Source organism: Emticicia sp. TH156, from assembly GCF_002855535.1.
Lineage (GTDB): Bacteria > Bacteroidota > Bacteroidia > Cytophagales > Spirosomataceae > Emticicia > Emticicia fluvialis.
Genome location: NZ_PKRS01000003.1, coordinates 173015 through 230685 on the forward strand (window position 1 = coordinate 173015; position 57671 = coordinate 230685).

The following is a 57671-nucleotide window of genomic DNA, read 5'->3' on the forward strand; positions in this document are numbered from 1 at the left end:
GACATAACTAACTACATTGAAAAACTTGCTCCCAAGCCATATCAGGAGTCTTATGACAACGCAGGGCTTATTGTAGGTATCCCTGACGAAAACGTAACAGGTGTACTGGTAACGCTCGATTCGACCGAAGATGTGGTGGAAGAGGCTATTCAGCGCGGTTGTAACCTTATTGTGGCGCACCACCCCATTATTTTTAAGGGTATCAAGCGGCTGAACGGCAAAAATTATATAGAACGCACCGTTATAAAAGCCATCAAGAACGACATCGCCATTTATGCCACCCATACCAACCTTGACAACGTGGTTGATGGCGTCAGTTTTAAAATTGCGCAGAAGCTAGGCCTGCAAAGGGTTAAAATTCTGGCGCCCAAAACCGATTTACTGATGAAACTGGTGGTTTTTATACCAGTAGAACACACAGGAGACCTGTTGGATGCGCTTTATGCGGCCGGGGCGGGCGAAATAGGCAACTACAGCCAATGCAGTTTCAGGGTTGAAGGCAAAGGCACATTTAAACCCGGGGCAGCGGCTAATCCGGTAATCGGGCAGTCGGGCGGGCCAATGGAAGAAGTTGAGGAAAACCGGGTAGAAGTTATTTTTCCGGCATATCTCAAAAACCAGATACTGGCCGCCATGCGTAAAGGGCATGTGTATGAAGAGATTGCCTACTACCTTACCCAGCTGGATAACCAACATCAGGAAGTGGGCTCGGGTGCAGTTGGTTATCTGCCTGCGCCGATGGCACCAACAGATTTTCTGGCCTATCTGAAACAAAATATGCAGGTTTCAGTTATCAGACATACAGGTTTGCTGAATAAACCAATAAGCAAAGTTGCCTTGTGCGGCGGTGCGGGTAGCTTTTTGTTGGGCGACGCCATCGGAGCCGGTGCCGACATATTCATAACTGCTGATTATAAGTATCATGAGTTTTTTGATGCCGAAAATCGCATCATCATTGCAGATATTGGTCATTATGAAAGCGAGCAATTTACAAAAGAATTGTTGAAAGATTATATTTGCAAAAAATTCACTAACTTTGCAGTCCATTTGTCGGAAACACCTACAAATCCTGTTCAATATTATTATTAATCAGATGATTGCAGGGGTAGTCTCCGCAGCAAACAACAACGCTTTAAATTCAAGACGGTCCGCCGTAGCGGTTCATATATTATGGAATTAACAGTTGCACAAAAATTAGATGCTCTTCTAAATCTTCAATCTATTGATTCAGAGCTGGACGAAATAAAAAAGCTACGTGGTGATTTACCAGACGAAGTACGCGATCTGGAAGATGAGGTGATTGGTTTTGAAACACGTATTTCTAAGTTTAAAAAAGAAGTAGATGCTTTAGAAGCCGAAATCAACGGGTATCGTCTGAATAAAAAAGATGCCGAGAAACTGATTCAAAAGTATAAAGATCAACAAATGAATGTTCGCAATAACCGCGAATATGATGCCATATCTAAAGAATTAGAGTTACAGGAACTTGAAATTCAGCTGGCCGACAAACGCATCAAAGAAGCTGACTTTAAAATTAGAAATAAAAGCCTTGAGATTGCCGATGTAGAAGCAGCCATGAATGGCCGTAAAAAAGACCTTGAGGTAAAACGCAAAGAGCTGGATGTTTTGGTTGCCGAAAGCCAGGAAGAAGAAAAAGCGCTCGTTGGCCAACGCGACAAAGCCGCACTTGACGTAGAAGAACGTTTAGTGAACGCTTATAACCGTATCCGTTCTAATGCACTCAATGGCTTAGCCGTTGTAATGGTGCGTCGTGGTGCATGTGGTGGTTGTTTCAACATTGTGCCTCCGCAACGCCAGGCAGATATCAAAGACAAAAAGAAGATTATCGTTTGCGAACACTGTGGCCGTATTCTGGCTGACGTTGACGCCATCGAAATCAGCAGAAAATAATATCATTTTCATTAAGGGAAAGCCAAATTTTCATTTTCAGGAAGATTTGGCTTTTTTGTTTTCAGAATAGCCATGCACATTAGACACCAACACTTTGCAACTATCAACAGGTTCTTTTCAGGCCTGTTGTGGCTTTTGGTGTTTGCTATCCCTGCCTACGCCACCACGGCCGACTTCACCCCCAATTTGCAAAAAGCTTACGCCGAAATTTTTAAACTGCGTATGCAAAGCGGAAGAAATCTGCTTGCTACTGAAAGCCCGGCTAACCCGTTCAGGGTTTATGTAGAAAACTACGCCGATATGGTAGAATTGCTTAATTCGGAGGATGCGGCTGCTTTTGAAAAGCTAACCGGCAAAGAAGAACAAAGACTGGCGCTGATTGAGCAAACCGACAGGCGGTCGCCTTATAACCGCTTTCTGAGGGCAGAGCTCAAAATCCATTGGGCGTTGCTTAAAATCAGGTTCGGGCATGAAATAAAAGCGGCCTGGAATATCATTCAGGCCAATAAGCTGCTGGAAGAAAACAGAAAACTGTTTCCGGAGTTTCTGCCAAATCTGAAGTCCATTGGTTGTTTGCACGTGTTAGTGGGTTCAATACCTGAAAACCAGCAATGGGTTACCAATTTTCTGGGTTTGAAAGGCAACATCCAACAAGGAATAAAAGAACTGGAGGCCGCATCTAAAGACAAAATATGGGGCGACGAAGCAGATTTCTGCCGCTTCTTTATCCAGGCGTACATACTACCTTATACCGGCCAGGCCAATGAAGAATTATTACAGGCAGTTAACCGGCATAAAGACAACCTCAACCTTTGTTATCTGGCCACAGCCATATCTTTAAAAACCGGGCAAACCGACCAGGCCGCTGAAATTCTGAGTCAGAATCCGTACAATGCTTCTTATTTATACTTCCCGATTGCCGAGCTATACAAGGCCGAAATAAACCTCTTTAAAGGAAATTATGCACAGGCCGACGCGGCGTATCTGGCCTATATACGTAATTTTAAAGGAAAAACTTTTCTAAAAGACACCTATTATAAACTATTTTTGAGCAACTGGCTGGCTGGCGATGAAAAAAAGAGCCTGGCGTATTTGAGGCGTATTCCGGATGTTGGTAATACGGTGGCGGAGTCTGACAAGGCCGCACAGAAATTCTACGAAAGCTATAACAAAACGCAAACCTTTCCGGATAAACGGCTGGTGAGAATCAGACTGGCTTTTGATGCTGGATATTATGACGAAGCGCTGCACCAAGCCGCCAATCTTTCTGAAACCAGCTTTGGTTCGGCTAAAGACAAGGCCGACTTCAACTATAGAATAGCTCGTATTTTTCATAAAACTGCCCAGCCCGACAAGGCGCTGGCTTATTATGAGAGGGCCATAAAACTAACCGACCAGAACAAAGATTCGCAATGGCATTTCGGGGCGAGTGCTGCCTTGCAGGCAGGCTATATTTTTCAGGAGAGAAATCAGCCACAAAAGGCGAAAGTATATTTCGAAAAAGCGCTGGCTTACAAACGCCACGAATACAAAACCTCAATAGACAATAAAGCACGCGCTGCACTTACGGCTTTGGGCGTTTAACGGTATTAATAGCTATTTTAGAACATTTAGCAGGGTCTCAATGTTTGCAGCTCTACCATATTCACTTATTATGACACATCAAAAAACCAGTTCCATTCCCAGTTTATCTTTTAGCTCCCAAAGCGCCGGGTTTTTGTTGGCCAGAAATTCAAATTTTTCCTGAGCCGTGTAGGGGCGTCTTTCAATCTGAGACTCCACAATCTCGGCAGAAATCTGAATCGTATAATTTTGCAGTTGTTTTCTTAAGTACTCAGCCAAATCCTGCTTTATACCTGTCAGCAGATCCATCTGCACCTGGTTATCGAGCCTTAGCTTTAACATGGTTCCCTGTAAGTCAAAATCACGTTTCAGCATAACTTCAAGCGTTGATTTATCCTGCGAATCTGCAAATCTGTGTAATTCCTGCCGTAATTGTTCTGCCGTAAACTCCTTGTTCTGCCTCACAGGGTTTATCGCGGGTTCATTCGCCTGGTTGCCCTTGTCAACAGAAGATGGCAATGAAATATCAATATTGGTTGATTTCAACGAAGATGGCACAAAAGCCGGTCTGGCCGATGCTGCCTGTGCCGGTTGCCTTACAACGGGCTTGGCTTCGGGTACAGCAGGTGCCGTATAAACCGGCTGCGGAGCAGCTTTAGCAGATTCAGCCGCTACGGGTGAGGCAGCAGGCACCGCGGGCTGGGTTGCTGCGGGTTCGCTTACGCTAGGCTTTTTTTTTTCGTCTGCCGTGCCGGTGGGCAGGTCACTCAGGTTTAACACCTGTTGTATCTGTGAGAGCTTCATTAGCCCTATCTCAACATGCAGGCGTTGATTTTTGGCCGATTTATAGTTAATATCCAGATGACTACCCACACTCAGGCTCGACATGATGTAGCCCATCGGTAATTTTTCGGCCTGTTCCAGATATCTTCTCTGAGTAGACTCTGCTACCTGCAACAGTTTCACCGTCTGGGCATCTTTACTTACCATCAGGTTTCTGAAATGCTCGTTCAAACCTACCACAAACTGGTGGCCGTCAAAACCTTTTTCAAGCACCTCGTTATAAAGCAGCAAAGCCGCCGATATATTGCCACTGAACAGGCTATCTGTCATTCTGAAATAATAGTCATAGTCCAGAATATGCAGGTTGTCAAGCACAGCTCTGTAGGTAAGCTCATTGCCTGCGGCAAAGGTTACGTTCAGGTCAAACATAGACAGGGCATCGCGCAAACCGCCGTCAGCCTTTTGGGCAATTAACTCAAGGGCCTGGTAATCGGTATTGATACCCTCTTTACTGGCTACATTGGCCAGGTGGTCGGCCATGTCTTTTATCTGAATCCGGTTGAAGTCAAAAATCTGACAGCGGCTCAGGATAGTAGGCAGAATCTTATGCTTCTCGGTAGTTGCCAGAATAAAAATGGCATAGGCAGGGGGCTCTTCCAGCGTTTTCAGGAAAGCATTGAAAGCCGCCTGCGACAGCATGTGCACCTCATCTATGATATATACTTTGTATTTACCCGATTGCGGAGGGAAACGCACCTGGTCGGTCAGGTTTCTGATGTCCTCTACCGAGTTGTTAGAAGCCGCATCCAATTCATGTATATTGAACGATGCGTTGTTGTTGAAACTGCGGCATGATTCGCACTCGTTACAAGGCGAAATGTCTTCCCGTAAATTCTGACAGTTGATAGTTTTGGCTAAGATACGCGCACAGGTAGTTTTGCCCACACCACGCGGCCCACAAAACAGAAAAGCCTGCGCCAGGTGATTGGTTCTGATGGCATTCTGAAGAGTAGTGGTAATATGAGACTGCCCCACTACGGCATCAAACGTAATCGGGCGGTACTTACGAGCTGAAACTACGAACTTTTCCATGCCGCAAGTTACTAAAAAAACAAATGAACAGCTAAACTGCCGGGGCGATTCGGATGATTTATTTAGTTTTGCGAAGCCGATTGAGTTAAAAAAAGTTATATACAACCAACAACACCTATGCTTAACAAGCTGACCATCAGTACCTTTAACCATGTTGCGTTACAGGTAGCAGACGTAGAACACAGCGCCCACTTTTATGCAAATGCACTTGACCTGCCCGAAATACCCACCCCTGCCTTTGACTACCCCGTGCGATGGTTCAGCCTGGGTGATAACCGCGAACTGCACCTGATAGGGCGTGAAGAAACAGGTACATCAACCGGGATAAGGGGTAATCATTTCGCATTAGAGGTTAGCGATATACAGCAAGCCGAAAAGCACCTGCAGGCAATGGGTGTAAACTATATGCCCGTTAAACTACGCCCCGACGGCGCCAGGCAGCTATTCTTAACCGACCCCGACGGTCATTTTATTGAATTGTGTGAGTTTTGAGATACCAACCATTATACAAAAAAACCGGCAGCACTTATTGGTCAGATAAGTTTAACCGCCGGTTTTTAACTTTGGTTTAAATGGTGCCTGTTAAAAGCGTTTTTGGGTTACGATTGTCAGGCAATATATTGGCCGGGACATACTTATTCACTCAACTATTAAAGCCGTACTATCAACTGACTGTGGTTGATACTAGAAAAAATATCTTTGATTAGGTAATGATATATGGTATAGCATTTTCAGAAATTCGTAAGGGATGGCCACAGCAAAAGTTTATTTTACTTCATAACAAACTAAATATTTGACTGTACGAAGCAACAAAAAACAGCCTTAACTTAAAAGTAAAACTTATTTAGCGGTTTTAATTGGCCATTTAGTACAAAATATTCTTAATACTATACAAAAAAAAGACTACCGACCAATTTATATCAGTAGCCAGTAGCCATAAAATCAGATAAAATAATGCTGTATTAACTCAATATGGGCTTTATTACCTTACCTGCCACGTCGGTAAGCCTGAACGGCCGCCCCTGAAAAGTATAGGTAAGTTTTTCGTGGTCAAAGCCCAGTAAATGCAGTATAGTGGCCTGTAAATCATGCACATGGGTGCGGTCTTTTACCCCATAATAACCAAGGGGGTCGGTTTCGCCTAAAGACATCCCCTTTTTCAGACCTCCGCCTGCCATAAAAACAGTAAAGGCATCCAGGTGGTGGTCGCGGCCTTTAAACGGCAGGGTTTGTCCGTCGCGGTTTTCCTGCATAGGGGTTCTGCCAAATTCTCCGCCCCATACAATCAGGGTTTCGTCTAGCAGGCCACGCATTTTCAGGTCTTTTATTAACCCCGTTACGGCTCTGTCGGTTATCTGGCATAATTCCTTGAAACCTCCGTCTAATGACAACCGCTGGTCGGTTCCGTGTGCATCCCATCCCCAATGGAAAAGCTGCACAAAACGAACACCGTTTTCAACAAGCCTGCGGGCCAGCAGGCAGTTATTGGCAAAAGATGCTTCGCCTACCTCTGCCCCATACATATTGCGTATCCATTCGGGTTCTTTGCTGATGTCCATCACTTCCGGTACCGACATCTGCATTCTGAAAGCCATTTCATATTGCGATATCCGGGTCAATATCTCGGGGTCTTGAACTTCTTCATATTGCTGGCGGTTAATTTCATTGATAGCCTCAATGGTTTGTTTGCGTATGTCGCGGCTCATGCCGTGCGGGTCCGACACATACAACACCGGGTCGGCGCCTGTGCGGCACTGTACACCCTGGTATATAGAGGGCAAAAATCCATTGCCCCACACACTTTTTCCGGCATCGGGGCTACGCCCCCCAGATGCCAGCACTATAAAACCGGGCAGATTCTGATTCTCGGTACCCAGGCCATACATAGCCCACGAACCCAGGCTCGGCCTGCCCAAACGTGGGCTACCCGTGTGCATCAGTAATTGCGCCGGTGCATGGTTAAACTGGTCGGTGTACATGGCCTTCAGGAAAGTCAGCTCGTCGGCAACATCCGGCAGATACGGCATAAAGTCTGAAATATAAGCCCCCGACTGCCCATGCTGGCTGAAGTTTCCGATAGAGCCCAGCATTTTGGGTACACCCCTGATGAAAGCAAATTTTTTCCCTTCGAGAAACTCCTGCGGACAATCCTTGCCGTCGTACTTCATCAGTTCAGGTTTGTAGTCGAACAGTTCAAGTTGAGACGGCGCTCCAGCCATGTGAATATAAATAACCTGTTTGGCTTTAGGTGCAAAATGCGGGGTTTTAGGTAGTGTGGGGTCTGTTATTATGCCATTGCCTGACGAACTGCCAGAAAAACAGCCGCTCATCATTGAGCCTAAAGCAGCAGCTCCCAAACCTGTTGTGCAGGTTTTAAAAAAATGCCTGCGGGTTTGGTAAAGGTTTTCGGCATGCAGAAACTCCTTAAATAATTTTTCCATGAGGATTTGAATAGAATCTCTACAAATATAACTCGCAATTGGCAATTCTATTTCAAAAACCTGTTAATTTCTATCTTAATGCCAAAAACGCGATAAAGGCATTTGATAAGCGATTAATGTGAATCTTTCGTATTTTTGCAGCATGAAATATGAATTACAAAAGACAGACAGCGGCTCAAAAGCCAGAGCCGGAAAAATAACAACCGACCACGGCGAGATTCTGACACCGATTTTTATGCCGGTGGGTACAGCCGGAACCGTGAAAGCGGTGCATCAGAGAGAGCTTGAAAACGATATAAAAGCGCAGATAATACTGGGCAACACCTACCATTTATACCTGCGGCCGGGCTTGGATATTCTGCAACGTGCCGGAGGCCTGCATAAATTTAACGGCTGGAACCACCCGATACTGACTGACTCGGGCGGGTATCAGGTGTTTTCATTAAAAGATATACGGAAAATAACCGAGGAGGGCGTAAAGTTTCAGTCGCATATTGATGGCTCTAAACACTTGTTTACGCCTGAAAGCGTAATGGATATTCAGCGGGTAATAGGCGCCGACATCATCATGGCTTTTGATGAATGCGCCCCCTACCCTTGCGACTATAATTATGCCAAAAAATCGATGGAAATGACGCATCGCTGGCTGAAACGCTGCTGCGACAGGTTTGATGCCACCGAAGGCCTGTATGGCTACTCGCAAACGCTTTTCCCGATTGTGCAGGGTAGTGTATATAAAGATTTACGTATCCAGTCGGCTGAATTTATTGCTAACCAGAACCGCGAGGGCAATGCCATAGGCGGGCTGGCCGTAGGCGAACCCGCCGAGAAAATGTATGAAACCATTGACTACGTTACTGACATCCTGCCCAAAGATAAACCACGCTACCTTATGGGCGTGGGTACGCCTGAAAACATACTGGAAAGCATTGCGCTGGGCATTGATATGTTCGACTGCGTAATGCCCACCCGCAATGCGCGTAACGGCATGCTGTTTACTACGCAGGGTATCATCAACATCAAAAACGAAAAATGGAAAGACGACTACAGCCCGATTGATGAACATCTGGGTGGCCATGTAAGCACTTTTTATAGCAAGGCATATCTACGCCACCTGGTGAAGTGTGACGAAATTCTGGCCGCGCAAATAGCCAGCGTACATAATCTTACTTTTTATCTCTGGCTGGTTGGCCAGGCCCGCGAACACATTCTTGCCGGAGATTTTACGGAGTGGAAAAACGCGATGGTAAAACAGGTAATGCAGCGATTATGATACCAGCGCATTGTATAAAATACGACAGGGCTTTGCCCTGTTTTTTTTTGCCCTATCTCAAAAAATACTTTTCATCTTTTATGGAATCCTACGCCGCTTTGCATCCATCATAAAAAAACAAATATTATGAAGAAAACCATCCTGCTTTGCCTGCTTGGCCAATGGCTGTGGGCGCAACCCAACACTATACCCTCAAAAGTTGAAAACGTTACAGTTTTTCTCAACGGTGCACAGGTAACCCGTTCTGCAAAAGTATCGCTGCCTGTGGGCAGAACCGAGCTGCTGTTCAAAGGTATATCGGCGCAAATCAACGCCAATAGTATTCAGGTGAAGAGTGAGGGCAGGTTTACTATCCTGTCGGTATCGCATAAACTAGGCAATATGCTTGATAAACCCCTGCAGGAAGAAATTAATACCATTGATGCCCAGAAAAAACAAGTTGCATTGAAGATTACTGTTGAAAAAAACAACCTGCTGGTTTACCAGCGCGAAGAAGAAATACTGCTCAAAAATCAGGTGGTGGGTGGCACGCAGGCAGGTATGAAAACCGCCGACTTAAAAGAAAGTATCGACTTCCAGCGACAACGGATGGCGGAGGTGCTGACCAAAAAACTGGAGTTTCAGAACAAAATAGAGAAACTGGACGAAGAAACGAAAAAACTTAACCAGCAACTTACAGAAATCAATGCCAGAAAAGACGCGCTAATTTCAGAAATTTCGGTTACCGTCAGCGCAAAAGAACCTGTTACCAACGCCCCTGTTTCAATAAATTATTTCGTGAAAAATGCTGGTTGGGCACCTACTTATGATTTCAGAATTGACAAGCTCAGCCAGCCCCTGCGCATGGCATATAAGGCCAATGTGTACCAGTTTTCAGGCGAAGACTGGAAAGACGTAAAGCTGAGCCTTTCAACGGCTAATCCGTTCAAAAGCGGGCAGGCACCCATACTACAAAAATGGACAGTAGGCCAAAGAAATGACTACAGCGACTATTATGGCAATATTAATGAAGAGGAAGACCAGTCTATCAATGCCAATCAGGCAGAGGTGTTCGGTAAAGTAACCGGAAAAAGCGACAAACAACCCTTGCCCGGTGTGCAAATTAGTCTGAAAGGCACAAGTCTTAGTTCATCAACTGATGCAAACGGTTATTACAGGTTAACAATTCCGCCCCAGTTTTATGGCAAATCGGTAACTTTAATTTTCGATTATATTGGCTACTATAGGCTTGAAAGACCTGTAACTTCTAACAGATTAGATGTAGTGATGGATGAGTCTGTTCAGGCTTTGAACGAGGTTGTTGTGACAGGATATGCTCCAGCAGGCCGAGCCGCCGGGGTGGAAATTGCCGGCAATAATGACTACAAAAAAAGAACCGTTCCGCTGGATATTACTCAACGAGATGCCCCTACCAGCCAATCTTTTGATATTTTGGTGCCATACAGTGTTCCATCAGACGGCAAGGTTATTACTGTGGAAATTAAGGAAGAGAGTATTCCGGCGGTTTTTCAGCATTTTGCCATCCCGAAAATAGACACTGATGTGTTTCTGAACGCACAGATTATTAACTGGGAGAAATACAAGCTGTTACCCGGCGAAGCCAGTCTGTTTATTGAAAACACGTATGTGGGGAAATCGAACCTGAACTTATTCAATAAAGATACCCTGAGCCTGTCGTTCGGGCGAGATAAAAATGTAATCATAGGCCGCACACAAATAAAAAGCTATCAGAAAAAACAGTTTATTGGCAGTAATAAAACCGAGCAGTTTGCGTATGAAATTGTAGCGCGCAACACCAAAAACGAAACCATCAATCTGGTGATTGAAGACCAGTTTCCTGTCTCTAACACACGTGATGTAAGCATCGACGACAAAGAAGCACCTGAAGCGGAAGTTAATACAGAAACCGGAAAAATCAAATGGACACTCACCATGGCACCTGCCAAAGAATACAAGGTGGGCTTGAAATATACCATTAAATCGCCGAAATCAGGAATGGTTTTGGCGGAATAAAGGTGCAACCCCACTCCATTAAACGCCACCAGGCCGCCCGATGGGCGGCCTGGTGCATATATTATCAATTATACTTTACTTATTCAGTTCGGTAGCCAGAACCATGCGTATTTTCAGCTTGGCGCCCAGCGACATGGCATCTACCAGGTCTTGCACGGTAAGTGAGCTTTCGGCTCTTAAAACCACCGTTGGTTCTTCCATATTGGCGGTGGCGGCTATCAGGCGTTCTTCCAGTTGCGGAAAAGGCACCGGGGTGCTGTTAATATAATAGACCTTATCTTTGGTAATAGAAAGCGAAACCGGTTGCTTGCTGACATCGTGCGAGGATTTCGACGATTTAGGCAATAGCAGTTTAATTACGTTAGGATTCCCCAGCGTAGATATAATGAGGAAGAACAACAGCAGAAAGAACATAATATCGTTCAGCGATGCAGTTGAAACTTCGGCTTCAAATCTTCTTTGGCGTTTTAATTTCATGTTGGTAAACTGATGGTTGCTGAAAAATTATCTCACAGGCTCGTTCAATGTATCGAGCAAATCCATTACAGTTGCCTGCAGGTGGATACTGAATTTATCAATCATCATGTTGATACCATGATACCCGGCGTAGGCTATCACCCCTACCACCAGCCCGGTGAAAGACGAAATCATTTTTTCGTACAATCCATTGGCAATAATCTCGATGGTGAAGTTTCCGGTAGCGGCAATGTCATAAAATATACGGATGATACCCGAAATGGTACCAATAAAACCCAGAATAGGCGCTACACCGGCAATAAGGCCCAGAAAGCCCATATTTTTTTCCATTTTAGATATTTCCAGGTTGCCTTGTATCTCCATAGCGCTCTCAATGTCTTTCACAGGGCGGCCTATACGTGTAATACCCTTTTCTAATATACGTGAAATAGGCAGATTAGTACTTTTGCAAAGGGTGGTAGCGGTGCGTAGGTCGCCGCGTAATACGTTATCTTTTAAGGTGCGTAGAAAGCCAAAATCAATATTAGAGGCAGCTCTGATAAACAGGTAACGCTCAATAATGAAGAATATGGCCAGAAAAAGCAAAAACAATAGCGGGTAAACAACAACTCCCCCTTTCAATAAGAGGCTTAAATAATTAATTGATTCGGCACTTGCAGCAGTTGAGGTTGAGTCTGGAACTTGAAGCAAAACTGTTTGTAGCATGGGGAAAAGATTATAGGTTTTCGTTATAAACTTTAAGAAAGCTGGATTTAGTATGCAAGTTAAGGCTTTTTTTAAACTTGCGCCGAAGATTCTTCTGACATTGGCATTAACAGTCTGTAAATATCTGGTTTATAACCCAATACCAAACAATAATTTTACAATTATTTATCGAACGGTTGGGTAAAAAAAATTAAATTTGTTAATTACGCTAACCGTGAGGGATACCCCCCTAAACCAATAAACAAACCAAACCTACACTATGCATTTCAGCAAGCTGGTACCCAATATTTTTTATGTTGATATTAAAGACGGCCTCGTTACGTTTGTCGACTGCCTGCAGTTCAGCATTGTGCATGATGAACTGAAAACCGCAAGGCCTTTTTGTGTGCTTGCCAAAGGAGATATAACGATTAATCTTTTTCAGGATGCCCCTTTGGCCCGTGAACACAACCCGGAGTTCAGACTGGTAACCGATAACATAGAAGAAGTGTATGCCCGGGTTTCGGCCTCGCATCCGCACCTGTTGCACCCTAACCTTAGCAAAATAACCCTGCGCCCGTGGGGAGCCAGAGAATTTGCAATTACCGACAAGCAATTGGGCATTGTTGTGCAGCAGTGGAGTTAGTACCTGCTCTGTTTACTTAGCAGGCGCATATTTCTCGGCGCTATCCCAGTGTTCGGCTATTTTGCCGTTTTCAATTCTGAACATATCAAACCAGGTTGTAGTATATTTTTTGGATTTGTCGGTTGGGTCAGGCAATTCTCTTGCAAAACTGATAACCACCAAATCGCCCTCAGCTACAATTGACACCACCTGCGCCTTAATGGCATCTGCAATGGGTTCCGGCTTTTTGAATTTCGAGAAAAACTCTACCACCGCCTTTCTGCCCGTAGCGGCGTTGGGGTTATGCTGCATATAATCTTCGGCAAAATATTTTTCAGCTACTTCCATGTGCCCGCCTTCCAGAAACTCCCGCCACATATCATATACCAGTTTCTTATTTGCCGCCAGCTTTTTATCCTTGCTTTTCAGTAATTGGGCTTGAGGTGCTATTGGTTTTACTGGTAGCTGGGCTAGTAGTTGATTAGATATTAGTAACAGGGATAGCATAAATAATTTTCTCATGGGAGTATTCTTTTATGATTGGAAATTTTGGGGGAAGATAGGGAAATATAGAGAGTAGCTTAAATGATTTAAAAGCAACAAATTAACATAGCTAATTATTGAAACTTTTAATTGCTTTATTCTACAAAGAATATCAGGCCTAAAATTCTCATTTAACATTTTCATTAATGTATTCTCTAAAAACTTTTACTGCTTAATAAAAGTGCTAAAGTAAGGATAATATTACTGCCATTTTTTCATATACTTGCAATCAGTTTTGACATCTACGATATCAATAAATTCATCTACCAGTATTTTATTTTCAAGTCCAATTTTGAATGTTGCCTTGTTAGTATAAAATAAATCAAAGTGATTTAGAGGATGTCTATGTTCCCATCCATTCCGCTTCGCTTCTTGATACCCATCGTTGTCATAATCATATCTAATATATCCATCTTCATACATTAATAATTCTTGCAATACTCTTAAAAAACTTTCAGATTCTACTTCATAATTAATTATTAAATCTAAGAAGTCAATACTATTTACATCCAAAAAATCACCTTGTGAAATTATAGCTATAAGATTTGAAATTAAACTAGAATCAATTTCAATATTATTTAAGGCCAATTTAATCTCATCCCCTTTTTCTAATATAAAAAAAGGAAATGTAATTGAGTAAGCCTTTTCTTCGGTAAAAAAAAATATTCTACTCATCTTATCAACAATAATTGTAATTTTCCCTACGGTCTCTACAATGGAACTGTGGTTGTAAGGAGTTATATAACGAACTGTTTCTAAGAGAATATTTAGTATTTCAAGCTTATTCTTAATTCTAAAATGAGGGAAAAATTTATTAATTATCCAAGGTGTAATATGGTACTCAAACTTTTTCATTAAAATAAAATTCTTTATTAGCTTTTATAAATTTTACAATCTTTTCTTTATCAAACTTTTCAATATCAGCTTGAGACAATGCTCGAACAAGTTTTTCGAAGAATTTTCTATCTATTTTTTGTTCATCTAATATTTCTTCAATGAAGTCCTTGTATGAAATACTGTTTTCCTTTTGCAATTTAACCAACTTATTCTTTATTGCCTCTTTTTCACGGCTCGTAGGTTCAATCGCTCGAATTGCTCTTTTCTCATTTATTGTTTTAAGCCCCTCTTCTAAAATATCTAAATTCTCTGAACTACTAACTAATAAATACGATTGTATGAATGATCTAGTTAACATAGTATAGACGATATTTCTATGACGATATGAGTCTAAAATTTCACGTGTAAGGCATAGAACAAAAGGAAATTCAAGCCCCTTAACATGATTTGGTGTTGTTATGTAAATTGAATTTTCGATTTTAGACTTCGTTTCAAAAGCTCTATTAGTATTCCAATTAAGCTTACTGGAAATTTGATAACAAAGATTATCTATATATTGATAAACTTTTCTATCATTGTCTAAAAATATTATTGCGACATCATTTGCAGTTACGGTTGGATGTGTTTCAATGATTGTGCTCAACACTTCAATCACACTAGGAATAGTTGTGGTTTGTTTTACTATAACACTTTCAAAACTATCCATTTCTAAATTCTCAAAACGTCGAATCGGCTCCCTAGAGAATAGTACCTCTCTTGAACCTTGATTTCTTTGAATTTTATAACCAATAGCCCCCCAATAAGCATCATCAAACCAATTTAGCTTTTTTCTTTCAAATAACTTCATTCCTATAGCATGAGCAAACATTAATGTTCGAGGATCAGTTCTATAGCATCTATTTAAAATTATATCCACATTCAATTCTATTTCTCTAGTATTTTCAAATATGTCTTGAAAAATATCACCAGCAATAAAAACCTTCTTCCTTGCTACTCTTTCACAGAGTTCAAAAAGAATCTTAGGAAAATCTTGCCTTTCGTCTATTAGAATGTAGTCAAATGCATATTTAAAATCACTCTCATCAATTTTATTGATGTATGTTAATGCTTGTGTAAAAATAGTTTCATAACTAGTATTGTAGCCAAACCTTAAGAAAGGTATATTATAAAAACTACAGAGATAACTGTATAACCCTGAATTGCCATCGTATTGCGAACCCCAAGCATGACCGACCCATAATTTTGTATTCCATTCAATTTGCTTTTCAACTTTCATAAAATTGAAAAAACCAGGAATACGATCTTTTAAAGTATTGGCCAACGCGATATTATGGCAAGTAAGAAATATTTTCGCATCATCATTTATTACATATAATTCTTTAAGCTTGTGAAGTAAAAGTTCGGTTTTCCCTGTTCCTGATAGGCCTTGAATTGAAACAGACTTACGCGGAAAATCTTTGTAAATAAACCTAGTTTGCTCTCCATCAAAAAGTAGTATATTCTTTTTAACCTTATCGAGTAGGTTTTGCGGTTCTTCGGCTCCAATCTTCTCAATGTCATTTATGCTTCCAATTAATAATGAAATCAATAATTCAGCTTTTCTCTGCAATTGTCCATCAAGCAAATAGCTATCGAAAAGCTGTCTAAGGTCAAAATTATTAATAGTTACTTTTACAGTGATTTCCTCTTTCCAGTCTCTAGGCCTGCCAATATGATTTTTATATTTATACTTATCAGATAGAAAACTTAAATCTTCAATAAAATCTTCATAGAATGTATTAAATGCTCTAGAGTCACTATTTAAATCTAAGAATATAATTTTATACTTCGGAGATAATATGATAATTACATTTTCCTTATATTGGTAAGTATATTTCTCTCCTAATGGTGCATTTAAAAGGTAAATCTGTTGATCAGGATGTTGATTTGAAAACTCTTCTATTCTGTTTATTACTACAGTATTTAATTCGTTTCTTTCAATATGATTATAAAATAAACTATTACTCATTTTAAATTATTTTTATGCTTAAAAATTAATAGGCCTTTAAATTTTCTAACTTACTAGTGTATTGTAATCTTTCTTCGATTTCAAGAATTTTCATTAGATACAGAAAGACCTTAATCAAATAATTAAATTTTTAGTTTTTTATAAATCCTAAATAACTAAATAATCGTGATATTTACTATAAATACTCACTAACTCCCATTAAAGGTGCAAATTAAATGGATGGCATAAAAGTTGTATTATTATTTAACAAATTAAATAAAAATTCCGAACCTAAAAATCTTATTCATAATATATTCAATGACTTTTTTTAACGGTACCCCCAAACCAAAAAAAACAGCCCCATAACAAGGCTCTTTGTAATAAAATGGTATCTATCCTCACCCCTCCATGGCCCTCAGGGCTGCTTTCATGTTCTGTATCTGGCGTTTTTTTTGTAGTATCACGGGGGCGGCTACGCGCTCTTTGCAGTCGAAAAGGCTGCAGCGTTCGCAGGTCTGGTTTACGTCGCGGGTTATGATGTTCGGGTCGTCCAGAAACTTCATTTTGGCGCGCAGGTTGTCGTTTATCTCAAAACCCACCGACACGCTGATGTTGGTATGCTTGATGATGTTCAGCGGGCGCGCCATGGCCATCACCAGATATTTACTGCCTGAGTCAACATAGTTAGATATCTGCACCCCTACCAGTGGCTCTTTCACTTCGCCTTTTTGTTGCAGGTCTGACACGTCGTCGAGAATATTCAATGACACCCACCGGCGGCAGTAATGCTCTTCCTGCGACTCGTGCGGGGTATGCCTGCGCGCCAGGTGCATTTCTTTGGTAAGATGATACTCCTTTTTGCCCGTAGGGGCCTCAAACCGAAGAAAGAAAATCTCGTCAATGCCAAAGTATCGGGGCAGCACATTGCTGATGCGGTGGTAGAGTGTCTCTGGCGTAGCCTGAAACTGCTCGGCCATTTCTACCAGTGCGGCGTTGCTCCAGGTTGGCTGGTTAAACAGCTGCTCCAGTTTTTCTATCAGTTTCTCACGGCGTATCAGTATGGCTCCGGCAAAATAAGAGGCCTTGAAGTTGTTGAGAATCTCTTCAAACGACTTCACCTCTACCCAAGACGACGTATAGGGGCGGTCTTTGAGCTTCATATAAATAAAGCCCAGCTCGCGGCCCAGGGTAAAGGCGCGTTGGTCAGACGTGATACGTTTATTGATGAGCAGGGTATTGGTTTTGGGCAAAAATACCGAGCGGATGTTAATGATATGGGGGTAGTCGTCTTCGTCGAAGTACTTAATGGCAATGCCGTATTTATCAGTTAGCAGGTTAGAGAGGTAAAACTCATCAATCTGGGTGTCGGCGCTGATGCGGTTTTCGGCCAGAAAGCGGTCAATTACCTCTTCCAGTTCGGGGAAGTAGTTGTCGTGCATTTCCTGATACGAGCGCATAACGGCAAAATAAAACTGCTCTACCGTCATGTTATAATTGCGGCCTATTTCAATAATAGTGCTGATAAAGGCGCTCAGCTTGGTTGGTGCTCCTGAGAGTAGTTCAAGCAGGTCGGCCGGCGAAATACCAAAAATTTCAAAGGGCAGCTCGGTCAAAAAATTAGAGTGTAGCAGCTCAGAGATGGGCTCAAGTTTTTTATTGAGTTTGAGCGACACCAGGCTGTCGTAATCAACGCCCATGGCATCGGCCAAAGCCACAATTTTATCAGACTTCGGATATTTCTTTCCTTTTTCTATTTCATTGATGTAAGACATCGACAGGCCTGACTTCTGGGCGAGGTCGGTGAGCGACATACCTTTGTCAATTCGCAGTTGTTTTAGCTTTAGTCCGAAAACCAGTCGGATATTATCAGTATTAAGGCTCATTTATTAATGTAAGCACCTGGCCACTAGGCATAAGTACTTATAGTTTGTCTTAAGTGATTGTTTCTGATGCTAAAGATAAGAAAAAAGAAATCACGCGCCTAAAGAATTGGATAAATTAAAGACGATTTTATTAATTTACTAAGAAGAAATGAGTGATTGTGTGATTGAGTGAGTTAGTGATTGAGTGATTGAGTGAGTTAGTGAGTAATGAATAAACGATTAAAAATATTTGTGCAACTTTGGGTACTTGGTGTACATTGTGGCAATTTGGTTTTAAGTCTTGGGAATTGCCACCATGTACTCTAGGATTACACTATGTTACACAATTTATTCACTCAATCACTCATTCACCGCACAGGCGGCCGCTAATTCACTCAATCACTCATTCACTAAATCACTCATTCACTAATTCACTCATTCACCATTCACTAATTCACCATTCACTAATTCACCATTCACTAATTCACCATTCACTAATTCACCATTCACTAATTCACCATTCACTAATTCACCATTAAAAAAGCCCCTGCCATTAATTAAATGACAGAGGCCGATTTTAATAAGACGCATTACACCAGATGATTCTGATTATCTCTCATTTTAAAGCCCTTCAATACTTGCTCTTTGTTAAAAGAACCTTCTTTTTCTAGTACCTCAATGTATTCGGCTAGAAGGTCAAGCAGGTTTGTAACGTCTTCCACTGTCTGGTAAAGGCTCAGTGAAATACGGAAACCTGAGTGTTTTACAGGCACCGCCGGAACGGTTGACGGGCTAAGAAGGAATTCTTTGCTCATTAAAAACTGCGAGAACCGTATCAGTAATTCTACACTACCCAGGCCTAAAAAGAACTGCGGTGTGTGCGAATAATTAACAATTGGCAGGTTCAGGGCCTGTGCCTTTTGTTTAAATACGGTAATGAGTTCGTTGAGGCGCATTTGTCGTTCGTATATCTCGTCAGACAAATGAATATCTGCAATGCACGATGCCGCCGTTATACCGGCATGCAAAGTAGGTGCCGAGAAACGCAATGCACCGCCACAATTATAAACGGTTTGTTTGGTTAGCTGATTCGGGAATATCAGTGCCGAGCTGAAGGCGCCAAAGCCTTTGTTGAGCGACGTAATGACATACATTTTCTCATGCCGTGGTATGTTATGCAGGGCATAGCCTTTACCGTTCTGGCCGATCCAGCTCATGCCGTGGGCATCATCAATGTACACCTTAAATTTATCATACGCGTTCAGAAGTGTTTCCACGTCTTTCAATGGTGCCAGGTCGCCGTGCATAGAGTACACGCTGTCGGCCAGGTACCAGACATTATCAAACTTTTCGCTCAGCATTTTAATTCTTCTTTCAAGCATATCCATCTGGCTGTGCTTGATCATTTCTACATGGTAGCCGTCGGCTTTTAAAGTGTTGGCAGCCATCTGAACACTCTCATGTACGAACTGGTCGAGAATTACGGCATCATTTTTGCCTATGATTACAGGCAGGTAGGCGAAGTGCCCTAAAGTAGTGCAAGACGAAAGAAATGTAGGTAAGCCAAAAATCTTTTCCAGCTTTTCTTCCAGCTCCAGGTAGTGGTCAAAAGACATATACATTCTGGAAATAGAAGTTTGCATGCCGTACTTTCTGATGCCCTCAATGGCCGCTTCCTTCACCCGCTCATCGTTTTCAAAGGCAAGATAATTGTTAGACATGAAACTGGTGTAAGATTTTCCGTTAAGAGAAATGGAACGGCCGGGCTGATCGCCCTGCTGAGCTCTTACCTGGATAAGACCAAGGTCGCGTGCTGAACTGAATACATCATTAACATACGACATTTGTTTTGGCAATTCTTTCATAATTGATTTTGTTTTAGAATGGCTAATTGTTAAAAAGAGGGTTAAACATAAATGATATAAATTATCAAAGAACGAAGCATTTTTGTGTAAATACTGACTTTACCGACAAATGGTAAGAATTTAAAGATAAACGGTAAGAAATCGGATATTATCAGTAAATTGCTATGCCCGTAGTCTTCTGAAATATTAGCATTTAAGGGCTTTTTGGCAGCCTTACCCCCCTGAAAGTACCCGAATGCTTAAAAAATAAAAAATTAAAATTATTGATATACCAGACCCGAATAAGGAAAATTTCAAGAACTTTTTAATAGCTTTGTTCTCAATTTAGTTAAGTCCAAACCGAACTTCGATTAATTAACTCATGCAGAGAGTTATTACTGTATTACTGGCGATACTAGTAATATTCAATATTTACGTCTTTCTGAATGATAGCCGTACCGCACTGCTGATAGGGGCAACATTGTTGATGCCACTGTTGGGAGTGTACTATGGATTTGCCAGAAAATGGGCGTTTACCGGTATAGACAAACTTATGTACTCTGCCTGTTTTATAGGCGCCTTCAGCGACCTATCCATTTACCTCAACTACCACGGCAATGGCGAACTAACCCAGATTTCACTTGCCTGCATTGTGCACCTGGTTTATATTATAATTTTTCAGAAAGAAGGCACCCGTGTTTACAACCTTCAATGGAAAAACAGTTTAAAGCTGGCTTTTCCTGCCAGTTTTGTTTTCTTTTTTTTCGGTTTCGTTTTATTGAAAGTAATACCAGACACCGTTTTTCTTGTAACGGTTTTTTATGCTTTTGAATTATTTGTTTTATTGGTATTGGGGTATTTCAGGCCTGTAAACAAAAGAAGTTACTGGGTTGGGGTAACTGGTGTTACCATTATACTGTTGAAGGATATTCTGTACAGCGAGTTTTATTTTATTAATCAGGACAAGACCATTCATGCCCTCATGGATGTAACCAATGCGCTGGCCTATTATTCAATCACGCTGGCGGTGGCCATTAACCAGAACGATAAAACCACAACACCCAATTATCCGGGTTTTATATCAAAATTTATAAAATTCATTTCCCGCTCTCACATGGCACGTATCGTGTCTCTTAAGTTCATCAATCTGCGGTATCAAATCAGCCTACTTTACCGTGCTGCTAACAGGCATTAAAGCCTGCTGTTTTCTCTGCTGCTGCCGAAACTTTTAAGTTTAGCTTTTGGTTTAAAGCATAAATAAACAATGTAAACGCGCATGAACTGGCAGACCATCAATAACGAATTACAGATTGAGGAAATCAGACAAAAATCTTTTCAGCATCCGGTTTTGGTATTTAAACATAGCACTACGTGTTCAATAAGCGCGGCATCGCTTGGCCGAATGGAACGCGCCTGGGACACCACCAAAGCCCGGGGCATAGAACCTTATTATCTTGACCTGCTGCAGTTCAGGGGCATCTCTAACAAAATAGCGCAGGATTTTGCCGTTGAGCATCAGTCGCCACAGGTATTATTGATTAAAAACGGAGCCTGCGTTTATGACGCTTCTCATTTCGACATCCGGTTTGATGAGCTTGTAAACCAGGTATCTTAAATATATACCACCCGGGGGATACCCGGCACATCCCCCGGGGAATATCATTTAAACGGTTTCGGCAACGTACCAGTTAAAGTTAAATACCTGCTCAATATCAGGGTGCAGGCTCAGCGCCACAGGGCAGGTATGCGCCACACGAATATACTTCTGCTTTACTTCTTCGCTTAGTTCTTCAGGCGTTTGCATGTTAAAATTCACCTCGATTTTTACTATTCTGCGAGGCAACTCTGCCGACATAATTTTCGTCACTTCAATAGTTGAACCCGTGAAATCAATTTCATCGCGGCGGGCCGTTATGCCCATGATGGTCATGGCACAACTGCCTAATGAGGTAGCGGTGAGATCGGTTGGCGAAAAAGCTTCTCCTTTTCCATGATTATCAACCGGGGCATCTGTTACTATTTGAGTGCCCGATTGCAGGTGTACGGCTTCCGTACGAAGCTCGCCAAGGTAAGTAATTTTTGAAGTCGGCATTTTTTAAAAAGAAATTTTTAGAATTTGTGGCATTTTCTTGAATAATGCTAACCAAATTTACGTTTAAAATAAGTATTTTGCAAAAAAACCGTTTCGGTAAACAATTTAAAATAATTTAATGTTGCTATCAGTAGAAAAAAATCTACATTTAGATATTGTCATTGGTAGTAACAGAATCATAAATTTTTCGCCCGTGAAAATAGGTGTACTAAGTTTGGCGCTTTTGCTTGTTTTTTCAGGCGGTTTTGCGCAAAGAAGGTCTTCTACCCCACCGCCTGTTGTAAATAAACCTGATTCTAAAAAAACAGAGCGTAAAAAAGAAGACTATAAAATGCTGGCTTATGGTTTAACTACCAACACCAACTCTGGCCTGCTGGGTGGCTTTGTTGTGAGGCACTCTAAATCTATAGGTACTTATAAATGGAACCCGGTTCATCAGTACATTGCCTTTGAGGCTGTCAATATCAAAAACAACAAAGAGCGGTCTGAACCCACCATCATTGCCAACCGTATTATCTATGGCAAAACCAATTATTTATTCTCGCTTCGCCCGCAATATGGCCGTGAGATAGTTTATTTCAGAAAAAACGGTGAAGACGGCATTGGCATAAGTGTTATTGCAGCCGTTGGCCCCTCGTTGGGTTTACAAAAACCCTATTATATTAAATATGACAGAGACGGCAAAGGCGCTGTAGACGTGGTACAGTTTGACCCCAACATTCATACAGACTTTAACCGTATTCAGGGGTCTGCGGGTATCTGGCAGGGCTTATTTACCAGTATGAAAGTAATACCGGGTGCCCATGCCAAGCTGGCCGCCAATATAGATATCAATACTTTTGGCAACAACATGACAGGCTTTGAAGTTGGTCTTACGGCAGAGTATTTCAGTAAAACTCCCGAAATTATGTCGAACCAATTGACCACCAATTCGCGTTTCTATACTGCAGGCTACCTGACCATTTATTTTGGCAGCAAAAAACAGAGTAAAACCAAGTAATCTGCATTAAAATGTTTTACAGAAGTATGAAAACTTATACTTTTGTACCTTGTAGGGCCGTTGCCTCAAACTATTAGCAGAAAAGATTATGACAGATACACCCGTTGTACTCACCGAACAACGAACACGCCGCCCCGATTGGTTGAGGGTAAAGCTACCTATAGGCGACAATTTTAAAAAAGTACGTAGTTTAGTTGATGAGCATAAGCTGCACACCATCTGCCAGTCGGGCAATTGCCCCAATATGGGCGAATGCTGGGGAGAAGGTACAGCCACTTTTATGATTCTGGGCAATGTTTGTACGCGTAGTTGTACGTTTTGTGCCGTAGCCACCGGCAGGCCCAACGAATACGATACCGACGAACCCCGCCGCGTTGCCGAAGCCATTAAGCTGATGCAGGTAAAGCATGCTGTGCTTACGTCGGTCAACCGTGATGAGTTAAAAGATAAAGGTGCCGAAATCTGGTATCAGACCGTAAGAGCAGTGAAAGAAACATCACCGCAAACCACCATTGAGACGCTGATACCTGATACTAAAAGTAACTGGGAGGCATTGTATAGAATGATATCAGCCGGGCAGGAGGTTGTTTCGCATAACATGGAAACCGTTGAACGCCTGTATCGTAATGTGCGCCCGCAGGCCAAATATGCACGAAGCCTTGAACAAACACGCCGAACCAAAGAGTATGGCAAGCGCACCAAGTCTGGCATTATGCTGGGGCTGGGCGAAACCAGAGACGAAGTCTTTAAAGCAATGGACGACCTGGCAGAAAACGGGCTGGATATTCTGACACTGGGCCAGTACCTGCAACCTACCAAGATGCACCATGAAGTAATAGAGTTTATACACCCTGATACCTTTGCCATGTATAAAGAAGAAGGCCTGAAACGGGGTATAAAATACGTTGAATCGGGGCCGCTGGTACGTTCAAGCTACCATGCCGAGCGCCACGTACATGTGTAGTATTGATAAATAAGATATTTCAAAAAAGCCCCAATTCCTATAAAATCGGGGCTTTTTTGTAGGTTTACATACCTATTTGTTTCATCAAAACAATCTCTCCTCCTTTTCAGCGAGGAGTACCCTAAACTAGGCAATGATAGTTACTTATTTTAGGGGCCGGTGGTTAAAGACACCTGTAAAGTTCTCATTAAATTTACTATCCTTTTTAGCAGGCATTCATCCCATGAAACACTACGACTACATTATCTGTGGTGGCGGCATGGCCGGGCTTTCGCTGGCTTACTATCTGAAAAACAGTAAGCTGGCTGATAAATCTGTGCTGATAATTGAGCCACAGGAGAAAAACACCAACGACCGCACCTGGGCATTCTGGGAACGGGAGGTAAACACGTTTGAATCTTTTTTGATAAAAAAATGGGATAATGTACAGCTGATTGATGCCAATGGCAACAAACAGATGTTAGATATGGGCGGCTATCAGTATAAGTTGCTACGCGGAAAAGATTTTTATGATTTTGTAAACGCCGACCTTCAAAGGCATCAGCCAATTGAATGGCTGAAAGATACCGTAACCAGCATAAAAGACAATACAAATAGTGTGGTGGTAGAAACCACCGACGGACAGGCCTATGAAGCTACTCTGGTATTTGACAGCACCTATCAGCTTAACCTTACCCAGCCACTTAATCACAATCTGCTGCAGCATTTTAAAGGATACGTAGTTAGAACAGCGCAAGCTGCCTTCAACCCGGATGTGCCAGTACTGATGAATTTCAATATTGATCAGAAGCAAGATTGCCGGTTTATGTATTTGCTGCCATTAGATGCCCATACGGCTTTGGTTGAATACACCATTTTCAGCGAAACACTCCTGCCATCTGACGATTATGATGCTGCCCTAAGAGATTATCTGAACAACGATTTGCAATTGCCGGAATATCAGATTCTGGAAGAAGAGTTCGGTGTGATACCCATGAGCGACGTACCCACTACCGAACGCCCAAGCCCACGCGTGGTAAGAATTGGCACCGCAGGCGGATATACCAACCCTGCCACCGGATACACCTTTGCCAATACGCAAAGAAAACTAAAGAAGCTGGTTGAAAACCTTGAGCAAACGGGTTCACCTAAAATAGAAGCAAGTATTTTCGACAACCGCTTCCGGTTCTATGCCTCGGTACTGCTGAATGTGCTGGAACAGAAACGGCATAGCGCTGCCGACATTTTCGCCATGCTTTACCGCAAAAACCCTCCGGCCCGCGTTTTTAGCTTTTTAGATGGCCATACCAGCTTGGCAGAAGAGTTAAAGATAATGAACTCAGTACCCCGGGGCAAGTTTCTGGCCGCGGTGGGTGCCGTAATGATTCGTAAAACCAAAGCCTGGCTTAACGGTCAACTTCACCCATAACAATATCAATAGAGCCGATAGCGGCTATCAGGTCGGCAATCATGCCCCCGCGCGAAATCTCGGGCAGTACAGAAAGGTTGTTAAACGAACAGGCGCGCGCCTTTACCCGTAAAGGAACGTCAGACCGGCCATCAGTTCTGAAGTAGAAACCCAGCTCGCCTTTGGTACTTTCGGCGCGGGCGTAAAAATCCATTTTCTGTGGACGAATCTTCTTTGGCACCACAGCATGAGGGTCAAACTCCGGCGTACGGTTATATTCTTTGGTGAGTTTCTCCAGACATTGCTCAATAATTCTGATAGACTCGTGGCACTCCAACACCCGAACATAATTTCTGTCCCAGCAGTCGCCTACTTTACCAACCAGCCCTTTGCCAATGGGTACATCAAAATCAATTTCCGGATACACAGAGTAGCCATCCACCTTTCGTAAATCCCACCTCAGACCCGAGCCACGCAGCACCGGCCCTGTGCAACCGAAATTAATAGCCACAGGCAACGGCAAAACTGCTACGTTAGCAGTACGGTTAATAAAAATGTGGTTGTCAATTACCAGTTGCTGCAACTCAACCAGTTTGGGTTTCAGGTATCTTATCAAAGACAGGCATCGGTCTTCAAAACCAACGGGCAGGTCATAAAACAAGCCTCCTACCCATATATAATTATATAACATACGTGCGCCGCAGGTCCATTCAAGCATACGCAAGATGTGTTCACGGTCACGGAACAACCATAAGAAAGGAGTATAAGCGCCTATATCGAGCGCATAAGTACCAATAGCAATAAAGTGCGAGGCTATGCGGTTCAGTTCAGCCACCAGCACCCTGATGTACTCTACCCGTTTGGGAATGTCTTTATCTATGCCCAGCATTTTTTCAACACCCATTACATAGGCGTGTTCGCTGTTCATTGCACCCAGGTAATCAAGGCGGTCTACAAATGGAATAGTCTGATTAAAAGGTAAGCTCTGCGCGTGTTTTTCAAAACAACGGTGCAAATACCCCAGATGCGGTATTACGTCAACCACAATCTCGCCATCAGTAACCACCTCCAGCCTTAGCACTCCGTGCGTTGACGGGTGCTGAGGCCCCAGATTCAGAATCATCTCTTCCGACTTCAGGTTTTCAGGCTTATACTTATTGGGCTCTGACTCCGTCAGGTTATCGGGGCGGTATTTATATTGTATATTGTTCAAAATGCAATTAAGAAAATGTAAATTGTCAAACGTTGTAGGTTCAAAATTCTGAACTGCTACGGCAAATTCGGTAATTCCGGGTTCTATCATGAGCCACATGCCATGCGGCTCTACCTGAGTCAGCGGTATTTAATGCCGCCTCACTTCTTCAAAATTACGAAAATATTGCTTACAGACCGTTCTCCGGCATGGTCAAATATTTTATTGTCAGACGGGTAATTAACCACACCGTTTTCAGGTTGCCCCTCAATATACATGGTAGTAGAGCCTCCCCCGTCAAAATTAATGGCATCCTTGCAGTTTAATGCTTTGGTAAGAGCCGTTAATTCTTGGAGCGTCATACCGTGCGACTCCTTGCTGCGGCCATCAACGGTTATTAAAAGTAACTTTTTATCGGTAGTTATACAGGCACAGGTTCTGGGGTGGCGGTTGTCGTTAAAAGATGTTTTCTCCAGCTTTACGGCTTTGCCATCAGCTAATAATAAAGGGCCGGTTAGCAGCACATTTTTAGCAGGCAGGTTTTTCTCCCAACCCGGTGTCAACCCACCTTTCAGAATTTTCACACGGTTACGATGAATAACAACCGCCGCAATCACATTTCTGGGCAAGCGTGCCACATTGGCCACCCGGGTGGTGTCTATTACCCGGCCATCAATTTTCAGGTAATCAACTGCACCACCGTTTTTCATATCAAAGAATCCGGCGTTTACTGCTGCCAAAGCGCCGCTTTTTGCTGCCAGCTGGCTGGTTGGTAAAAGCAAACGTCTGGCGGTGGTATCTGTCTTTTTTTCATCTGCGGCCACAAAACCAAACTTAACCTTCTTATTTTTCTGTTTACTTTCCAGCACGTTTATCATCTGGTTGGTACCCATCAGGTTTTTATCATTAAAATGGTAGTTTTTCCAGACAACGCCATGGCCTAAATTCAGGGTTTTCCAGGGGGTTGCATTTAGGTTAAGAGAGTCTTTCTGTGCGTAGCAAATCTGTGTAAACAGTAAAAGGCCAAGGATTTTTTTATACATTTGAAGGTATTATTTTGCCAAAAGTACTGATGCAAGACATTCTTCCCAAAGAATTTTTCGAAAAATATGACACCCTCTCGCTGGCTCGTCAACTGCTTGGCTGCACATTGGTGCATAACAGCCCCGACGGCCTCACAGCGGGCATCATTGTAGAGACAGAGGCCTATCTGCATAACGACCCCGCCTGCCACGCCTACCGGAAGAAAACCCCCAGAAATGCGGCCATGTTTGAAAACGCAGGTATATCATACGTGTATTTTATTTATGGTGTCTACCATTGTTTTAATATTGTAAGTGGCCAAAAAGACACAGGCGAAGCGGTGTTAATCAGAGCGCTTGAGCCTGTGGATGGAATAGAACTAATGCAGCAAAGAAGAGGAACCACCCAACTGAAAAACCTTTGCAGCGGCCCGGGCAAGCTGGTAACGGCTATGGGTATAAACCGCAACTTTAATTTTTTACCGGTTTACAGCCAACATTTTTATTGCCTGCCGCCCAAAGATGAAAACCCCGAAATTGTAACCACCACGCGCATTGGTATTACCCGGGGAGCCGATTTGCTCTACCGATTCTACCTGAAAGGCAACCAGTTTGTGAGCAAAATAGTAAAAGAAAAGCCCGCTGTTCCATAGTGCATTGCTCAAATTATGTCAGTTTTTCGGTGTCCATTTAAAATTTCTTCGATAAATTGCCGTCCTGATTAATTTTCGGCGTTTATTGCCCGGAAAGACATAATGAATATGAATTTTAAAGAGCATATATCAAACGAACCCATTTTTGAAACCATTGCACTGGCAGCCACCGAGTTAGGGCTGGACGCATACGTGATTGGCGGATACGTGCGCGATTTGATATTGAACCGCCCCAATAAAGATATAGATGTGGTTTGCCTGGGTAGCGGAATAGGTCTGGCAGAAAGAGTGGCCTCTAAATTAGGAGATAATATCCACGTTAATTATTTCAAGCATTTCGGCACGGCACAAATCAGGTTAAACGACCTTGAAATTGAATTTGTTGGCGCCAGAAAAGAATCTTACAGTGCCGACTCACGCAAGCCTGCCGTAGAAGACGGAACGCTGGAAGACGACCAGAACCGCCGCGATTTTACCATTAACGCACTGGGCATATCATTAAATAAGAAGGACTTCGGGCAACTGATAGACCCTTTTGGTGGTGTAGAAGACATCAGAAAGAAAAATATCCGTACGCCCCTTAACCCCGAAGTAACTTTCTCTGACGACCCCCTGCGTATGATGCGTGCCATCCGGTTTGCTTCTCAACTGGGGTTTGACATTGAAGGCAGCACCTTTGATGCCATTGCGACCATGAAAGACCGCATCAGTATTGTATCGCAAGAGCGTATCACCGACGAACTCAACAAGATTGTACTGTCTAAAACGCCTTCTTACGGCTTTAAGCTGCTGTTTTATGCTGGCCTTTTGCAGATAATATTCCCCGAATTCTGCGAATTGCAAGGGGTAGAAACACAAGACGGCAAAGGGCATAAAGATAACTTTTACCATACGCTGCAGGTGTTGGATAACGTGGCCGTAAAATCGAACGATTTGTGGTTGCGCTGGGCTGCTATTCTGCACGATATTGCCAAACCGGCTACCAAACGGTTTCACCCTAAAGTGGGCTGGACCTTCCACGGGCATGAAGAGCTGGGTTCAAAAATGACCCCGGGTATTTTCCGAAAGCTGAAACTGCCGCTGGATGCCAAAATGAAAATGGTAAAAAAGCTGGTACGGCTACACCTGCGCCCTATTGCGCTGGCTAAAGATGGCGTTACAGACTCTGCCTTACGCCGACTTTTATTTGAAGCAGGCGACGACATAGAAGCCTTGATGATTTTGTGCCGGGCAGATATTACTTCTAAAGACCCCAACCGCGTACGCCGGTATCTGGGCAATTTCGATAAGGTGGAGGAATCGTTAATTGAACTGGAAGCCAAAGACAAACTTCGTAATTTTCAGCCGGTTATTACCGGCGAAATAATTATGGAAGTGTTTGATCTGAAGCCCTCACGCGAAGTGGGTCTCATAAAAGTGGCTATCAGAGAGGCCATTCTGGAAGGAACCGTCATTAATGAATTTGACACGGCCTATGATTTTATGCTGGCCGAAGGAGAACGGTTAAACCTGCGCCCTGTAAAAAATAAAGAGGAAATGAAAGCTGCCTTGCAAACAGAAAACACCCCGTAAGTTTGTTAGCGCTTTAGTATTTCTATACCCACATGGCATTGCAGGCACCTCTTTTGGGTACAGAAATGATTATAAAGTTCAATACCCGCCTGGGCATCAAAAGCAGTGGTAATGCTTTGGCCCAGTTGTTTCCACATATCAATAATGTGATTACTTTCAGCCGGAAACGACTCCAGAAAAGCCACGGCCCTATCCATATATGCCTGATTATCGGTTTTCTGCGCATAACACGCCAGCAGAGGTATAACCGTATTGATGAGCAGGATATCTACCGAGCCCTTGCCTAAGCCATTGTTACGGCGTGCGGCTTTTTTACTGAAATGATAGTGGTCTTGCCAGTAGGCCGACTGTTCTACCTGTAAAGCCTTTCTCAGTTCATCTACCGAACCGGTTTGAGTAAACAAAGAGAAAAAACTTTGCTGGCTGGTAATGAGCTTTGCAAGTTGAGCGATTCTGATCGTGGGAAAATTGGCAGGTCTGGTTCGAAGCAATTTCCATTCATGCGCCTGCAATTGTTGTTCTTTTAAAGAAAACTTGGCGGCAAAGAAATCAAACTCGCGGGTAAGTTTTTCAGAGTATTCGTCTACCTCTACCAGTAGCCCGGCCTGTCCAAAAAGCATGGCTTCAATCTGAAGCAAGTTATCGCGGTGTTTCAGGAGTACCTTCAGGGGCAGGTTTTGTGCCAGCCTTAGAAAAGCCTCTGAGTTTAGCTTGAAACCAAAGTTTTTAGCCAGTAACTGGTAGGTAGTTTCTTCCCAATCGCCGTTGTTCTGGTCAAGCAATTCCTCAATACCTTTGGCTTTTTGTATCAGCCGTCTGGTAAGGGCTTTGTCGAAAGTGGTAATTTTAGCCAGGTCAGATACCCCTGCAAACTGCTCCGCGCAGGGTATTACACTTTTGTTGCTCAGTAGCAACTGGTACCTGTCTAACAATGCGCTATCGGTAATGGTTTTCAGTTCCAGCGTGGGTATTTCGCTGCCATCGGCTCTTAAAATGGGCTTGTCGCTTTCCCATACCACATGCAGAATTACGTTATTATAGGCCTTGTCTGCCTGATGCTGATGAATGTTCCAGTCAGATGCCCGCAAGTGCATTTCTACATTGCCGGCCCATTCAATTTCACCAATCAGCACCCTTGCCTGCAGAAAATCCGGCCCGGCATCTGTGTTCAGCATGCCGGTTTTTAGCACCTTCAGGGGTTCATCTTTGGTTGTCAGCAGCAAAGAAGTCTTAAATTGTTGAAATTGCCACAGGTAGTGAATAAACGATTCTGTCATGGTTTTTTTTGAAAAACAAGACCCAATATATCAGATTAATTCATTTAGATACTGCTCCATTTCCTGTTGTACTTTTCTGGCCTCAAGTGCCGCAACATCGGCAAAATCAGTTCCGTTTGAGGCATAAATAATGGCCCTGGCCGAATTGACCAATAGGCCGCACTGGCTATTCATGCCGTAGCGCGACACTTCTTCCAGGCTACCACCCTGCGCACCTACACCCGGCACCAGCAAAAAATGTTCAGGTACAATTTTACGTATTTCGGCCAGTTTATCAGCCTGCGTTGCTCCTACCACATACATCATGGCGTTACTATTGCCCCACTCCTGCGACTTCTCCAATACACGTTCAAACAAAGCCTTGCGCGTGCCGCCTGCTTCCACTGTCAGGTGCTGAAAATCATTGCTACCTACATTAGACGTTAACGCCAGCAGAATAACCCACTTCCCCTCAAAAGCCAGAAATGGCTGCACGGAGTCGCGCCCCATGTAAGGCGCTACGGTTACCGAGTCAAAATCAAAACCAGACGAACTTTTATCAAAAAAAGTGCGGGCATACAACTCAGATGTATTACCAATATCGCCCCGTTTGGCGTCTGCAATGGTAAAACATTCTTTCGGTATATACTCCATCGTTTTTTGCAGACTCTCCCATCCTTTCACGCCCATAGCCTCGTAAAAAGCAATATTAGGTTTATAAGCTACGGCGTAGCGGGCAGTTGCGTCTATTATCCGGCGGTTAAATTCAAAAACAGGGTCACTGGTTTTTAACAAATGCGCCGGAATCTTCTTCAAGTCGGTATCAAGCCCCACACATAAATAGGATTTCTTCTGAAGAATCTGGTCGAAAAGCTCTTTTTTTGTCATATTGAAAAAATTTTCTCAAATTTCCGTAATTCTGCTGATTTAATACAAAACAGAATAGAATTTATTCAGGAAATATTATTTTTGCATAAATTATTCAGTTTACGGCTTTGTAACTACCTGCAACAACCGCGCGAACCTAATTAAAACACGAACATAATTTATAATGGAGTTCAAACATACTTTTATTGAAGGTTTAATAGAAATTTACCCCCGTATTTTTGGCGACGAAAGGGGCTATTTTTTGGAGTCGTATCATAAAAAAAACTTTGCCGATAACGGTATTCCATTTGATTTCGTGCAAGACAACCAGTCATCTTCAACGGCAGGTGTTTTAAGAGGGTTGCATTTTCAGAAAGAACCCTACGCGCAAGGTAAGCTGGTAAGAGTTATTACAGGTAAAGCGCTTGATGTGGCCGTTGATTTACGCCCCGGCTCACCTACCTTTGGCAAGCATCAGAAATTCCTTTTAGATGCCACCTTGCAGAACATGGTGTACATTCCGGCAGGATTCGCGCACGGATTCCTTTGTCTGGAAGCCTGTTTGTTTACCTATAAATGTACAAATTTCTATAATAAAGCCTCTGAAGGCGGGATTATCTGGAACGACCCTGACCTGGGCATTGACTGGGGCATTGAAAACCCGAATATATCTCAGAAAGACCTTGAGTTACCTCGTTTGAAAGACATTTTCTAAAACCTAAGGCTGAAAAACAATAAAAAGCAAATCCCCGAAGAATGCCTGGCTATCTTTCGGGGATTTGCTTTTTATCTTTCACACTTATTCAGTCCTTTGGCTTAAACTGTGTCAGCGTTACATCATTGCCATCAAATACAGCGTAGCTGTTATACCATATCCAGTCTCCCAGATTTATGTATCTGGCGGTTGGGGTCAGTTGTACGTCTGCCATAGTATGCCTGTGTCCATAAATATAAAAATCATGATGCTCTTTTGCTTCTACTGCTTTTGAGTACCCCACCAGATGTTCTTTGTCGTCGCCCAGGTATTGCTCCGGCTTTCTTTTTTTGCGCCAGCTGAACTTGGTCCAGATATACCCCAGATACATACCCAGATTAGCCGGCATAATGTAATTAAATAAAAAGCGTGGCAGTTTTCCTTCAAAAATAACCTGTAGCACTTTATAGCCGTAGTCGCCTTTGCCCAGGCCGTCGCCATGCCCAATCAGAAACTTCTTATCGTTAAAAACAAAAGTGCGGGGTCTTCTGATGGTCTGTATGTTCAGTTCGGTTTCAAAATAATCGGTCATCCACATATCGCGGTTGCCCAGAAAAACAATAATTTCAATACCGGCATCAGAAAGTTCGGCCAGCTTGCCCAAAAAACGTACATACCCTTTGGGTACCACACGTTTGTACTCAAACCAGAAATCGAACAAATCGCCTACCAGAAAAATAACTCCGGCGTCATGCCTGATACGCTCCAGCCAGGCAAGCAGAAGTTTTTCCCGGGTCAGGCTATCCTGATGAGAGGGCGCTCCAAGATGAAAATCAGAAGCAAAGTATATCTTTTTTCCGGGTTGTAAGATTCTATTCAAGCCTGTATGGTCGGGGTTCAGAATGAAATGCAAAAACTATATTTTTGCAAAAATACATATTTTATCAGGCTTTAATAAAATTTGGTTTTGTTAAAAATCTTCTTTCCTTATCTTTACACCAAAATAGCAGAGACCAAACTAAGAAATTCCTATGCCATCTACAAAACGAGTGCTAATAGCCGAAGACAGTTCAGTTATTTTGAACCTGGCCAAAAAAATTCTTGAGTTTCAGAATTTTGAAATAACCTCAGTAAAAAACGGTGAACAAGTGATGCAATTGCTTGATAAAGAAGACTTTGACATACTTCTTCTTGATATCAACATGCCAATAATGGACGGAATGGAGTGTATCAAGGCTATTCGCGAATTGAGTGACAAGAAAAAGGCGGATATTCCGGCCGTAGCTATTACCGGAAACGCTAAAAACTATACCGAAGAGGATTTCAAAAATGCAGGTTTCAACGACGCACTCATGAAGCCGTTGAATTTTGACAAACTGGTAACGGTTGTAAAAGGTCTGACTGAATAATTCTAACGAGTTTATAATATTCCGGTAGCAATCTTTACGGGTTGCTACCGTATCACAGGCATGCAGGTAACTTTTCTAGGAACAGGTACTTCAGCGGGTGTTCCCGTACTGACGTGTGGATGCGAGGTCTGTAATTCTTTAGATTTCAGAGACAAGCGTTTGCGGGTATCTGTCTGGATTGAAGTAAACGGCAAAAATTTTGTAATTGACACCGGCCCTGATTTCCGCCAACAAGCCCTGCGCGAGAGTATCCCGCGGCTAGACGCCATCATTTATACCCACGAACATAAAGACCATACAGCCGGGCTTGACGACGTGCGCCCCTATAACTACCTGCATGGCATTCGCCACCTGAATATTTACGGCCACCCCAGGGTGCTAAACCAACTGAAACGTGAGTATGCTTACGCTTTCGACGACATCAAGTATCCGGGCGTACCGCTTATTAATCTTAACGAAATCAGCCTGCAACCTTTTCAGATTGAGGGCATCTTCTTTACGCCGATAGAGGTGCTGCATCACCGCCTGCCTGTACTTGGTTTCCGTATAGGTGGCTTTACGTATATTACTGATGTAAACTACATTTCTGAACCTGAAATGGAGAAAATCTATGGGTCTGATGTGCTGGTGCTGGGCGCTTTGCAGCGTGAGCCGCATATTTCTCACTTTACACTGGGGCAGGCCATAGAGGTAGCCCGGAAAATAAACGCCAAAACCACCTACCTTACACACATAAGCCATAAAATGGGCCTGCACGCTGATGTAGAAGCTGAGCTGCCGCCCAATATCCATCTGGCCTATGACGGCCTCAAACTAAAACTGCCGAACCCTTGATACCTGAATTTTGTTTCTATCATTATGGCAGAACAAAACGAGCTTCCTCCTAAATATTATCTCGATTATTTCAACTACCTGTTAGACTTTGTACAGGAGAAGTACCGCCATATCCTGAACGAAAACGAGTGGCGCTTCCTGAGAAAATACTACTGCCTGAGCGAAGACGCCCAATGCCTTTTTATTCGTTTCAGTAATCGCAAAGGCTTATTCTTTAAAATTAACAGGCTCTCTTACGATGAGTTAACGGATATACCCGCCCTGCTGAACGAGCTACTGGACAGAGAATTTATAGAACATATTAATGCTAATAAACACGAAACCTTCGGCAAAGAACTGCTGGGGGTGTTTGGTAAAGACGAACTCTGCACACGGTTTGCGCCGATTATGGCGCTCAGCCAGGAACATCTGCCCAAATCGGAGCGAAAATCTTATAAGAAATTAAAGAAAGATGAACTGGTAGAGGCTATTCTGAGCGATTTCAGCTTTGAAGAAATAGCCGATGCCGTGCGAGACATGGAGCCTGTTGTAAAGGTTTGTTTTGAATTTGAGGTTACCTTTATGAAGTTTCTGTTTTTTGGTAACCGCTACCTGGACATGACCGAGTTTGTGGTCAGAGACCTTGGACTGGTGCAATACGAAAGCCATGACGACGACAAACTGGTGGCGCGTTTTAACACCCGCAAAGACGCCGAAGATAAATGGCTGATAACTGACCAGAACGATTTGTTTTCGCAACTGAAACAATCGGCGCCACCGCTTGAGGTTTACGACTGGTTTATGAACTTTACCGACACCGTAGGTGACCTGAGCGAAGTAGCTAAACCTGCTTATGAAAGGTTGATTATTAAAGTGGCTACGTTTCTTGAAAAAAGCAAACTGTATGACGAAGCGCTGAACACCTACCGCCTTACTGAACAGGTACCATCAAGAGAACGGCAGGTGCGAACACTCCAAAAACTGGGCTATGTTGAAGAGGCGCTTTCGCTTTGCCAGTTGATGATTGAGTTTCCGAAAAATGCAGATGAAAAGTTCTTTGCGTTTGATTTTATCAACTACGTAAACAGTAAAAAACGGGTATATAAAAAGAGTACTACCTCCTGGCTGCACCGTTCTGAAAGCATTACTATTTCAGAGGGGTTCAGGCATCAGGTAGAAATGGGCGTGGTAGATTATTACCAGAGCAACGGTAAGCAGGCTGTGTTTTCAGAAAACTACGTTTGGCGGGCTATTTTTGGCCTTATCTTCTGGGACATCGTTTTCGACCCCAGTCTGGTTGCCTTCCATCATCCGTTTCAACGCCGCCCGTCTGACTTATACCTGCCCGATTTCTACGAAAAACGTAAGGATATTATCATCAATCACCTCGATAGTTTTGATAACATCCAGTTACTGCTGGTGTATATGGGCGAGCATTATGAATCAAAATTCGGTATTGCCAACCCCTTTGTGCCATGGGTAGAAGAAATGTGGCTTGTGGTGCGCAAGGCGGTTGAGGTAATAGACTTTGAGGCACTGAAGAAAATCCTGCACGAGATGTCGAAAAACCTGGTAGAAAACCTGCGTGGTTTCCCTGACCTCTTTATGTGGGACGACCACGACTATTGCTTCGTAGAAGTAAAATCACCAACCGACAACCTATCGAACCAGCAGCTTTTCTGGCTCCATTTCTTTAAAGAAGTCGGTGTTAACTCAAAAGTGTTGCGGGTATTTTGGGAGAAATCTGAATTGAGTGATGTTAGTCCTGAACTTTGATTAAGCGGTCCGCCGCCGCGGCTGATTTGAGGATTTTTATGATTTTGAGTAATGAGAAATCGTGAACCATTGTGCCTCATTGTGTACATCGTGGCGATTAAAAATTATCCTTAATATTTGCCACTATGGACTCTAAGTACTCAAAGTTTCACAATTTTTATTCAGTTTTAATCAATAAAATCAGCTACGGCGGAGTGCTCTATCAAAGTTCAAGACGACTAATACCTGCTCCCACTACCGCTACCACCAAACTCCCCATCGCCGAATTTCATTTTATTGCCTTGTTGTGTCTGATGCGGCAGTACCTGACTCAACAGAAAAGCCTCAAAATCTCGGTCTTTGGCCGAAAGGGTCTGCTTGCTGGTTAAACCCCATTTGGGAGTTTTGAAAAACCATATACCCCAAACTGCAAACGAAGCCAGAAATGCCCCGCCGATGGTCATGGCCCATTCGATGGGTATTTCTGAAAAGTAAAACCTGAACGTAAAAACATCAAACCACGCAGCAGCAACGCCTACCAGCACCATTTTTCTGTCTTGCTTCTTAAGGCCCCACACCAGATATACCGCAGGAACAGCAACCGTAAGCACATAAAACAAAAGAGCGAATTTTATCTGAACCGAGGTAGCCAGGTTATTCAGGAAAGCATTTCCTTCACGCACAAACCAGTAATTTCCGGCCACATAAAAGGTTATCAACGCGCCAGCCTCTATGCAAATCTGTGCATCGGCATAGTAAGCAGAGGCATTTTTATTTTGCCACCATCTGGTAATAAAATAACCAACGGCAGACACCCCCATAATAATGAATGGCAGTAAATCTTTACCGGCCGGGTATCTGATAGCCAATGAAAACCATAAGGCGATCCAGGCTACATAAATGCCTACTGCCACGAAAGGGTCACCGTAACGAATCAGGAAAGGAATAAATACCAGCAACGAAACCAGAAAATAAGCAGAGATATGCCACTTAAAATCGGTAAAGCTAAAAATAGCTGTTAGAAGCGAGCCTATGGCTACATACAAAAGGGCGTTGTCGGTACCCGAACGATAGAGCTTTCTTTTCCTGATGAGGTATTCAAGAAATACAATCAGTAATACGCAATAGATTAAACTTATTATTGCCAGCCCTGTGCTTGTGTTAAGTATGTCTTGAAAGATGGTAATAGACAAAAAACCAAATGCAGCCGATAAGGCCAGATTAGTAAACATGAACAAACCGAACTCAATAAACATATTGGGCTGGTAGAAATTTACCGGAAATAAATCAATTGCCTTGTCGTACTGTTGCTTGCTCAGTACTTTTTCATCATACCAGTCTTTAATGGTATTCCGGTTTTCTATGTTATCAACCCAGGTTTCGTTATACGCTTTTTTCATTTCTTAATACCAATTATTTGTTTGATGTTGATGAGAAACAACACAATACCAACTGCCGAGCCCAAATAATACAAAGTATATATGGTAAAACTGAGCCCCTGCGCCCAGTCTCTGTAAAAAATAAAATAGGTAAAAGCAACGTACCCATATAGCACGCCCATCAACAAAAACACAAAAGACTGCATTTTGCGGCCATACCAAATACTACCGGCACTTAAAAGGGTTATCAGCAGTATATACAAAAATTTGGTATCAAACTGAATAAGACCTGCCAGCCCCGCTACAAATGCGATGTTTGAGCCAAAAATAAGATAAGTAAAAGCAAAATGAGCCTTTAACTTTTTGTATCCGGCTATAAAACCAGCGGCTATAAGCACCACCCCAAGAAGTATAGATATATTGGTTAAATCAACCGTTGAAAAGTTCTTTTGTTGCCACAGTTTAATGGGTGCAATATTAACCCCCACCCAGGAAGAAAAAGCCGTAATGGCCATTGAAAGCACGCCCCGGTGGTCGAACCGGTACGCCAGAAAGAAAAACAACACAGCGGGCAGAAAAGTAACCAACCCGTAACGTGTGCCAAAGATGTTATACTGGTATTGCAGGTAACCTTCCAGCGTTAGAAACAGCACGCAGGCTGCCAGCAGGGCGAAATCGTCCAGTTTATCGCCGGTTGGTACTTCATTCCAGCTAAAGGGCTTCCGGTACCTGAAGGCATACCACAGGCAGCCCAGAAGCGCCGCCACAATAAGGCTGATAAGAACCGTATGGCCAATAGAATCAATGTTGAAATAAATAACGGTGCCCAGGCCGGCGCCTAACAGTACAATGCCTGCGTAAAGGAAAGTCCGTAATTCCCAATGTATAGAGAAAGGTTTATTTTTTTCATAAACCTGAACTTTGCCAGACTGGTCTTCCGGAATAATTCCGGTTTCAGTCAGCAATTTTAAAAGTGCCGGATACTTCATAATACTTTTTAAATCTTTTCTAGTTGAGCAATGTCTGAAGGTTGTTGGTGGTAATACTTATTCTTTTATAACACTAAAAAACCACGCCAGCAGAAAGGCAAGATTAAATAATTTTACCCACAATTCATTTTTTTTCTCTAAAAAATCAAAACCGATGCAACAACAAACCTTTGTTTGCTTATAACTACAGCTTTCGGGTGATGCAGACACAAAAAAACTCCACCCTTCCGGGCAGAGTTTCTCTTATCTACAATCTGCATCAGGCACCTTCAAATTGTCTCAGAAAGCGCACGTCGTTCTCAAAGAACAAGCGTAAATCATTAATTCCGTAGCGAAGCATGGTAATACGTTCTACGCCCATGCCAAAGGCAAAACCTGTATATTCTTCAGGGTCAATTCCGCTGTTTTGCAATACGTTGGGGTCTACCATACCCGAGCCGGCAATTTCTACCCAGCCACTGTGCTTACAAATGTTACAGCCTTTACCCCCACATATAAAACAAGATACGTCAATTTCGGCGCTTGGCTCAGTAAACGGAAAGTAACTGGGGCGCAGACGAATCTTGGTATCTTTACCAAACATCTCTTTGGCAAAGTGATAAAGCGTATCTTTCAGGTCTTTAAAACTTACGTTTTTATCTACATACAGACCCTCTATCTGATGAAACTGGCAGTGCGCCCGGGCCGATATAGCCTCGTTACGATACACCCGGCCAATCATTATAGACCTGATGGGTGGCTTCTTTCTTTCCATTAAACGCACCTGCACGTTTGAGGTATGCGTGCGCAGCAGCACGTCATCTTTCTGGGCAGCTTTTTTCTCAACAAAGAAAGTGTCCTGCATTTCGCGGGCTGGGTGGTTTTCGGCAAAATTCAGGGCTGTAAAGTTATACCAGTCTGTTTCTACCTCGGGGCCATCTTCATGGCTGAAACCCATACGGGCAAATACCTCCAGAACACGCTGGCGGGTTAATGTAAGCGGGTGAACAGAACCTGCAAAGTTAGGTGCAACAGGTAAAGTAAGATCCAGCTTACTACCGGCTGAATCGTCGGTTGCATTTTCAAGCTCCTCAGAGAAATCCTTAAACCGTTGTTCTGTAAAGGTTTTCAGCTTGTTCAGCTCTTGCCCTACTGCCCGCTTCTGGTCGTTTGCTACAGTCTTGAACTGCTCAAACAAGTCGTTCAGAATACCTTTGCGACTAATGTATCTGAGGCGAAAATTCTCGAGGTCATCCTTGCTACCAACCGTAGCAACGGTTACTTCATCTATTACTTCCTTGATTCTGTCTAACACGTGTCTGCCGTTTAATAAAATTTTTTGCAAATATATGCATATTGTAATTATAAAGCATATTTTTACAGAGAAGTCAGTCATAAAAACTGATAAAACAGCCATGAAAGCATCTACGTAGTTTTACGTAATTTCTTAGGGGAAATTACCTGATTTAACGGTCTGTTTTCATTATAAAACTCTCATAATCAATATTTTACAAAAGTTAAGCCTTTTGATTGGGTTGCATAATTTTCGTTTACAAATTATGTTTGAAGTGAAATAACCCAGCTTAATTATGAACAGTATTGATTTTGAACTTCAAAAAGTAAAAGCTACTTTCAGTCATTCTGATTATGCAGAAGACCATCTGCAGATAAAAGTTTTTTATCTGGACCGTTGGATAAAGATACCAATGGAAAAAATTGTAAGACTGGAGGGCGACTGCAACTATACTTACATTTATACTCAAAACCGTGAGTATCTGGCAGCCAGAACGCTCAAAGATTTTGAAAAGATGTTCGGAGAGGAGCTTTTCCTCAGAATCCACAAGTCGCACCTGGTTAATATGATGTTTGTAAAAGGTGTTGAAGTAGCCAAAAATGCAGGAGAAATTAAGATAGAAGGCGGCAGGCATATTGGCGTATCAAGAAGAAGACTTAAAGAAGTTATTAATAAGCTGGCCTATTTTCATAGTGCCTGACAGCCCCCCCGGCTTGTTCAGAACCAGCTGCAAGAATAAGATAAACGGTATTATTTATAATACTTTTTAGTGGTTAGGTGATGAATAAAGCAACGGCTCTTTGGGCGGTTGCTTTTTAATTGGGGGCTGTTAGAGCAAAAACCGGCAAACCATCACCATTAATGCCAGTTAAGGACCCGGCCTACCTACTCAGTGCCTTAACCACTAAATAAATATCTACGAAAATCAGTGGGTATATTTCGCGAATATTCGCTCTCCGGGTTACCTTTGTTATGTAATTTGTCAACAATAAAAAACTATAAAAAACGGTGATGGATACCACAACAACTATTTCTCAGAATGGAGTGATTCCTATTCAGGAAGTAATCGATTTGCGTGACGTGCTGCGTTTGATTGGCCTGAAAGAGGTGGCCAATAATGTGTTTAGTTTGCCCGACAAAAAGAAGAAAAAGGGCAATTTATCTGCCTGACAAAGCAGATTTGTGTTTGGTTCGTTAAATTTCTATAAACACTAAGGGAGCCGGCCGATTGGTCTGCTCCCTTTTATTATAAGATATCCTTTATGCTAAAATCAATTAATATGCTCTTACCAGTTTGCCTTCCATGAAGTTTACAAAAGCCTGATTTACCACTCGGTTACCCCCTCTAGTAGGATAATTACCTGTAAAATACCAGTCGCCCAAATGGTTGGGGCAAGCCCTATGCAGGTTTTCGACGGTCTGGTAAACCATAGAAACCTCGGCGTTCATGCCTTCGGGGGTAACAATTTCTGCAATTTTGTCTGATATCTCCTCGTCAGTAAATTTGTTATACAACTGTTTCACAAAGTTGGTATCATAAGCATTGTTGGTTTGTAAAGCACCCACACTTTGAGCGTAAACCTCTTGCTTCATGTAATCGATACCATTTTTCTTCAACAAATCGAGCATGGCTCTGAACGCCACAAATTCTTTCATTTTAGACATATCAATACCATAACAATCAGGGTAGCGAATCTGCGGTGCCGATGACACAATAATTATCTTCTTAGGGCCCAGCCGGTCAAGCATTTTCAGGATACTCTTCTCAAGCGTGGTTCCACGTACAATAGAGTCATCTATCACCACTACCGTATCAATGCCCTTCCTGATAACCTCGTAGGTCATTTCATACACATGAGATACCATCTCGTCGCGCTCATCGTCGTTGGTAATAAAGGTGCGCAGTTTCACATCCTTAGATACCAGCTTCTCTATCCTCGGCCTGAAAGACAATACCTTTTTGATTTCCTCGGCCGACAAATTACCATCGGTAATGCGCTTCAAACGCCAGTCGGCAAGGTATTCTTCCAGCCCCTCAACCATTCCGAAAAATGCCATTTCGGCAGTATTAGGAATATACGAAAACACTGTATTTTCAAGGTCATAATCAATTTTCTCCAATATCTGCGGTATCAGCAGTTGCCCCAACCTTTTGCGTTCATTGTAGATTTGAGGGTCTGAGCCACGCGAGAAATAAATGCGCTCAAAGCTGCAAGATTTCTTCTCTAATGGTTTCATAATCTGAAACTCATTATACTCGCCATGTTTATCTATAATCAGGGCATTACCTGGTTGAATCTCTGCAATTTCATCATAATTGGCATTGAAAGCCGCCTTAATAGCCGGTTTTTCTGAAGCCACAACCACTACTTCGTCGTTTGCCCAGTAATATGCCGGGCGAATACCCGCAGGGTCTCGTACTACAAACGATGCCCCAAAACCCGTAATACCAGCCATAGCATAGCCACCGTCAAAATCACGGCAGGCACGGTAGAGAACCCGTGGGAGGTCCATATTGTCTTCTATGATATCCGATAATGCCGGATTCTCATAAATTCCTTTAAAGCGGTCAAATACTCTCTGGTTTTCTTCGTCAAGAAAATGACCGATTTTCTCCATCACGGTTACCGTATCTCCTTTATCTTTTGGATGCTGCCCCAGTTTCACCAGTTTCCTGAACAGCTCTTCGGCATTGGTCATATTAAAGTTACCGGCCATGAGCATGTTACGGCTGCGCCAGTTACTCTGGCGAAGCATCGGGTGGCAGTTTTCAATTTCGTTTTTGCCGTGTGTTCCGTAACGCAAATGACCCAACCATACTTCGCCTGAATACGCCAAATTCTCTTGCAACCACTTGGCATCTTTAAACTTATCCGGGTTGTTTCGTAGCACCTCACGATATTTTTCATTGATTTTATTGAAAATATCAGTAACCGGGCGGTTTTCTACCGAACGATAGCGACTGATGTATCTGCTACCCGGTGGTACTTCCAGCTTCACATTACCCACACCGGCTCCGTCCTGACCACGATTTGATTGTTTTTCCATCAAAACATACAGACGCTTTATACCATAAAGGGGTGTGCCGTATTTATCAATATAATATTGGAGGGGTTTACGAAGACGAACCAGGGCAATGCCACATTCGTGTTTAATTTCGTCGCTCATTATGAAGTTTTGAAGATTGTGTCATACAAATTTCTTAAGAATATGCATTACCTACAAAGAATTTCTTACAAATTTCAGAAAATAGTTATGCTTATGCGGGGTTATCAAATTCTTAAAAAACCTATGCCGTTCTTAATAAACAATTAACGTAAAAAACTGTAAATATTTGTATTTCTATTTCAAATTGACAACACAATTTTAAGTTAATTAATTCAGCTTTCAAAGGCACTACCATAAAGCAATTTGCTAATACCACACATTTAATTTCTGGGTTCAGAAAAATAGCAGGCAAATAATACGTGTAGATACACCTATTTGATAGATAATTTGGTAATTCTTTAATAATCCAATTTTAAAATAATTTAATAAATGACTTAAAAATCTATAGAAATCACTTTCAATAAACTTATTGCCTGCCAGATAATTGTAAATCCTTTTATTTATTGGTTTCTATTCTCGTTTATCCTCCGTATTTTTACTATTAGAAAACCACTAATAAATGAGAAAAAAAAAACAGACATTAAGCCCGGAAAGAACAGAACTTTATAATTCTATTCTTAACTCAACAATTGCATCTGGTAGCTTAGAAGGAATTAACATATCTAAGGAAGATGCGCAAAAGATGCTGCAAAGGGTACTTATCAAAATTGAGAAATCGCTCTAAAAATCTGCTGCATTAAAGTATAATCTTGATTGGCAGCTTGTTGTACTGCTTTTACATATAATTCAAAGTTTAAGGGTTGGGTTTCATCTTTGCTTATTAGTTCCCAATCAGGTGGTTTAAAGTTATACTTTCTAAACATTAAGTCTGCCAGCAATCGAGCCGTTCTTCCATTTACTTCCCGAAATGGGTGAATAAAAAGGAATTCAGCATGAATTTTAGCTGCAACATCTATAAAATCTTCCTTAGATGCATATTCATTCGGCAAATTTTTTAGCATTTCAACTTCAAAGTTCAACATGGTTTGGTCTAAAAACTTGGCCGCAGCAAAGGAAAACCCTTTTTTCGATAAATTTACAGTTCTCCATTTTCCTGCAAAATCATATAATTCGTAGAGGGCTATGAAATGCATATTTTTTATATAGTCCAGATCAAAAATAGTTTGAGCGTCCAATTTAGTTACAAGCAAGATACCAGCTTATAATATCCCTTCCATCTCAACCCTTTCAATTTCAGCTTTGTCAATAAGCCCCATTTTATTTGGCAAATTTTCATTCTGATCGTAAGAAGTTTGATATTTCATAACAGATAAAAAACTTTTAGTCTTGCTGAAATACTGTAATTATACCTTTGATGTAAACCCAATAAAAGAAACGCGTTGCTATTACTTCAAAAAAAAGCTATCTCAAAACTTCAAGATAGCCTGCAAAAAATCATAAGATACTATTATTACGCCCCCTACAAACTCATCAAATCCTTAAACTTAATGGCTTGCCGGCGCGAAATCTCAATTTTTTCGGGGTTGGCTGTTTTTTCGGCGTGTTTAAGTGTTACTAATAAACCACCCGAAAACCAGGGTTCAATTTTATCAATCCAGGCAAGGTTTATAATGTGCTTGCGGTTTGCTCTGAAATATATTTTGGGGTCCAGCCGCTCTTCAAGGCTATTCAACGATTTAAGAATCATCGGCTTCTGGTCATCAAAATGCAGTCGTACATAATTGCCCATCGACTCAAACAATCGCACGCGGCCCAACTTCACAAACCAGCATTTTTCACCGTCTTTTACAAATACCTGGTCGCTCTCGCCCAGCAGTTTCATTCCTTCTTTGCGTTCTACCTCATGCATTTGCTCTTCTTCAACGCGCTGAATGGCCTCTGCCAGCCGTTGAATATCTATGGGCTTCAACAGGTAATCAAGGGCATTAAATTCAAAGGCCTTCAGGGCATATTCATCATAAGCCGTTGTAAAAATTACCTCCGGCACTTTGCCTTCAATGGCTTCAAGCAACTCAAAACCGTTTTTACCGGGCATCTGAATATCCAGAAACAACAAATCCGGTTGTAGTTCGTCAATCAGGTTAAGGGCTTCCTCTGCATTGGCGGCCTCTCCTATTATATTTATTTTAGGAAAATTCTCTAACAGTCTGCGCAATTCATTACGTGCCAAACGTTCATCGTCTATTATCAGTGCTTTCATCGTAAGTTATGACCGGGTCGCCGGCGCTACGAGTTATTAATTGGTGAATATCTATTATGGTTTCAACTAGGCTGTGGCTGTGCTTTTTGCTTCATGGCCTATCACTTTAACATCTGAGCCACTCAGCGGAATCATGATTTCGGCGCATACGGTCAGGTTATCTTCCTGAAAAATCCTGAACGAAGCCTCGCTTCCATAGAGTAGCTCCAGGCGTTGAGAGGTATTCTTCAAACCGAAACCACCGGCTTCAGAATTAGATTCGGTGCTTTGCAACTGCCCGGTATTACGTATCTTGATATACAGTTTGTTGTCTGACAAACTAGTATTTATTTCAACAAAGCCCCAGTTGATAGCCTTTTGCACCCCATGCTTAATGGCATTTTCTACCAGTGTCTGCAGCATCATGGGCGGTACCTGCACGTTCTGAGTTTCAGGGTCAATATCCCATTTCATTTGCAGGCGCTCTTCGTAACGCACTTTCTCTAGCGCCAGATAATCTTCAATGGTACGCAGCTCTTCTTTTAACGACACCGTTTTGCGCCTGTCGGCCAGCAGAGAGCTGCGCAGGATATTAGATAATTGCGTGATACCCTGCTGCGCACGGGTGGGGTCTTCCAGCACTAATGCTCTGATACTATTAAGTGCATTGAACATAAAGTGGGGGTTCATTTGTGCGCGCAATACCTTTGCTTCGGTTTCTTTGATTGACGACTTCAGCTTTATTTCTTCTACTTCGCGCTGGCGTCTTTCTTCCGAGTGCCTGTAAAACATATATATAAGCGCCCAAACCAGAAAAGGCTTGGCCAGATTAATAGGGTACTCAATGGTAAGAATCGGATTTGCCTTCAGCAATTCGCCTACGTACTTGGAATCGAGAGGGAGGTTTACTGCCACCATTATGGTTGTCATTAACAAAACCCCCAGGCTTACTCTTACAGCCAGTTGCGGCAAATGCAGCGCACCCCAGTTAAACTTTCGGGCTACTACCCTGAAAAGGTGCGTAAGCAGTATAGACAAAATAATATTGGCCAGGGCATTAAAAATCATGTCGTGGTCATAGTCATACTGTATGCTGTATTGAAAAACCTCATTCAGGTTATACAACGACCACCCCGTAATCTGGAAAACCCAATATAATTTATTTTTATTCATTAAAAATAAGTCTATACACTAACACAAAACCATTTTACTATGCCACTTTGAATCAGAACAGCACCTAAATATCATAAAAATAAAGCACAAAACCACAGAAAATGTTTTTTATACATCAGTGGATTTATGCTTTTACAAACGGAGATATGGTTATTCAGCCAAAACCATTAGGTGAGATACGTCATTGCTTAACTCAAGCGCAAATGCGTTGTCGGTATAAGAATACACCAGCTTATACAGGCAAAGGTTGGTATGCTCAAAATCATCCATTTTAGACAGGGGCAAATTGAGCAAATGGGTAAGCAATATTCTAATGGCCCTACCGTGCATGGCAACCAGTACAACTTCTTCTTCCGGGCGCGATAAAATATGCTGAAAAGCTATTTTCTGCCGTGCGGCTACTTCATCCGGCGATTCTCCGCCATTAGCAGCGGGAATATGCGTTTCGCCCAGTTTCCAGCGGCGCAGCACATCCAGATAAAATTCGTCTTCCTGATAATTGGGGGCTTTGCCCTCTTTTTCTCCCCAGCAAATCTCATTTAAGCCTTCCAGTTGCTCATAGGCAATGCCGTTGTTGATGAAATGCTGCACACTTTGCACCGTGCGACGCAGTTTTGAGGTATAAATTTTGTGGAAATTTACATGCTGGTAAGCATCAAAAAAAGCTCTGGCCTGTGCAAATCCTAACTCGTTGAGATCAGAATCTACGCCACTTCCCTGAACGATTCCCATGCGGTTATATTCGGTCTCGCCGTGGCGAATCAGATAAATTGTTTTTACTGACAAAATGGTAGGTTTTAGATTAATCAAATAAAGTATTGAATTTTATTAAACTAAACTTAGATTTAGGCTTCAATACATAATATATACTCAAAATTACGAAAATTCTGGCCTTTTTGCTGTACGTTTTTTGTATTTTTTAAAGAAAACAACATTAACTTCATATACCATGTTTAAAAAACATCTTGATTTTGAAGCGCTCAGAAACCTGAACAGTAACTCAATGGGCGACCACCTGGGAATAGAATTTGTAGAACTGGGCGAAGACTATGTTATTGCCCGTATGCCGGTAGACCACCGCACCACGCAGCCGTTCGGGATTCTGCACGGTGGGGCATCGGTAGCGCTGGCCGAAACCCTGGGCAGTATTGCCTCGGTACTTACCTTAGACGACCCAACCACCCAACGTGCCGTTGGCCTTGAAATAAACGCTAACCACGTGCGCCCTGTAAGTGCGGGCAACTGGGTTTATGCCAAAGCTACCCCTTTGCATATTGGCCGCACCACTCACCTTTGGGATATTAAGATAACCACAGAAGAGCAAAAGCTGGTTTGCGTGGTAAGATTTACTGTGGCAATTATTAACGCCAGATAATTGCATTGCAGAGAACCAAAGCAAAAGGCCGCCCTGAAATTTCAGAGCAGCCTTTTTTGCCGGTAAATATATAGCAAGAGAGGTTTTAAACTTTTTCCTCTACTTTTACATCAGTTTTATCGTTGTTCTGATCCTTTTCTTTGGTGCTGGTATCGCTATCCATAAACTCCTGATAATTGGTCAGTTTTTCAAAAGGACGTTTACCAATCAATTCTACAAGGTCAGACTGATAAATAATTTCCTTCTTCAACAATTCCTGTGCGATAACTTCCAGTTGCTCACGTTTTTCAATCAAAAGACTTTTGGTGCGCTCGTAAGCTTCCGAAATCAATTTCTTTACCTCTTCATCAATAATCTTCGCTGTGTCTTCAGAATACGGCTTCGTAAACGAATACTCGCCCTGTCCTTTAGAATCATAGAACGATACGTTTCCGATGCGGGCATTCATACCGTAAACGGTGGTCATACCGTAAGCACTTTTGGTAACGCGTTCCAGGTCACTCAAAGCGCCGGTTGAAATCTTGCCAAATACAACATCTTCTGCCGCACGGCCACCGAGTGTCATACACATTTCATCAAAAAGTTGCTCGGTACGATACAGGTATTGCTCTTTAGGAAGGTATTGTGCATAACCCAAAGCGGCAATTCCACGCGGCACGATACTTACTTTTACCAGAGGATTGGCATGCTCCAGGAACCACCCAGCCACGGCATGGCCTGCCTCATGGTAAGCAACGATTTCTTTTTCTTCAGGCGAAATCAATTTATTTTTCTTTTCCAAACCACCGATTTCACGGTCAATGGCATCGTGGAAATCCTGCATATCAATAAACTTCTTGCCGCGTCTGGCAGCCAGAAGTGCTGCTTCATTACAAACGTTGGCAATCTCGGCTCCGGCAAAACCCGGCGTTTGTGCTGCCAGTTTTTTGATGTCGATGGTATCAGAGAGCTTCAAAGGTCTCATGTGTACCTTGAAAATAGCCTCACGACCGATAAGGTCTGGTGTATCTACGCTAATCTGGCGGTCGAAACGACCCGGACGCATCAAGGCAGAATCTAATACATCCGGGCGGTTGGTAGCTGCCAGGATAATGATACCGGCATCAGACCCGAAACCGTCCATTTCAACCAGTAGCGAGTTCAATGTATTTTCGCGTTCGTCGTTAGCGCCCGGCATAGCGCCACGGCCACGAGAACGACCCACGGCGTCTATCTCATCAATAAAAATAATACATGGCGCTTTTTCTTTGGCTTGTTTGAAGAGGTCACGCACACGGGCAGCGCCCACACCTACAAACATCTCAACGAAGTCTGAACCAGACAATGAGAAGAATGGCACGCTGGCTTCGCCGGCTACGGCTTTAGCTAAAAGTGTTTTACCCGTACCCGGAGGGCCCACAAGTAAGGCACCTTTCGGAATTTTACCCCCTAGTTCGGTATATTTTTTAGGCGTTTTCAAGAAATCTACAATCTCCTGTAATTCTTCTTTGGCTTCTACAAGACCGGCCACATCGGCAAATGTGATTTTAACTTTGCTGTCGGCATCAAATAATGCAGCCCGCGACTTACCAATGTTGAATATAGCGCCACCGGGGCCACCACCACCAGCCATACGGCTCATGAGGAAGTACATTAAGCCCAACACTACAATAAATGGCAGCAATTGCCAAACCATTGTCATGATGTCTTGTCTTTCTACACTTTCCGGATATAGTGTTTTTTTGTAATTTTCATCAACCTGTGCAGTTTTCAAAAACTCAGTGTAGTCTCTCATAAAAGATTCTACCGAAACTACATCCATTTTCAAATGGGGGCCATTAAGGGTAAATCTATTATTACCCAGTTCTTTCCGGTAATCTGGTTTCTGAAGGGCTTCAGGAGTAAGCGTAATTTCAACAGTTTTGTTTCCGTCAACTACTGCTATACTTCTTACATCCTTCTGTAAAATCATTTGTTCAAGTTCGGTATATTTTACTGGCGCAAGCGTTGCCTGACGTGAATAAAGCAAAAAGCCAACAATACCTATAATAATAACCGCTACAATCCAACCCTGCAACCCGCCTCCGCCACTAGTTTGAGGTTTTCTTCTTGGGGAGTCATTACTGTTTTCTGACATGTTTTTATTTTTTCAAAGTTTAATGCAATTATTAATAATACCGAAAACCTTTACATAAAATTGCCTAAACTGCAAAGGTTTTCACTGTTGAAGGTCAATCTATTAATATTTGTTTAGGGAGTTCAGGTTCCATGCTTTCGGCAATCTCAGACAGTTCAGCATCACCCCAGAGCGCCTCCAGGTCATAGAATTTTCGTCGGTCTTTTCTGAAAACATGGGCAACTACGTCAACGTAGTCAAGCAATATCCATTCTTTGTTTTGCTTTCCCTCCTGATGCCAAGGGCGAATTCCTGAAGCTTTGATAATCTCTTCTTCTATTGAAGTGGCAATTGCATCAATTTGCGTGTCGGTATTTCCCGAACATATAACAAAAAAATCAGTAATTGCATTTTTTACGTTTCTCAAATCCATCACCACTATGTTGGCCGCTTTTTTCTCTAACATGCCATGCACTACCAAGCGGCTTAACTCTTCACCTGAAAGTTCTTTATTTTTTTTCGCCATCTTTTAATTTTGCATGAAATATGCCGTCCTTTGGTTACAGAAGAACATTGCCCGGCATAATTCAGAATAATTATTATTATTAATTCTAAATATAGACATTAATTGTATATATCAACAAATATTTATACACAAAACGCTAAATTACTAAAATTTGAACAATTTTCAGCCCAAAACTCTTTTTATTGGCAAAAATACCATTTACCTGCCAAGTTGTCATTCTACTAACGACGTAGCGGCCGAAAAAATTCAAAATGAGAAAATTTTTGATGGCACACTTGTCATAACATCTGACCAGACCGCCGGCCGTGGCCAGAGAGGTAATACATGGGAAACCATGCCGGGGCAGAACATCACGATGTCGGTCATTTTAAAGCCTGATTTTCTGAGCGCCGCCGACCAGTTTAACCTTAACATTGCGGTGTCGCTCGGAGTTCATTTATTTCTGAGCAAATATATACAAGCGGGCTTAACTGTTAAATGGCCTAATGATGTTTATGTTTGTAACCGCAAAATGGGTGGCATCCTGATTGAAAACAGTTTGGCCGGTAGCAGGCTGAGCCACTCTATTGTAGGTATAGGACTGAATATCAACCAGTTGAGCTTTAGCAACAGTAAGGTGATATCACTAAGGCTGGCCACCAAACAAGACGAATTTGACCTTGAAGCGCTGGTGGGCGAACTATGCGTTTGCCTTGAAAAGTATTATTTGCAGCTAAGAAACGGCCATATTGCCGAACAGAAAAAAGAATACCTGCAGCACTTGTTCCGCTTTGAAGAAACGCATTATTACACAAGCAACGGAGAGCGCTTTGCAGGAAAAATTATTGATGTGGCCCCCAACGGTGCTCTGATGATTGAAGTAAACGGAGAAGTAAAATATTTCGACTTTAAAGAAGTGGCGTTTGAGATATAAAGGATTGTCTTGAACTTTGATTAAGCTGATTTTTATGCTTGAAGTGATTTGTGTAACATGTCTAGTCCTGAAATAGGTTTACACAAATCGATGTACACCATGTAGTCAAAGTTGCACAATTCACTTATCCGTACAGGAGTCATTTTCAGTGAAATCATTTAATCAGTTAAAACGGTCCGCCGTCGCGGCAAAGTTCAAGACAACTTTCATTTAATCCAGGAAAAATAAGGCTTCAGCCTGTCAAGAATCTCCGGTGGGCAAACAGATACCTTGTTGGTCGCCATTTTAACAAATACCAGTGTGGTTTCGCCTACGTTTAGTAATACGTTTTCTTCATTGTAAATTTCATAATGAAATACTATCCGCACCTTTGGGATTTCTTTGATAATAACGCGTATAGTAACGAGGTCGTCATACCTGGCGGGTTGCAGATATTTACAATGACACTCATAGACCGGCATCATAATGCCCATTTCTTCCAAGCTGCGGTAGCGTAAACCCAGCGATCGCAAGGCCTCTACCCTTCCGATTTCATACAGACGAGGATAGTGTCCGTAATACATATACCCCATCTGGTCTACATCTGCATAGCGGATACGGTACTCATAATCAAATTGATACATCAGCGAATCATAGCTTTGTTGAGTGCCTCCTGATAAATGTGTGCGTTCTTCAGGTGGTCGGTGTAATTCTCTGCAAAATTATGATAGCCAGAGAAGTCTTCGCGGGCACAGAAATAAATATACTTGTGGCGCTCGTAATTAAGCACGGCATCCAGCGCAACGGGCTCCGGTAGGGCAATCGGCCCCGGAGGCAAACCCGAAATGCGATAAGTATTGTAGGGCGAATTAGTGCGCAAGTGTTTTTCCATTACTCGCTTGATACTGAAATCCCGCAGGGCAAATCTCACGGTCGGGTCGGCCTGCAATGGCATATTAATAGCCAGACGATTTATGTACGACCCGGCCACACGTGGCATTTCGTCTTTTTTGTTGGTTTCAGATTGAACAATAGAAGCAAGAATGCCCACCTGCACGGGTGTCATGTTTATTGATTTTGCCTTGGCTAGTTTGGCGTCGGTCCAGTACTTTTTGTATTCGCTGTGCATTCTGTCCAGAAACTTATCGGTGGTGGTGGTCCAGCGCACAAAATAAGTATTTGGCAAAAACATACACATAATAGTGGTGGTGTCGAAACCATATTTCCCACAAACCTCTTTGTTACTCAGTTTATCCTGCAACTCTTCGGTACTAAACTCAAAGCGGCTGCCGATTTTTTTTATGAGGTCAGACTTGAGGCGGATATTGTTAAAAGTAAGGCGTACATCATCCTGCTGGCCTCTTTTCAGTTTCGATATCAATGTTTTGTTACCCGTGTTCGGTTTTATTTCATACCTGCCCGGTTTTACATTCTCAGGGTATTTCATCCATTTAGATAGAAACTGAAACGAAATTTCGTCGTGTATCATGCCATGCTTGTGCAAAGAGTCTACCACGTTCTTATAGGTAGCACCTGTGGGTATGTAAAGCACAAAGGTTTTTTCGCCCTTTACGTTCAGGTTTGCGCTGCTGGCCACCTGCCAGAAATAAAACGAAAGCGTAGCAACCACCGTTGTTACGATTACCAGCGTGTAAGCAATAAATTTTCTGTTTTTAAGCATTGTTAAAGGTTGAGGTTGCTATTTCAAATTTTGTATAATGTTCTCTATTGTTAATTTGGTTTGTTCGCCGCTTTGCATGTCTTTCAGGGTTAATTCTCCGCTGGCCATTTCTTCTGAACCCACCACACATACATACGGAATCTGCTTTTTATTGGCATATTCAAATTGTTTTTTCAGCTTGGCGTGGTCGGGGTATATTTCGGCATTAATGCCCGCGTCGCGCAGTTTTTTTAATAACGGTAATGAGTAGCTTTCAGCTGCTGCATCAAAGTTGGTCAGCAATACTTTAGTGGTTACACCCTGCTTGTCGCCAAAAAGGCCCAGCTCTTCCATTACGTCATAGATGCGGTCAACCCCTAATGATATACCCACACCAGAAAGACCGGGTAAACCAAAAGTGCCTGTCAGGTTGTCATAGCGGCCACCGCCTGAGATACTCCCCATCTGCACGCCATTGGCTTTCACCTCAAAAATAGCGCCTGTATAATAACTTAATCCTCGAGCCAAAGTAATATCCAGTTGTATTTTAGGGTTTTCAAGCCCGAATGATTCAACCAGGCTCCAAACTTTTTCCAGTTCTTCTATTCCCTTCAAACCGGTTTCAGAATCTTTCAACCAGGTTTTCAGCCCAGTTAAAACCTCCGCACTACTACCTTGCAAGTTAAAAACAGGCTGCAGTTTTGCTATCACTTCATCAGAGAAACCTTTTTCACGTAACTCGTCTTCAACTTTTTCTTTACCTATTTTATCCAGTTTGTCAATGGCTACTGTCAGCGGCACTTCACTGCCTTTCATGCCAATGGTTTCGGCAATGCCAGATAATATCTTGCGGTTATTGATTTTAACCGTAAAGTCTGCAATGCCCAGGTTCTTGAAAATCTCATGCAGCATTAACACTATTTCGGCCTCACAAATAAGAGAATCAGTACCAACCACGTCGGCATCACACTGATAAAACTCACGGTAACGCCCCCTTTGCGGTCGGTCGGCGCGCCATACCGGCTGAATCTGATACCTTTTAAAGGGCATGGCAAGCTCGTTGCGGTTCATTACCACATAACGGGCAAAAGGCACGGTAAGGTCATAACGCAAACCTTTCTCTGAAATTTTATGGGTTAGTTTTTTATAGCCTTCGTCGAGGTCTTTCTGAGCCAGATCTTTCGAAAAATCGCCTGAGTTCAGTATCTTAAACAAAAGCTGGTCTCCTTCATCACCGTATTTACCCATCAGCACCGACAGGTTCTCCAAACTGGGGGTTTCCAGTGGCTGAAAGCCGAATTTCTGAAAAGTATGTTTAATAGTATCGAAAATATAATTCCGTTTTACCATCACCGATGGCCCAAAATCGCGCGTACCTCTTACTAAGCCGGGTTTACTCATGTTGTTGTATCAGATATATAAATGTCGGATGAAATTTTCCGGCTGCAAAATTAGCGTAAAAAACTTATTGTTAATTGTTAATTGTTCATTGATTTTCTTAACTTTGCACCCTGATTTCGAATCATAGTCTTTCCGGACGATTTTAAAATATAATCATTCAATACCTCTAAGCCCTTTTTTTAGGGTTCTGGAGCCCAAAATATCTAAAAAAATGGCAGTAACACAGTTAAAACGTAAAGCAAAAAGAAACCAGGCAATTGCAAAAAACAGAATTGCTGAAATCAAACGTTTGTCGTTGAAAGTTGATATTCAACGTGTTGACGTTGAGACTTTGAAAGCAGAATTTGCGAAATAATCAGAAAATATTTTGCCCATCAAAAAAAAAGAGACGCTTCCGGGCGTCTCTTTTTTTATTCGGCTATTTCGTCTGCAAAAAACAAATGTTCGGGGATTCCCTTCAGCTCGCTGCGGTTCAGGTATAGAATCGGTTTCAACGGATTACAGAATACCCTGCCTGTATCACGAGCCAGCTTGTAGGCGGTGGTGCCTTCGTCCCAGGCAATTACGGTGCCGTCGCAGCCCAGTTCATCGGCATACTTAAGAAAATTCAGCACGGTTTGTTCTTCTTCCAGAATAAAACTGAACGAGATGGTATCACTGAAAAAATCTTTAAAACCCTCAATAAGGGCGCGTTCCTCTTCCAGCTTTTGTTTGTCTTTGGCAAATACTACAAAGCTCAAAAAAAGATTGTAGTAAGCTACAAACTGCATAAATATATCAAAAACGCCACTGTACGACTCCTCGATGGTTTCAACCAAAACACCCAGACTACCCGGAAAAACCATCTCGGCCTGCGGTGGCACCGCAATTATCCGTACAGGTATGCTCATCACAATCTTTCTGGTTGTATCGCCCATTTCCCAGTCTTCCGCCTTACTGCCGGTACCAATGGCCAAAGTGTTAAACTTCTCCTGCTCCTCAAGCCTGGTTAGTTCTTCAATAAAATTGCCTTTTACAACATGTATTTTAATGGTTGTTTGAGGCAGTTGCGGAACACGCTCCAGCACGGTAACTAACATTTCTTTCAGAAGCTCACCGGCCTCCTCTTTGGTGGTGTCATCTTCCAGGCAATGAAAAATAGTGTGGTTACACAAAATATCTTTTGATATTATAAAAGCATAAGAAATGATTTTCAGCGCTTTGTCATTCAAATCAACAGGAATAATTGTCTTCTGTATTTCCGGTTCTCTCATAAAATTGGTGTTAATTCCTGCTTTGACACAGAAGCATAAAGCTGACCTGTTTAAAGCACCTGCCTGATAACCAGGGCAGTATTTTTTTATAATTCTAAAGAAACACCAAACTGGGCTGTGTTTTAACTGGCCCATCGGTTGCTTCTATGCTTAATCTGCTTTTGGCGGCTCCAGTCTGGTTATGGTAAGGGTTCTTTTCTGTTTCTTGTCGCGGTCTTTCAGAATATTCTTAATCAGCTTGCGATTCTCAATTCGCATCCTGAAAATAACCGCCTGCCCGAACAAGGCCAGCCCGGAGTTAACCATAATCAGGCTATAGGTGCCCAACAAAAACCATCGCAGAAAAGGCGCATTGGTATGCTTCAGATACCCTGCTTCGCTAAAAACCGACAAACCATAGCCCACCAGTATCATGCCAACCGAGGCCGACAAGAACCACTTCACGCGCAGCGGCATATTTTTAATCATCCTTTTTCCGGGAGGTTTTCGTTTTTTTATTTCCATAAATTTATCGAATCTTTAAATATTGGTGTAAAAACAAAGACAAAAATAACTATTTTTGGGCTTAAATTACAACGATATACTGTCATAACTTTAGCGCATGGGCAAAATTATTAGTTTCTTATTACGTTTCATTCCAAGAAAATACCTCCAGTTATTCAGCCATATACCCCTCAAAGTTTACACCATTATTTTGAAAGGAAACACCGTAGAGTGCCCGGTTTGTGATGTAAAACTGAATAAATTTTTGCCCTACGGCCGGATGGCAACCCGCAAAAATGCGCTTTGCCCCAACTGTCTGGCCCTTGAAAGACACCGCCTGATGGCCTTATACATGAAAGAAAAAACCAATTTCTTTCAGGCCGGGCATCTGAAAGTGTTGCACGTAGCCCCTGAATATTGTTTCATTGACCGTTTTGAGGCCATGAAAAATCTGGACTACATAACGGCTGATATCGAGTCTCCGCTGGCAAAGGTAAAAATGGATATTCATGAGATTCCGTTTGAGGCCAATACATTTGATGTGGTAATTTGCAACCACGTAATGGAACACGTAGAAGACTACCACAAGGCCATGTCTGAGTTGTATCGTGTGCTGAAACCCGGCGGATGGGGCATTATACAATCGCCGCAGGACTGGACGAAAGAACATACTTTTGAAGACCCAACCATTACCGACCCTCGCGAACGTGAACGGGTTTTCTGGCAGAACGACCACCTCCGCCTTTTTGGCCGTGATTATGGCCGTGAGTTGGAAAAAGCAGGTTTTAAAGTAAAAGAAGATGACTTTGTATTGAAAATGCCAAAAGAGCTGGTTGAAAGATACGCCCTGCCCGCAGGAGAAATTATTTATTTTTGTGAGAAGCAGGTTTAATTTAGTAGTTGAATGAGTGAGTGGCTTAGTGATTATTCCTGAATCTTGTAAGAATAGAAAATCAATTCATTTGGTTAAATAAAAAGATTTAAGCAGATAATACAATTGTGAAACTTAGAGTACCTGGGGTATATAGTGGCAGGCATTGCTTACCATCAATATTAGCCTCAATGTTCACAACTGATGGCACAATGTTTCTCAATTTCTGAGGGCAAAATCATTTAAAATCGGCCTAGGTTGCAAAACACTAAATTATAGTTCAAAGATAATAATCACTCATTCACTAACTCGCTCATTCACTCAATAACAGTATGCGATTCAAAGACAAAATAGTTATTATTACCGGCGGTAACTCGGGCATCGGCAAAGCGGCGGCTATATT

57 protein-coding genes (2 of these 57 running past the window's edge) are annotated in these 57671 nt (G+C 42.4%); 26 read left to right on the forward strand and 31 right to left on the reverse strand.

From position 1 onward, the window contains the following. From C0V77_RS07110 to C0V77_RS07120, 3 genes are all read left to right on the forward strand, one after another. A protein-coding gene (locus tag C0V77_RS07110) for a Nif3-like dinuclear metal center hexameric protein (RefSeq protein ID WP_101725654.1) crosses the window boundary here: on the forward strand, positions 1-1089 show its 3' portion. The gene continues 12 nt to the left of window position 1, outside the view; 1089 of the gene's 1101 nt are visible here — the last part of the coding sequence; the start codon falls outside the window, past its left edge; the stop codon is at positions 1087-1089. Positions 1090-1170: 81 nt separating this feature from the next. Beyond that, positions 1171-1911 (forward strand): zinc ribbon domain-containing protein, encoded by a 741-nt coding sequence (locus C0V77_RS07115; protein ID WP_101725655.1) that lies wholly within the window; start codon positions 1171-1173, stop codon positions 1909-1911. A 72-nt stretch (positions 1912-1983) separates the two neighbouring features. Next, complete coding sequence (locus C0V77_RS07120) at positions 1984-3495, forward strand: tetratricopeptide repeat protein (protein ID WP_101725656.1); 1512 nt, start codon at positions 1984-1986, stop codon at positions 3493-3495. Between the two features lie 78 nt (positions 3496-3573). Here the strand turns inward: C0V77_RS07120 and C0V77_RS07125 are convergent, their stop codons facing one another. Continuing rightward, positions 3574-5349, reverse strand: a complete 1776-nt coding sequence (locus C0V77_RS07125) for a DNA polymerase III subunit gamma/tau (protein WP_101725657.1) — start codon at positions 5347-5349, stop codon at positions 3574-3576. A 117-nt stretch (positions 5350-5466) separates the two neighbouring features. Here C0V77_RS07125 and C0V77_RS07130 point away from each other — a divergent pair, with 117 nt between their 5' ends. Next, positions 5467-5841: a VOC family protein gene (locus C0V77_RS07130; RefSeq protein WP_101725658.1), complete on the forward strand. Its 375-nt coding sequence runs from the start codon at positions 5467-5469 to the stop codon at positions 5839-5841. A gap of 470 nt (positions 5842-6311) precedes the next feature. Here the strand turns inward: C0V77_RS07130 and C0V77_RS07135 are convergent, their stop codons facing one another. Next, positions 6312-7790 (reverse strand): DUF1501 domain-containing protein, encoded by a 1479-nt coding sequence (locus tag C0V77_RS07135; RefSeq protein ID WP_101725659.1) that lies wholly within the window; start codon positions 7788-7790, stop codon positions 6312-6314. A 142-nt stretch (positions 7791-7932) separates the two neighbouring features. Between C0V77_RS07135 and tgt the strand changes: the two genes are divergently transcribed. Next, positions 7933-9063, forward strand: coding sequence for a tRNA guanosine(34) transglycosylase Tgt (gene tgt / locus C0V77_RS07140; RefSeq protein WP_101725660.1), 1131 nt, complete (start codon positions 7933-7935; stop codon positions 9061-9063). A 126-nt stretch (positions 9064-9189) separates the two neighbouring features. After that, entirely contained in the window at positions 9190-11076 is a 1887-nt protein-coding gene (locus C0V77_RS07145; protein WP_101725661.1) for a mucoidy inhibitor MuiA family protein, read from the forward strand. Positions 11077-11151: 75 nt separating this feature from the next. Here the strand turns inward: C0V77_RS07145 and C0V77_RS07150 are convergent, their stop codons facing one another. Together C0V77_RS07150 and C0V77_RS07155 are read right to left on the reverse strand one after the other, a co-directional pair. Next, a complete protein-coding gene (locus C0V77_RS07150; RefSeq protein WP_101725662.1) occupies positions 11152-11553 on the reverse strand; it encodes a biopolymer transporter ExbD in 402 nt (133 codons plus the stop codon). A 27-nt stretch (positions 11554-11580) separates the two neighbouring features. Beyond that, a complete protein-coding gene (locus C0V77_RS07155; protein ID WP_101725663.1) occupies positions 11581-12258 on the reverse strand; it encodes a MotA/TolQ/ExbB proton channel family protein in 678 nt (225 codons plus the stop codon). 259 nt (positions 12259-12517) lie between these two features. On the opposite strand from C0V77_RS07155, the gene C0V77_RS07160 reads away from it, so the two are divergent. After that, positions 12518-12883 (forward strand): hypothetical protein, encoded by a 366-nt coding sequence (locus C0V77_RS07160; protein WP_101725664.1) that lies wholly within the window; start codon positions 12518-12520, stop codon positions 12881-12883. A gap of 12 nt (positions 12884-12895) precedes the next feature. Here the strand turns inward: C0V77_RS07160 and C0V77_RS07165 are convergent, their stop codons facing one another. From C0V77_RS07165 to C0V77_RS07185, 6 genes are all read right to left on the reverse strand, one after another. After that, positions 12896-13384 carry an ester cyclase gene (locus tag C0V77_RS07165; RefSeq protein WP_216824410.1) on the reverse strand — a complete coding sequence of 163 codons (489 nt, stop codon included), beginning with the start codon at positions 13382-13384 and terminating at the stop codon, positions 12896-12898. A 222-nt stretch (positions 13385-13606) separates the two neighbouring features. Further along, positions 13607-14260 (reverse strand): hypothetical protein, encoded by a 654-nt coding sequence (locus C0V77_RS07170; RefSeq protein ID WP_101725665.1) that lies wholly within the window; start codon positions 14258-14260, stop codon positions 13607-13609. Continuing rightward, positions 14247-16250: a DEAD/DEAH box helicase gene (locus tag C0V77_RS07175; protein WP_101725666.1), complete on the reverse strand. Its 2004-nt coding sequence runs from the start codon at positions 16248-16250 to the stop codon at positions 14247-14249. Before C0V77_RS07175 ends, C0V77_RS07170 begins: the two co-directional genes overlap by 14 nt. 377 nt (positions 16251-16627) lie before the next feature. Then, a complete protein-coding gene (locus C0V77_RS07180; RefSeq protein ID WP_101725667.1) occupies positions 16628-18112 on the reverse strand; it encodes a helix-turn-helix domain-containing protein in 1485 nt (494 codons plus the stop codon). Positions 18113-18526: 414 nt separating this feature from the next. Then, positions 18527-18682, reverse strand: coding sequence for a hypothetical protein (locus C0V77_RS23030; protein ID WP_158237901.1), 156 nt, complete (start codon positions 18680-18682; stop codon positions 18527-18529). Continuing rightward, positions 18682-19956, reverse strand: coding sequence for an aminotransferase class I/II-fold pyridoxal phosphate-dependent enzyme (locus C0V77_RS07185; protein WP_101725668.1), 1275 nt, complete (start codon positions 19954-19956; stop codon positions 18682-18684). Before C0V77_RS07185 ends, C0V77_RS23030 begins: the two co-directional genes overlap by 1 nt. A gap of 361 nt (positions 19957-20317) precedes the next feature. Between C0V77_RS07185 and C0V77_RS07190 the strand changes: the two genes are divergently transcribed. Both C0V77_RS07190 and ytxJ read left to right on the forward strand, forming a co-directional pair. Then, positions 20318-21130: a hypothetical protein gene (locus tag C0V77_RS07190; RefSeq protein WP_101725669.1), complete on the forward strand. Its 813-nt coding sequence runs from the start codon at positions 20318-20320 to the stop codon at positions 21128-21130. Between the two features lie 81 nt (positions 21131-21211). After that, complete coding sequence (gene ytxJ, locus C0V77_RS07195; RefSeq protein ID WP_101725670.1) at positions 21212-21550, forward strand: bacillithiol system redox-active protein YtxJ; 339 nt, start codon at positions 21212-21214, stop codon at positions 21548-21550. A gap of 48 nt (positions 21551-21598) precedes the next feature. Here ytxJ and C0V77_RS07200 read toward each other — a convergent pair whose 3' ends face one another. Further along, positions 21599-22027, reverse strand: coding sequence for an OsmC family protein (locus tag C0V77_RS07200; RefSeq protein WP_101725671.1), 429 nt, complete (start codon positions 22025-22027; stop codon positions 21599-21601). Positions 22028-22220: 193 nt separating this feature from the next. Between C0V77_RS07200 and C0V77_RS07205 the strand changes: the two genes are divergently transcribed. From C0V77_RS07205 to C0V77_RS07215, 3 genes are all read left to right on the forward strand, one after another. Continuing rightward, positions 22221-23027: a hypothetical protein gene (locus C0V77_RS07205; protein ID WP_143706027.1), complete on the forward strand. Its 807-nt coding sequence runs from the start codon at positions 22221-22223 to the stop codon at positions 23025-23027. 88 nt (positions 23028-23115) lie between these two features. Then, the gene (lipA, locus tag C0V77_RS07210; RefSeq protein ID WP_101725673.1) at positions 23116-23991 is read left to right on the forward strand and encodes a lipoyl synthase; all 876 of its coding nucleotides are present in this window, start codon (positions 23116-23118) and stop codon (positions 23989-23991) included. A gap of 223 nt (positions 23992-24214) precedes the next feature. After that, the gene (locus tag C0V77_RS07215) at positions 24215-25399 is read left to right on the forward strand and encodes a lycopene cyclase family protein (RefSeq protein WP_101725674.1); all 1185 of its coding nucleotides are present in this window, start codon (positions 24215-24217) and stop codon (positions 25397-25399) included. Here C0V77_RS07215 and C0V77_RS07220 read toward each other — a convergent pair. Both C0V77_RS07220 and C0V77_RS07225 read right to left on the reverse strand, forming a co-directional pair. Continuing rightward, positions 25377-26594, reverse strand: coding sequence for an NADH-quinone oxidoreductase subunit D (locus C0V77_RS07220; protein WP_229236240.1), 1218 nt, complete (start codon positions 26592-26594; stop codon positions 25377-25379). The two genes, C0V77_RS07215 and C0V77_RS07220, sit on opposite strands and share 23 nt — an antisense overlap. Positions 26595-26731: 137 nt before the next feature. Then, positions 26732-27613, reverse strand: coding sequence for a phosphodiester glycosidase family protein (locus C0V77_RS07225; protein ID WP_101725675.1), 882 nt, complete (start codon positions 27611-27613; stop codon positions 26732-26734). 29 nt (positions 27614-27642) lie between these two features. On the opposite strand from C0V77_RS07225, the gene C0V77_RS07230 reads away from it, so the two are divergent. Together C0V77_RS07230 and C0V77_RS07235 are read left to right on the forward strand one after the other, a co-directional pair. Continuing rightward, positions 27643-28245 (forward strand): DNA-3-methyladenine glycosylase, encoded by a 603-nt coding sequence (locus C0V77_RS07230; protein WP_101725676.1) that lies wholly within the window; start codon positions 27643-27645, stop codon positions 28243-28245. Positions 28246-28353: 108 nt separating this feature from the next. Continuing rightward, positions 28354-29817 carry a CCA tRNA nucleotidyltransferase gene (locus tag C0V77_RS07235; RefSeq protein ID WP_101725938.1) on the forward strand — a complete coding sequence of 488 codons (1464 nt, stop codon included), beginning with the start codon at positions 28354-28356 and terminating at the stop codon, positions 29815-29817. Between the two features lie 5 nt (positions 29818-29822). Here the strand turns inward: C0V77_RS07235 and C0V77_RS07240 are convergent, their stop codons facing one another. Both C0V77_RS07240 and pyrF read right to left on the reverse strand, forming a co-directional pair. Next, a complete protein-coding gene (locus tag C0V77_RS07240; RefSeq protein ID WP_101725677.1) occupies positions 29823-31094 on the reverse strand; it encodes a DUF2851 family protein in 1272 nt (423 codons plus the stop codon). Positions 31095-31124: 30 nt separating this feature from the next. After that, entirely contained in the window at positions 31125-31961 is an 837-nt protein-coding gene (gene pyrF, locus C0V77_RS07245; protein ID WP_101725678.1) for an orotidine-5'-phosphate decarboxylase, read from the reverse strand. A 163-nt stretch (positions 31962-32124) separates the two neighbouring features. Here pyrF and rfbC point away from each other — a divergent pair, with 163 nt between their 5' ends. Further along, positions 32125-32655, forward strand: coding sequence for a dTDP-4-dehydrorhamnose 3,5-epimerase (rfbC, locus tag C0V77_RS07250; RefSeq protein ID WP_101725679.1), 531 nt, complete (start codon positions 32125-32127; stop codon positions 32653-32655). Positions 32656-32743: 88 nt separating this feature from the next. On the opposite strand, the gene C0V77_RS07255 is transcribed toward rfbC, so the two are convergent. Next, positions 32744-33547, reverse strand: coding sequence for a UDP-2,3-diacylglucosamine diphosphatase (locus tag C0V77_RS07255; protein WP_229236223.1), 804 nt, complete (start codon positions 33545-33547; stop codon positions 32744-32746). A gap of 118 nt (positions 33548-33665) precedes the next feature. Here C0V77_RS07255 and C0V77_RS07260 point away from each other — a divergent pair, with 118 nt between their 5' ends. Genes C0V77_RS07260 through C0V77_RS07270 form a run of 3 tightly spaced genes read left to right on the forward strand, consistent with a single transcriptional unit; the run spans position 33666 to position 36632 of the window. After that, positions 33666-34043 carry a response regulator gene (locus C0V77_RS07260; RefSeq protein ID WP_101725680.1) on the forward strand — a complete coding sequence of 126 codons (378 nt, stop codon included), beginning with the start codon at positions 33666-33668 and terminating at the stop codon, positions 34041-34043. Positions 34044-34103: 60 nt separating this feature from the next. Then, the gene (locus tag C0V77_RS07265; RefSeq protein ID WP_101725681.1) at positions 34104-34877 is read left to right on the forward strand and encodes an MBL fold metallo-hydrolase; all 774 of its coding nucleotides are present in this window, start codon (positions 34104-34106) and stop codon (positions 34875-34877) included. Positions 34878-34901: 24 nt separating this feature from the next. Continuing rightward, positions 34902-36632: a VRR-NUC domain-containing protein gene (locus tag C0V77_RS07270; protein WP_101725682.1), complete on the forward strand. Its 1731-nt coding sequence runs from the start codon at positions 34902-34904 to the stop codon at positions 36630-36632. Between the two features lie 218 nt (positions 36633-36850). Here C0V77_RS07270 and C0V77_RS07275 read toward each other — a convergent pair whose 3' ends face one another. The 3 genes from C0V77_RS07275 to pheS all read right to left on the reverse strand — a co-directional run bounded on the left by C0V77_RS07275 (position 36851) and on the right by pheS (position 40273). Beyond that, positions 36851-38011, reverse strand: a complete 1161-nt coding sequence (locus C0V77_RS07275; RefSeq protein ID WP_101725683.1) for a hypothetical protein — start codon at positions 38009-38011, stop codon at positions 36851-36853. Further along, positions 38008-38979 carry a DUF2157 domain-containing protein gene (locus C0V77_RS07280; RefSeq protein ID WP_101725684.1) on the reverse strand — a complete coding sequence of 324 codons (972 nt, stop codon included), beginning with the start codon at positions 38977-38979 and terminating at the stop codon, positions 38008-38010. The genes C0V77_RS07275 and C0V77_RS07280 overlap by 4 nt, the downstream gene beginning before the upstream one ends. Before the next feature lie 259 nt (positions 38980-39238). After that, on the reverse strand, positions 39239-40273 hold the full coding sequence (pheS, locus tag C0V77_RS07285) for a phenylalanine--tRNA ligase subunit alpha (protein ID WP_173830528.1): 1035 nt from the start codon (positions 40271-40273) through the stop codon (positions 39239-39241). Between the two features lie 274 nt (positions 40274-40547). Between pheS and C0V77_RS07290 the strand changes: the two genes are divergently transcribed. After that, entirely contained in the window at positions 40548-40952 is a 405-nt protein-coding gene (locus C0V77_RS07290; RefSeq protein WP_101725686.1) for a LytTR family DNA-binding domain-containing protein, read from the forward strand. 311 nt (positions 40953-41263) lie between these two features. Continuing rightward, positions 41264-41422 carry a hypothetical protein gene (locus C0V77_RS23035; protein ID WP_158237902.1) on the forward strand — a complete coding sequence of 53 codons (159 nt, stop codon included), beginning with the start codon at positions 41264-41266 and terminating at the stop codon, positions 41420-41422. Positions 41423-41527: 105 nt separating this feature from the next. Here C0V77_RS23035 and C0V77_RS07295 read toward each other — a convergent pair whose 3' ends face one another. Beyond that, complete coding sequence (locus tag C0V77_RS07295; protein ID WP_101725687.1) at positions 41528-43420, reverse strand: amidophosphoribosyltransferase; 1893 nt, start codon at positions 43418-43420, stop codon at positions 41528-41530. Between the two features lie 499 nt (positions 43421-43919). Between C0V77_RS07295 and C0V77_RS23040 the strand changes: the two genes are divergently transcribed. Further along, the gene (locus C0V77_RS23040; RefSeq protein ID WP_158237903.1) at positions 43920-44084 is read left to right on the forward strand and encodes a hypothetical protein; all 165 of its coding nucleotides are present in this window, start codon (positions 43920-43922) and stop codon (positions 44082-44084) included. Here the strand turns inward: C0V77_RS23040 and C0V77_RS07300 are convergent. The 4 genes from C0V77_RS07300 to C0V77_RS07315 all read right to left on the reverse strand — a co-directional run bounded on the left by C0V77_RS07300 (position 44062) and on the right by C0V77_RS07315 (position 47498). Beyond that, positions 44062-44550, reverse strand: a complete 489-nt coding sequence (locus C0V77_RS07300; protein ID WP_143706028.1) for a Fic family protein — start codon at positions 44548-44550, stop codon at positions 44062-44064. The genes C0V77_RS23040 and C0V77_RS07300 overlap by 23 nt on opposite strands. A gap of 269 nt (positions 44551-44819) precedes the next feature. Continuing rightward, positions 44820-45560 carry a LytTR family DNA-binding domain-containing protein gene (locus C0V77_RS07305; protein ID WP_101725689.1) on the reverse strand — a complete coding sequence of 247 codons (741 nt, stop codon included), beginning with the start codon at positions 45558-45560 and terminating at the stop codon, positions 44820-44822. A gap of 66 nt (positions 45561-45626) precedes the next feature. Beyond that, entirely contained in the window at positions 45627-46712 is a 1086-nt protein-coding gene (locus C0V77_RS07310) for a sensor histidine kinase (protein WP_101725690.1), read from the reverse strand. A 150-nt stretch (positions 46713-46862) separates the two neighbouring features. Next, a complete protein-coding gene (locus C0V77_RS07315) occupies positions 46863-47498 on the reverse strand; it encodes a histidine phosphatase family protein (RefSeq protein WP_101725940.1) in 636 nt (211 codons plus the stop codon). Positions 47499-47661: 163 nt separating this feature from the next. Here C0V77_RS07315 and C0V77_RS07320 point away from each other — a divergent pair, with 163 nt between their 5' ends. Continuing rightward, positions 47662-48087: a PaaI family thioesterase gene (locus tag C0V77_RS07320; RefSeq protein ID WP_101725691.1), complete on the forward strand. Its 426-nt coding sequence runs from the start codon at positions 47662-47664 to the stop codon at positions 48085-48087. Positions 48088-48172: 85 nt separating this feature from the next. Here C0V77_RS07320 and ftsH read toward each other — a convergent pair whose 3' ends face one another. Together ftsH and rsfS are read right to left on the reverse strand one after the other, a co-directional pair. Continuing rightward, complete coding sequence (gene ftsH, locus C0V77_RS07325; protein WP_101725692.1) at positions 48173-50203, reverse strand: ATP-dependent zinc metalloprotease FtsH; 2031 nt, start codon at positions 50201-50203, stop codon at positions 48173-48175. A gap of 94 nt (positions 50204-50297) precedes the next feature. Then, the gene (rsfS, locus tag C0V77_RS07330; protein ID WP_101725693.1) at positions 50298-50708 is read right to left on the reverse strand and encodes a ribosome silencing factor; all 411 of its coding nucleotides are present in this window, start codon (positions 50706-50708) and stop codon (positions 50298-50300) included. A 151-nt stretch (positions 50709-50859) separates the two neighbouring features. Here rsfS and C0V77_RS07335 point away from each other — a divergent pair, with 151 nt between their 5' ends. Beyond that, the gene (locus C0V77_RS07335) at positions 50860-51621 is read left to right on the forward strand and encodes a biotin--[acetyl-CoA-carboxylase] ligase (RefSeq protein WP_101725694.1); all 762 of its coding nucleotides are present in this window, start codon (positions 50860-50862) and stop codon (positions 51619-51621) included. A 206-nt stretch (positions 51622-51827) separates the two neighbouring features. Here the strand turns inward: C0V77_RS07335 and C0V77_RS07340 are convergent, their stop codons facing one another. Genes C0V77_RS07340 through hisS form a run of 3 tightly spaced genes read right to left on the reverse strand, consistent with a single transcriptional unit; the run spans position 51828 to position 54661 of the window. After that, entirely contained in the window at positions 51828-52244 is a 417-nt protein-coding gene (locus C0V77_RS07340; RefSeq protein ID WP_101725695.1) for a thioesterase family protein, read from the reverse strand. Continuing rightward, positions 52244-53281: an endolytic transglycosylase MltG gene (gene mltG, locus C0V77_RS07345; RefSeq protein WP_101725696.1), complete on the reverse strand. Its 1038-nt coding sequence runs from the start codon at positions 53279-53281 to the stop codon at positions 52244-52246. The genes C0V77_RS07340 and mltG overlap by 1 nt, the downstream gene beginning before the upstream one ends. An 18-nt stretch (positions 53282-53299) precedes the next feature. Continuing rightward, entirely contained in the window at positions 53300-54661 is a 1362-nt protein-coding gene (gene hisS / locus C0V77_RS07350; protein ID WP_101725697.1) for a histidine--tRNA ligase, read from the reverse strand. Between the two features lie 211 nt (positions 54662-54872). Between hisS and C0V77_RS23245 the strand changes: the two genes are divergently transcribed. Further along, positions 54873-55016, forward strand: coding sequence for a hypothetical protein (locus C0V77_RS23245; RefSeq protein WP_173830529.1), 144 nt, complete (start codon positions 54873-54875; stop codon positions 55014-55016). Positions 55017-55071: 55 nt separating this feature from the next. Here the strand turns inward: C0V77_RS23245 and C0V77_RS07355 are convergent, their stop codons facing one another. Continuing rightward, a complete protein-coding gene (locus tag C0V77_RS07355; RefSeq protein ID WP_143706029.1) occupies positions 55072-55914 on the reverse strand; it encodes a hypothetical protein in 843 nt (280 codons plus the stop codon). Positions 55915-56064: 150 nt separating this feature from the next. Then, positions 56065-56418, reverse strand: a complete 354-nt coding sequence (locus C0V77_RS07360) for a hypothetical protein (RefSeq protein ID WP_101725699.1) — start codon at positions 56416-56418, stop codon at positions 56065-56067. Between the two features lie 97 nt (positions 56419-56515). Between C0V77_RS07360 and C0V77_RS07365 the strand changes: the two genes are divergently transcribed. Both C0V77_RS07365 and C0V77_RS07370 read left to right on the forward strand, forming a co-directional pair. Beyond that, positions 56516-57289, forward strand: coding sequence for a class I SAM-dependent methyltransferase (locus C0V77_RS07365; protein ID WP_101725700.1), 774 nt, complete (start codon positions 56516-56518; stop codon positions 57287-57289). A 311-nt stretch (positions 57290-57600) separates the two neighbouring features. Next, positions 57601-57671: the beginning of an SDR family NAD(P)-dependent oxidoreductase gene (locus tag C0V77_RS07370; RefSeq protein ID WP_101725701.1), read on the forward strand. Its footprint extends 682 nt past the window's final position; only the first 71 of its 753 coding nucleotides appear in the window; it begins with the start codon at positions 57601-57603; the stop codon falls past the right edge of the window.

Bases quoted from the DNA above. Each gene is read 5' to 3' on its own strand.
- mltG (WP_101725696.1), bottom strand. From the start codon at position 53,281: ATGCTTAAAAACAGAAAATTTATTGCTTACACGCTGGTAATCGTAACA.
- pyrF (WP_101725678.1), bottom strand. From the start codon at position 31,961: ATGACAAAAAAAGAGCTTTTCGACCAGATTCTTCAGAAGAAATCCTAT.
- C0V77_RS07125 (WP_101725657.1), bottom strand. From the start codon at position 5,349: ATGGAAAAGTTCGTAGTTTCAGCTCGTAAGTACCGCCCGATTACGTTT.
- C0V77_RS23030 (WP_158237901.1), bottom strand. From the start codon at position 18,682: ATGCGTCTTATTAAAATCGGCCTCTGTCATTTAATTAATGGCAGGGGC.
- C0V77_RS07260 (WP_101725680.1), top strand. From the start codon at position 33,666: ATGCCATCTACAAAACGAGTGCTAATAGCCGAAGACAGTTCAGTTATT.
- C0V77_RS07360 (WP_101725699.1), bottom strand. From the start codon at position 56,418: ATGGAAATAAAAAAACGAAAACCTCCCGGAAAAAGGATGATTAAAAAT.
- C0V77_RS07120 (WP_101725656.1), top strand. From the start codon at position 1,984: ATGCACATTAGACACCAACACTTTGCAACTATCAACAGGTTCTTTTCA.
- C0V77_RS07240 (WP_101725677.1), bottom strand. From the start codon at position 31,094: ATGACAGAATCGTTTATTCACTACCTGTGGCAATTTCAACAATTTAAG.
- C0V77_RS07320 (WP_101725691.1), top strand. From the start codon at position 47,662: ATGTTTAAAAAACATCTTGATTTTGAAGCGCTCAGAAACCTGAACAGT.
- C0V77_RS23040 (WP_158237903.1), top strand. From the start codon at position 43,920: ATGAGAAAAAAAAAACAGACATTAAGCCCGGAAAGAACAGAACTTTAT.
- C0V77_RS07340 (WP_101725695.1), bottom strand. From the start codon at position 52,244: ATGTATCAATTTGATTATGAGTACCGTATCCGCTATGCAGATGTAGAC.
- C0V77_RS07170 (WP_101725665.1), bottom strand. From the start codon at position 14,260: ATGAAAAAGTTTGAGTACCATATTACACCTTGGATAATTAATAAATTT.
- C0V77_RS07165 (WP_216824410.1), bottom strand. From the start codon at position 13,384: ATGAGAAAATTATTTATGCTATCCCTGTTACTAATATCTAATCAACTA.
- C0V77_RS07275 (WP_101725683.1), bottom strand. From the start codon at position 38,011: ATGAAAAAAGCGTATAACGAAACCTGGGTTGATAACATAGAAAACCGG.
- C0V77_RS07190 (WP_101725669.1), top strand. From the start codon at position 20,318: ATGCAGAGAGTTATTACTGTATTACTGGCGATACTAGTAATATTCAAT.
- C0V77_RS07365 (WP_101725700.1), top strand. From the start codon at position 56,516: ATGGGCAAAATTATTAGTTTCTTATTACGTTTCATTCCAAGAAAATAC.
- C0V77_RS07280 (WP_101725684.1), bottom strand. From the start codon at position 38,979: ATGAAGTATCCGGCACTTTTAAAATTGCTGACTGAAACCGGAATTATT.
- C0V77_RS07185 (WP_101725668.1), bottom strand. From the start codon at position 19,956: ATGAAAGAATTGCCAAAACAAATGTCGTATGTTAATGATGTATTCAGT.
- C0V77_RS07305 (WP_101725689.1), bottom strand. From the start codon at position 45,560: ATGAAAGCACTGATAATAGACGATGAACGTTTGGCACGTAATGAATTG.
- C0V77_RS07230 (WP_101725676.1), top strand. From the start codon at position 27,643: ATGCAAGACATTCTTCCCAAAGAATTTTTCGAAAAATATGACACCCTC.
- C0V77_RS07135 (WP_101725659.1), bottom strand. From the start codon at position 7,790: ATGGAAAAATTATTTAAGGAGTTTCTGCATGCCGAAAACCTTTACCAA.
- C0V77_RS07145 (WP_101725661.1), top strand. From the start codon at position 9,190: ATGAAGAAAACCATCCTGCTTTGCCTGCTTGGCCAATGGCTGTGGGCG.
- C0V77_RS23245 (WP_173830529.1), top strand. From the start codon at position 54,873: ATGGCAGTAACACAGTTAAAACGTAAAGCAAAAAGAAACCAGGCAATT.
- C0V77_RS07295 (WP_101725687.1), bottom strand. From the start codon at position 43,420: ATGAGCGACGAAATTAAACACGAATGTGGCATTGCCCTGGTTCGTCTT.
- C0V77_RS07225 (WP_101725675.1), bottom strand. From the start codon at position 27,613: ATGTATAAAAAAATCCTTGGCCTTTTACTGTTTACACAGATTTGCTAC.
- C0V77_RS07200 (WP_101725671.1), bottom strand. From the start codon at position 22,027: ATGCCGACTTCAAAAATTACTTACCTTGGCGAGCTTCGTACGGAAGCC.
- C0V77_RS07150 (WP_101725662.1), bottom strand. From the start codon at position 11,553: ATGAAATTAAAACGCCAAAGAAGATTTGAAGCCGAAGTTTCAACTGCA.
- C0V77_RS23035 (WP_158237902.1), top strand. From the start codon at position 41,264: ATGGATACCACAACAACTATTTCTCAGAATGGAGTGATTCCTATTCAG.
- C0V77_RS07215 (WP_101725674.1), top strand. From the start codon at position 24,215: ATGAAACACTACGACTACATTATCTGTGGTGGCGGCATGGCCGGGCTT.
- C0V77_RS07160 (WP_101725664.1), top strand. From the start codon at position 12,518: ATGCATTTCAGCAAGCTGGTACCCAATATTTTTTATGTTGATATTAAA.
- C0V77_RS07115 (WP_101725655.1), top strand. From the start codon at position 1,171: ATGGAATTAACAGTTGCACAAAAATTAGATGCTCTTCTAAATCTTCAA.
- ftsH (WP_101725692.1), bottom strand. From the start codon at position 50,203: ATGTCAGAAAACAGTAATGACTCCCCAAGAAGAAAACCTCAAACTAGT.
- rsfS (WP_101725693.1), bottom strand. From the start codon at position 50,708: ATGGCGAAAAAAAATAAAGAACTTTCAGGTGAAGAGTTAAGCCGCTTG.
- lipA (WP_101725673.1), top strand. From the start codon at position 23,116: ATGACAGATACACCCGTTGTACTCACCGAACAACGAACACGCCGCCCC.
- C0V77_RS07180 (WP_101725667.1), bottom strand. From the start codon at position 18,112: ATGAGCCTTAATACTGATAATATCCGACTGGTTTTCGGACTAAAGCTA.
- hisS (WP_101725697.1), bottom strand. From the start codon at position 54,661: ATGAGTAAACCCGGCTTAGTAAGAGGTACGCGCGATTTTGGGCCATCG.
- C0V77_RS07355 (WP_143706029.1), bottom strand. From the start codon at position 55,914: ATGAGAGAACCGGAAATACAGAAGACAATTATTCCTGTTGATTTGAAT.
- C0V77_RS07155 (WP_101725663.1), bottom strand. From the start codon at position 12,258: ATGCTACAAACAGTTTTGCTTCAAGTTCCAGACTCAACCTCAACTGCT.
- C0V77_RS07270 (WP_101725682.1), top strand. From the start codon at position 34,902: ATGGCAGAACAAAACGAGCTTCCTCCTAAATATTATCTCGATTATTTC.
- C0V77_RS07175 (WP_101725666.1), bottom strand. From the start codon at position 16,250: ATGAGTAATAGTTTATTTTATAATCATATTGAAAGAAACGAATTAAAT.
- rfbC (WP_101725679.1), top strand. From the start codon at position 32,125: ATGGAGTTCAAACATACTTTTATTGAAGGTTTAATAGAAATTTACCCC.
- C0V77_RS07130 (WP_101725658.1), top strand. From the start codon at position 5,467: ATGCTTAACAAGCTGACCATCAGTACCTTTAACCATGTTGCGTTACAG.
- tgt (WP_101725660.1), top strand. From the start codon at position 7,933: ATGAAATATGAATTACAAAAGACAGACAGCGGCTCAAAAGCCAGAGCC.
- C0V77_RS07235 (WP_101725938.1), top strand. From the start codon at position 28,354: ATGAATTTTAAAGAGCATATATCAAACGAACCCATTTTTGAAACCATT.
- C0V77_RS07310 (WP_101725690.1), bottom strand. From the start codon at position 46,712: ATGAATAAAAATAAATTATATTGGGTTTTCCAGATTACGGGGTGGTCG.
- C0V77_RS07290 (WP_101725686.1), top strand. From the start codon at position 40,548: ATGAACAGTATTGATTTTGAACTTCAAAAAGTAAAAGCTACTTTCAGT.
- C0V77_RS07265 (WP_101725681.1), top strand. From the start codon at position 34,104: ATGCAGGTAACTTTTCTAGGAACAGGTACTTCAGCGGGTGTTCCCGTA.
- ytxJ (WP_101725670.1), top strand. From the start codon at position 21,212: ATGAACTGGCAGACCATCAATAACGAATTACAGATTGAGGAAATCAGA.